Annotated in this window: 57 protein-coding genes, 1 tRNA gene, 1 pseudogene and 1 riboswitch (2 of these 60 running past the window's edge); of the genes and pseudogenes, 26 read left to right on the forward strand and 33 right to left on the reverse strand. The window is 67.5% G+C overall.

What is annotated here, in order from left to right:
* Positions 1-558, forward strand: partial view of a CoA transferase gene (locus Q8O26_RS01565; protein WP_305572807.1) — the 3' portion only. It extends 213 nt beyond the left edge of the window; the window shows 558 of its 771 coding nt (coding positions 214-771); its start codon lies off the left edge, out of view; the stop codon is at positions 556-558.
* Between the two features lie 4 nt (positions 559-562).
* Here the strand turns inward: Q8O26_RS01565 and Q8O26_RS01570 are convergent, their stop codons facing one another.
* Together Q8O26_RS01570 and Q8O26_RS01575 are read right to left on the reverse strand one after the other, a co-directional pair.
* A complete protein-coding gene (locus Q8O26_RS01570; RefSeq protein ID WP_305572808.1) occupies positions 563-1,762 on the reverse strand; it encodes a CaiB/BaiF CoA-transferase family protein in 1,200 nt (399 codons plus the stop codon).
* Between the two features lie 14 nt (positions 1,763-1,776).
* Positions 1,777-2,262 carry a MaoC/PaaZ C-terminal domain-containing protein gene (locus tag Q8O26_RS01575; protein WP_305572810.1) on the reverse strand — a complete coding sequence of 162 codons (486 nt, stop codon included), beginning with the start codon at positions 2,260-2,262 and terminating at the stop codon, positions 1,777-1,779.
* A gap of 104 nt (positions 2,263-2,366) precedes the next feature.
* On the opposite strand from Q8O26_RS01575, the gene Q8O26_RS01580 reads away from it, so the two are divergent.
* Positions 2,367-3,083 (forward strand): enoyl-CoA hydratase/isomerase family protein, encoded by a 717-nt coding sequence (locus Q8O26_RS01580; RefSeq protein WP_305572811.1) that lies wholly within the window; start codon positions 2,367-2,369, stop codon positions 3,081-3,083.
* Between the two features lie 34 nt (positions 3,084-3,117).
* Here the strand turns inward: Q8O26_RS01580 and Q8O26_RS01585 are convergent, their stop codons facing one another.
* From Q8O26_RS01585 to Q8O26_RS01595, 3 genes are read right to left on the reverse strand one after another with little or no spacing between them, the layout of a single operon-like run.
* Positions 3,118-4,095 (reverse strand): tripartite tricarboxylate transporter substrate binding protein, encoded by a 978-nt coding sequence (locus Q8O26_RS01585; RefSeq protein ID WP_305572813.1) that lies wholly within the window; start codon positions 4,093-4,095, stop codon positions 3,118-3,120.
* Entirely contained in the window at positions 4,088-5,701 is a 1,614-nt protein-coding gene (locus Q8O26_RS01590) for a class I adenylate-forming enzyme family protein (protein WP_305572815.1), read from the reverse strand. Before Q8O26_RS01590 ends, Q8O26_RS01585 begins: the two co-directional genes overlap by 8 nt.
* On the reverse strand, positions 5,698-6,837 hold the full coding sequence (locus tag Q8O26_RS01595; protein ID WP_305572817.1) for an acyl-CoA dehydrogenase family protein: 1,140 nt from the start codon (positions 6,835-6,837) through the stop codon (positions 5,698-5,700). Before Q8O26_RS01595 ends, Q8O26_RS01590 begins: the two co-directional genes overlap by 4 nt.
* Before the next feature lie 147 nt (positions 6,838-6,984).
* Between Q8O26_RS01595 and Q8O26_RS01600 the strand changes: the two genes are divergently transcribed.
* A complete protein-coding gene (locus Q8O26_RS01600; protein WP_305572819.1) occupies positions 6,985-7,716 on the forward strand; it encodes an IclR family transcriptional regulator in 732 nt (243 codons plus the stop codon).
* 46 nt (positions 7,717-7,762) lie between these two features.
* On the opposite strand, the gene Q8O26_RS01605 is transcribed toward Q8O26_RS01600, so the two are convergent.
* Together Q8O26_RS01605 and Q8O26_RS01610 are read right to left on the reverse strand one after the other, a co-directional pair.
* Complete coding sequence (locus Q8O26_RS01605) at positions 7,763-8,392, reverse strand: hypothetical protein (RefSeq protein ID WP_305572820.1); 630 nt, start codon at positions 8,390-8,392, stop codon at positions 7,763-7,765.
* 199 nt (positions 8,393-8,591) lie between these two features.
* A tRNA-Thr gene (locus Q8O26_RS01610) sits at positions 8,592-8,666 on the reverse strand.
* Between the two features lie 285 nt (positions 8,667-8,951).
* On the opposite strand from Q8O26_RS01610, the gene Q8O26_RS01615 reads away from it, so the two are divergent.
* The 7 genes from Q8O26_RS01615 (at position 8,952) to Q8O26_RS01645 (ending at position 16,844) form a co-directional block, all read left to right on the forward strand.
* The gene (locus Q8O26_RS01615) at positions 8,952-10,178 is read left to right on the forward strand and encodes a DUF2778 domain-containing protein (protein WP_305572822.1); all 1,227 of its coding nucleotides are present in this window, start codon (positions 8,952-8,954) and stop codon (positions 10,176-10,178) included.
* Positions 10,179-10,324: 146 nt separating this feature from the next.
* Positions 10,325-11,305, forward strand: coding sequence for an MBL fold metallo-hydrolase (locus Q8O26_RS01620; RefSeq protein ID WP_305572824.1), 981 nt, complete (start codon positions 10,325-10,327; stop codon positions 11,303-11,305).
* Between the two features lie 103 nt (positions 11,306-11,408).
* Positions 11,409-11,624, forward strand: a riboswitch (cobalamin riboswitch).
* Positions 11,625-11,755: 131 nt separating this feature from the next.
* Positions 11,756-13,792, forward strand: a complete 2,037-nt coding sequence (locus Q8O26_RS01625) for a TonB-dependent siderophore receptor (RefSeq protein ID WP_305572825.1) — start codon at positions 11,756-11,758, stop codon at positions 13,790-13,792.
* Positions 13,793-13,913: 121 nt separating this feature from the next.
* Positions 13,914-14,660, forward strand: a complete 747-nt coding sequence (locus tag Q8O26_RS01630) for an SDR family oxidoreductase (protein ID WP_305572827.1) — start codon at positions 13,914-13,916, stop codon at positions 14,658-14,660.
* A gap of 190 nt (positions 14,661-14,850) precedes the next feature.
* Entirely contained in the window at positions 14,851-15,633 is a 783-nt protein-coding gene (locus tag Q8O26_RS01635) for an NAD kinase (protein ID WP_305572829.1), read from the forward strand.
* Positions 15,634-15,694: 61 nt separating this feature from the next.
* Positions 15,695-16,240 (forward strand): response regulator, encoded by a 546-nt coding sequence (locus Q8O26_RS01640; RefSeq protein ID WP_099084394.1) that lies wholly within the window; start codon positions 15,695-15,697, stop codon positions 16,238-16,240.
* A gap of 10 nt (positions 16,241-16,250) precedes the next feature.
* A complete protein-coding gene (locus tag Q8O26_RS01645; RefSeq protein WP_305572832.1) occupies positions 16,251-16,844 on the forward strand; it encodes an Hpt domain-containing protein in 594 nt (197 codons plus the stop codon).
* Between the two features lie 38 nt (positions 16,845-16,882).
* On the opposite strand, the gene Q8O26_RS01650 is transcribed toward Q8O26_RS01645, so the two are convergent.
* Together Q8O26_RS01650 and Q8O26_RS01655 are read right to left on the reverse strand one after the other, a co-directional pair.
* Entirely contained in the window at positions 16,883-18,073 is a 1,191-nt protein-coding gene (locus tag Q8O26_RS01650) for a DUF2336 domain-containing protein (RefSeq protein WP_305572834.1), read from the reverse strand.
* Between the two features lie 129 nt (positions 18,074-18,202).
* Positions 18,203-19,249, reverse strand: coding sequence for a lytic transglycosylase domain-containing protein (locus Q8O26_RS01655; protein ID WP_305572836.1), 1,047 nt, complete (start codon positions 19,247-19,249; stop codon positions 18,203-18,205).
* Between the two features lie 92 nt (positions 19,250-19,341).
* Between Q8O26_RS01655 and Q8O26_RS01660 the strand changes: the two genes are divergently transcribed.
* Both Q8O26_RS01660 and Q8O26_RS01665 read left to right on the forward strand, forming a co-directional pair.
* Positions 19,342-19,836: a MaoC family dehydratase gene (locus Q8O26_RS01660; RefSeq protein WP_305572837.1), complete on the forward strand. Its 495-nt coding sequence runs from the start codon at positions 19,342-19,344 to the stop codon at positions 19,834-19,836.
* A 4-nt stretch (positions 19,837-19,840) separates the two neighbouring features.
* On the forward strand, positions 19,841-20,710 hold the full coding sequence (locus Q8O26_RS01665) for a CoA ester lyase (protein ID WP_305572839.1): 870 nt from the start codon (positions 19,841-19,843) through the stop codon (positions 20,708-20,710).
* Positions 20,711-20,981: 271 nt separating this feature from the next.
* On the opposite strand, the gene proB is transcribed toward Q8O26_RS01665, so the two are convergent.
* A complete protein-coding gene (gene proB, locus Q8O26_RS01670) occupies positions 20,982-22,118 on the reverse strand; it encodes a glutamate 5-kinase (RefSeq protein WP_305572840.1) in 1,137 nt (378 codons plus the stop codon).
* Positions 22,119-22,258: 140 nt separating this feature from the next.
* The gene (locus Q8O26_RS01675; protein ID WP_371134416.1) at positions 22,259-23,353 is read right to left on the reverse strand and encodes a BMP family ABC transporter substrate-binding protein; all 1,095 of its coding nucleotides are present in this window, start codon (positions 23,351-23,353) and stop codon (positions 22,259-22,261) included.
* Between the two features lie 206 nt (positions 23,354-23,559).
* Between Q8O26_RS01675 and Q8O26_RS01680 the strand changes: the two are divergent.
* A pseudogene (locus Q8O26_RS01680) lies at positions 23,560-23,658 on the forward strand (two pore domain potassium channel family protein); the annotation flags it as partial.
* A 26-nt stretch (positions 23,659-23,684) separates the two neighbouring features.
* Here Q8O26_RS01680 and Q8O26_RS01685 read toward each other — a convergent pair.
* Positions 23,685-24,314, reverse strand: coding sequence for a flavin reductase family protein (locus Q8O26_RS01685; RefSeq protein ID WP_305572842.1), 630 nt, complete (start codon positions 24,312-24,314; stop codon positions 23,685-23,687).
* A gap of 12 nt (positions 24,315-24,326) precedes the next feature.
* Positions 24,327-24,899 carry a nitroreductase gene (locus Q8O26_RS01690; protein WP_305572844.1) on the reverse strand — a complete coding sequence of 191 codons (573 nt, stop codon included), beginning with the start codon at positions 24,897-24,899 and terminating at the stop codon, positions 24,327-24,329.
* Between the two features lie 159 nt (positions 24,900-25,058).
* Here Q8O26_RS01690 and Q8O26_RS01695 point away from each other — a divergent pair, with 159 nt between their 5' ends.
* A complete protein-coding gene (locus Q8O26_RS01695; RefSeq protein ID WP_305572845.1) occupies positions 25,059-26,171 on the forward strand; it encodes a hypothetical protein in 1,113 nt (370 codons plus the stop codon).
* 159 nt (positions 26,172-26,330) lie between these two features.
* Here the strand turns inward: Q8O26_RS01695 and thrS are convergent, their stop codons facing one another.
* The gene (thrS, locus tag Q8O26_RS01700; protein WP_305572846.1) at positions 26,331-28,301 is read right to left on the reverse strand and encodes a threonine--tRNA ligase; all 1,971 of its coding nucleotides are present in this window, start codon (positions 28,299-28,301) and stop codon (positions 26,331-26,333) included.
* Between the two features lie 260 nt (positions 28,302-28,561).
* On the opposite strand from thrS, the gene Q8O26_RS01705 reads away from it, so the two are divergent.
* On the forward strand, positions 28,562-28,726 hold the full coding sequence (locus Q8O26_RS01705; protein ID WP_296576573.1) for a DUF3309 family protein: 165 nt from the start codon (positions 28,562-28,564) through the stop codon (positions 28,724-28,726).
* Positions 28,727-28,757: 31 nt separating this feature from the next.
* Here Q8O26_RS01705 and yidD read toward each other — a convergent pair whose 3' ends face one another.
* Complete coding sequence (gene yidD / locus Q8O26_RS01710; RefSeq protein ID WP_305572847.1) at positions 28,758-29,132, reverse strand: membrane protein insertion efficiency factor YidD; 375 nt, start codon at positions 29,130-29,132, stop codon at positions 28,758-28,760.
* A complete protein-coding gene (locus tag Q8O26_RS01715) occupies positions 29,129-29,578 on the reverse strand; it encodes an iron-sulfur cluster assembly scaffold protein (protein ID WP_305572848.1) in 450 nt (149 codons plus the stop codon). Before Q8O26_RS01715 ends, yidD begins: the two co-directional genes overlap by 4 nt.
* A 226-nt stretch (positions 29,579-29,804) precedes the next feature.
* Between Q8O26_RS01715 and folE the strand changes: the two genes are divergently transcribed.
* A complete protein-coding gene (folE, locus tag Q8O26_RS01720) occupies positions 29,805-30,434 on the forward strand; it encodes a GTP cyclohydrolase I FolE (RefSeq protein ID WP_305572850.1) in 630 nt (209 codons plus the stop codon).
* 138 nt (positions 30,435-30,572) lie between these two features.
* Here the strand turns inward: folE and Q8O26_RS01725 are convergent, their stop codons facing one another.
* Positions 30,573-31,271 (reverse strand): metal-dependent hydrolase, encoded by a 699-nt coding sequence (locus Q8O26_RS01725; RefSeq protein ID WP_305572852.1) that lies wholly within the window; start codon positions 31,269-31,271, stop codon positions 30,573-30,575.
* Between the two features lie 97 nt (positions 31,272-31,368).
* Between Q8O26_RS01725 and ruvX the strand changes: the two genes are divergently transcribed.
* The gene (gene ruvX / locus Q8O26_RS01730; RefSeq protein WP_305572854.1) at positions 31,369-31,848 is read left to right on the forward strand and encodes a Holliday junction resolvase RuvX; all 480 of its coding nucleotides are present in this window, start codon (positions 31,369-31,371) and stop codon (positions 31,846-31,848) included.
* 279 nt (positions 31,849-32,127) lie between these two features.
* Here the strand turns inward: ruvX and Q8O26_RS01735 are convergent, their stop codons facing one another.
* Both Q8O26_RS01735 and Q8O26_RS01740 read right to left on the reverse strand, forming a co-directional pair.
* Entirely contained in the window at positions 32,128-33,051 is a 924-nt protein-coding gene (locus Q8O26_RS01735; RefSeq protein ID WP_305572856.1) for a helix-turn-helix domain-containing GNAT family N-acetyltransferase, read from the reverse strand.
* 52 nt (positions 33,052-33,103) lie between these two features.
* Positions 33,104-33,346: a FliM/FliN family flagellar motor switch protein gene (locus Q8O26_RS01740; protein ID WP_296576584.1), complete on the reverse strand. Its 243-nt coding sequence runs from the start codon at positions 33,344-33,346 to the stop codon at positions 33,104-33,106.
* A gap of 62 nt (positions 33,347-33,408) precedes the next feature.
* On the opposite strand from Q8O26_RS01740, the gene lipB reads away from it, so the two are divergent.
* Both lipB and Q8O26_RS01750 read left to right on the forward strand, forming a co-directional pair.
* Complete coding sequence (gene lipB / locus Q8O26_RS01745) at positions 33,409-34,125, forward strand: lipoyl(octanoyl) transferase LipB (RefSeq protein ID WP_305572859.1); 717 nt, start codon at positions 33,409-33,411, stop codon at positions 34,123-34,125.
* 15 nt (positions 34,126-34,140) lie between these two features.
* Positions 34,141-34,713 carry a DinB family protein gene (locus Q8O26_RS01750; RefSeq protein WP_305572861.1) on the forward strand — a complete coding sequence of 191 codons (573 nt, stop codon included), beginning with the start codon at positions 34,141-34,143 and terminating at the stop codon, positions 34,711-34,713.
* A 194-nt stretch (positions 34,714-34,907) separates the two neighbouring features.
* On the opposite strand, the gene Q8O26_RS01755 is transcribed toward Q8O26_RS01750, so the two are convergent.
* From Q8O26_RS01755 to Q8O26_RS01765, 3 genes are read right to left on the reverse strand one after another with little or no spacing between them, the layout of a single operon-like run.
* On the reverse strand, positions 34,908-35,195 hold the full coding sequence (locus Q8O26_RS01755) for an acylphosphatase (protein WP_305572863.1): 288 nt from the start codon (positions 35,193-35,195) through the stop codon (positions 34,908-34,910).
* A complete protein-coding gene (locus tag Q8O26_RS01760) occupies positions 35,180-36,427 on the reverse strand; it encodes a cyclopropane-fatty-acyl-phospholipid synthase family protein (protein WP_305572865.1) in 1,248 nt (415 codons plus the stop codon). The genes Q8O26_RS01755 and Q8O26_RS01760 overlap by 16 nt, the downstream gene beginning before the upstream one ends.
* 4 nt (positions 36,428-36,431) lie before the next feature.
* Positions 36,432-36,926, reverse strand: coding sequence for a gamma-glutamylcyclotransferase family protein (locus Q8O26_RS01765; protein WP_305572867.1), 495 nt, complete (start codon positions 36,924-36,926; stop codon positions 36,432-36,434).
* Positions 36,927-37,133: 207 nt separating this feature from the next.
* On the opposite strand from Q8O26_RS01765, the gene Q8O26_RS01770 reads away from it, so the two are divergent.
* Together Q8O26_RS01770 and Q8O26_RS01775 are read left to right on the forward strand one after the other, a co-directional pair.
* On the forward strand, positions 37,134-38,858 hold the full coding sequence (locus Q8O26_RS01770; protein ID WP_305572869.1) for an IlvD/Edd family dehydratase: 1,725 nt from the start codon (positions 37,134-37,136) through the stop codon (positions 38,856-38,858).
* A 103-nt stretch (positions 38,859-38,961) separates the two neighbouring features.
* Entirely contained in the window at positions 38,962-39,888 is a 927-nt protein-coding gene (locus Q8O26_RS01775; RefSeq protein WP_305572871.1) for an AEC family transporter, read from the forward strand.
* A 55-nt stretch (positions 39,889-39,943) separates the two neighbouring features.
* Here Q8O26_RS01775 and Q8O26_RS01780 read toward each other — a convergent pair whose 3' ends face one another.
* From Q8O26_RS01780 to Q8O26_RS01805, 6 genes are all read right to left on the reverse strand, one after another.
* Positions 39,944-40,330, reverse strand: a complete 387-nt coding sequence (locus Q8O26_RS01780) for a hypothetical protein (RefSeq protein WP_305572873.1) — start codon at positions 40,328-40,330, stop codon at positions 39,944-39,946.
* A 152-nt stretch (positions 40,331-40,482) separates the two neighbouring features.
* Positions 40,483-40,899 carry a holo-ACP synthase gene (gene acpS, locus Q8O26_RS01785; RefSeq protein ID WP_305572874.1) on the reverse strand — a complete coding sequence of 139 codons (417 nt, stop codon included), beginning with the start codon at positions 40,897-40,899 and terminating at the stop codon, positions 40,483-40,485.
* Positions 40,896-41,357, reverse strand: a complete 462-nt coding sequence (locus Q8O26_RS01790) for a hypothetical protein (RefSeq protein ID WP_305572876.1) — start codon at positions 41,355-41,357, stop codon at positions 40,896-40,898. Before Q8O26_RS01790 ends, acpS begins: the two co-directional genes overlap by 4 nt.
* Complete coding sequence (pyrE, locus tag Q8O26_RS01795; RefSeq protein ID WP_305572878.1) at positions 41,354-41,947, reverse strand: orotate phosphoribosyltransferase; 594 nt, start codon at positions 41,945-41,947, stop codon at positions 41,354-41,356. Before pyrE ends, Q8O26_RS01790 begins: the two co-directional genes overlap by 4 nt.
* A 70-nt stretch (positions 41,948-42,017) precedes the next feature.
* Positions 42,018-43,496 (reverse strand): hypothetical protein, encoded by a 1,479-nt coding sequence (locus Q8O26_RS01800; protein WP_305572880.1) that lies wholly within the window; start codon positions 43,494-43,496, stop codon positions 42,018-42,020.
* A gap of 295 nt (positions 43,497-43,791) precedes the next feature.
* A complete protein-coding gene (locus tag Q8O26_RS01805) occupies positions 43,792-44,517 on the reverse strand; it encodes a DUF4395 domain-containing protein (RefSeq protein WP_305572882.1) in 726 nt (241 codons plus the stop codon).
* Positions 44,518-44,731: 214 nt separating this feature from the next.
* On the opposite strand from Q8O26_RS01805, the gene Q8O26_RS01810 reads away from it, so the two are divergent.
* Positions 44,732-46,255 (forward strand): hypothetical protein, encoded by a 1,524-nt coding sequence (locus Q8O26_RS01810; protein ID WP_305572884.1) that lies wholly within the window; start codon positions 44,732-44,734, stop codon positions 46,253-46,255.
* Positions 46,256-46,289: 34 nt separating this feature from the next.
* Here the strand turns inward: Q8O26_RS01810 and Q8O26_RS01815 are convergent, their stop codons facing one another.
* Entirely contained in the window at positions 46,290-48,455 is a 2,166-nt protein-coding gene (locus Q8O26_RS01815) for a bifunctional (p)ppGpp synthetase/guanosine-3',5'-bis(diphosphate) 3'-pyrophosphohydrolase (protein ID WP_305572886.1), read from the reverse strand.
* A 173-nt stretch (positions 48,456-48,628) separates the two neighbouring features.
* A complete protein-coding gene (gene rpoZ, locus Q8O26_RS01820; protein ID WP_305572888.1) occupies positions 48,629-49,018 on the reverse strand; it encodes a DNA-directed RNA polymerase subunit omega in 390 nt (129 codons plus the stop codon).
* A gap of 366 nt (positions 49,019-49,384) precedes the next feature.
* Here rpoZ and Q8O26_RS01825 point away from each other — a divergent pair, with 366 nt between their 5' ends.
* From Q8O26_RS01825 to Q8O26_RS01835, 3 genes are all read left to right on the forward strand, one after another.
* Complete coding sequence (locus Q8O26_RS01825) at positions 49,385-50,032, forward strand: NYN domain-containing protein (RefSeq protein WP_305572890.1); 648 nt, start codon at positions 49,385-49,387, stop codon at positions 50,030-50,032.
* Between the two features lie 6 nt (positions 50,033-50,038).
* Entirely contained in the window at positions 50,039-50,677 is a 639-nt protein-coding gene (locus tag Q8O26_RS01830) for a uracil-DNA glycosylase (RefSeq protein WP_305572892.1), read from the forward strand.
* Between the two features lie 105 nt (positions 50,678-50,782).
* Positions 50,783-51,502, forward strand: a complete 720-nt coding sequence (locus Q8O26_RS01835; RefSeq protein WP_305572893.1) for a superoxide dismutase — start codon at positions 50,783-50,785, stop codon at positions 51,500-51,502.
* A 131-nt stretch (positions 51,503-51,633) separates the two neighbouring features.
* On the opposite strand, the gene Q8O26_RS01840 is transcribed toward Q8O26_RS01835, so the two are convergent.
* The 3 genes from Q8O26_RS01840 to dapA form a co-directional block, all read right to left on the reverse strand.
* Complete coding sequence (locus tag Q8O26_RS01840; protein WP_305572895.1) at positions 51,634-52,029, reverse strand: VOC family protein; 396 nt, start codon at positions 52,027-52,029, stop codon at positions 51,634-51,636.
* A 287-nt stretch (positions 52,030-52,316) separates the two neighbouring features.
* Positions 52,317-52,790 carry an SsrA-binding protein SmpB gene (gene smpB, locus Q8O26_RS01845; protein WP_305572896.1) on the reverse strand — a complete coding sequence of 158 codons (474 nt, stop codon included), beginning with the start codon at positions 52,788-52,790 and terminating at the stop codon, positions 52,317-52,319.
* A 23-nt stretch (positions 52,791-52,813) separates the two neighbouring features.
* Complete coding sequence (gene dapA / locus Q8O26_RS01850; protein WP_305572898.1) at positions 52,814-53,698, reverse strand: 4-hydroxy-tetrahydrodipicolinate synthase; 885 nt, start codon at positions 53,696-53,698, stop codon at positions 52,814-52,816.
* 483 nt (positions 53,699-54,181) lie between these two features.
* On the opposite strand from dapA, the gene Q8O26_RS01855 reads away from it, so the two are divergent.
* A protein-coding gene (locus Q8O26_RS01855; protein WP_305572900.1) for a lytic transglycosylase domain-containing protein crosses the window boundary here: on the forward strand, positions 54,182-54,612 show its start. The gene runs 1,705 nt beyond the window's last position; the window shows 431 of its 2,136 coding nt (coding positions 1-431); the start codon lies at positions 54,182-54,184; its stop codon lies beyond the right edge, outside the window.

Raw genomic sequence — 54,612 nt, forward strand, 5'->3', positions numbered from 1 at the left:
CTCTTCGACTGCGCCGGCCAGGGCCGCATCGACGCCTTCTTCCTCGGTGGCGGCCAGATCGACGGCGAAGCCAACATCAACCTCGTCGGCACAGGTGACTATCCGCAGACGCCGGTGCGCTGGCCGGGCTCTTTCGGCTCGAGCTATCTCTATTTCGTCGTGCCGCGTGTCATCCTCTTCCGCGAGGAACACACGCCGCGCGTCTTCGTCGAGAAGGTCGACTTCGTCTCGGCGCCCGGGACCAGCCCCGAGGGGGTGTACAGGCCCGGCGGGCCCCATACCCTGCTGACGGGCCTCGGCGTGTTCTCCTTCGACAAGGCGCGCAAGCGCTTTCGGCTGGAGAGCGTCCATCCCTGCCATACGCTCGCGGAGATCACGGCGGCGACGGGTTTTGCCTTCGACCATGACGCCGACGTCGCGCAGACGGCCGACCCCGATGCGGAGACGCTCGCCCTGCTGCGCGGCCGGGTGCTGACCGAGCTCGGCGAGACCTATCCGGAATTCGCCCGGCAGATCAACGTCGACATCGCCGGCCTCGACCTCAAGTGGGCGGGCTGAGGGATCAGCTTTCGGCCTGCACGGCGCCGGCTGCGATCAGGGCGTCGATCTCGGCCGGCGCCAGACCCGCCTCGCCGAGCAGGTCGCGGGTATGCTCGCCGAGCCGCGGCGCCGGGCGGTGCGGCACCGGCTGGGTCGCGGACCAGGTGCTCGCCGGCTGGATCTTGCGGATCGCCCCTTCACTCGGATGGTCGACCACCGGCATGAAGCCGACGGCGTTCAGGTGCGGGTCCTGCATGATCGATTCGAAGTCGTGCAGCGGCACGAAGGGGATGTCGGCCGTTTCCAGCAGCGCCATCCATTCGGCCGTGGTGCGCCCGGCGAAGGCAGCGGAGACCTCGGCATAGAGCGCATCGATATGTTCGGTCCGTGTCTTGATCGATGACAGGCGCGGGTCGGCATCGTAATCGGCGGCCCGTCCGGTCGCCGTGTAGAAGCTCCGCCACTGCTTGTCGTTGTAGACGAGGGCGCAGATATAGCCGTCCTTCGTGCGGTAGGGCCGGCGCTCGGGCGACAGGAGGCGCTGGTAGCCGCCCTCCCCCAGTGGCGGCTCGAAAGTGAGGCCACCGAGATGGTCGGCGAGCGTCAGGCCCACCATGGTCTCGAACATCGGCACGTCGACCCGCTGGCCCTCGCCGGTCTTCTGCCGGTGGTAGAGCGCGGCATTGACAGCACCGACGGCGGCGAGGCCGACGATGCGGTCAGCGATGGCGGAGGGCACGTAGCGGGGCGTCCCGTCGCCGGCGCGGGCAATGAGATAGGGCAGCAGCGCCGCGCCCTGGATCAGGTCGTCATAGGCCGGACGGGCGGCATAGGGCCCGTCCTGGCCGTAGCCGAACATCCCGGCATAGATGATGTCCGGCCTGACGGCGCGGACGTCCTCGTAGCCGAGCCCGAGCCGGGCCATGGCCTGGGGGCGGATGTTGTAGGCGAGGACGTCAGTGCTCTCGCAGAGCTTCAGCAGGGCCCGCCGTCCGCCAGCGCTCTTCAGGTCGATGACGATGGACCGCTTGGAGCCGTTGGCGTTGAGGAAGAGCGCGCCCATGCCGTGGTGGCGCGCCGGGCCGATATAGCGGACCGGGTCGCCGCCGGGCGCCTCGACCTTGATGACGTCGGCGCCCATCTCGGCGAGAACCTGGGTCGCCGACGGGCCCATCATGACGGTCGTCAGGTCGAGGATGCGGATGCCCGCCAGCGGTCCCACGGCGCGGTCCCCGCTCAGGTCTTCGGCGAGTAGTCGCGACCCTTGACCAGGCGCGTCGGGCTGTAGGTCATCACCGTCTCGCCGCGCTGGTTGACGACGCGATTGACCGTCTTGACGATGCCGCGGCCAGGCTTGCGGGTGGCGCGGGACTCGACCACCTCGCATTCGACATGGATCGTGTCGCCGGCGAAGGTCGGGCCCTCGACGTTAAGATCCATGCCGAGGAAGGACAGGCCGACGCCCTGGACCACCGACTGCATCAGCAGGCCCTCGGCGAAGCAATAGACCAGCGCGCCAGGGCAGAGGCGCTTGCCGGGGAAGAGCGACTCTTCCTCCAGATATTCGAGGTTGGTGAACAGCACCTCGACCATGCCGGTGACGCCGACGAACAGCGTGATGTCCGTTTCAGTGACCGTCCGCCCGATGGTGCGGAACTTCATGCCGACCGGCGTGTCTTCCCAGCGCAGCCCGAGGCCTACCGTCTTCATCTCGTCCGCCATCGTCTTCTCCCGATCTTTCCCGGCTGTCGCCGAGGTGCTAGTTCACAGTCCAAAATTCGTCAATACGATTAACTTTATCGTATTTGTGATAATAAAGGCCCGTCATGCCCGCCCTCATCAACATCACCCGCGAGGGTCCGACTGCGATCCTCACTTTCGACCGGCCGGATGCCCTCAATGCGTGGAATGCCGAGATGCGGGCGGAGATCGTCGCAAAGCTCGCCACCCTCGACGCCGATCCGGACGTCAGGGTGGTCATCGTCACGGGTGCGGGACTGCGCGCCTTCGGTGCCGGCCAGGACCGCGACGAGCCGGCCCCCGCGGATGCCGAGATCGAGGCCTGGGTCGCCGGCTGGGGCCGGTTCTTCGGGGCGTTCCGGGCCCTTTCCAAGCCCACCATCGCGGCGCTGAACGGCGTCGCCGCAGGCTCCGCCTTCCAGGTGGCGCTGCTCTGCGACTTCCGCATCGGCCATGCCGGCGTGCGCATGGGCCAGCCCGAGATCCGGGCGGGGATCGCGTCGAGTTCGGGTCCCTGGATCATATCCTCTGCCCTCGGCCTTGCCGTCGCGACCGACCTCTGCCTCACCGGCCGGATGATGGAGGCGGCGGAGTGCCGGCGCCTCGGCCTGTTCAACCGCGAAGCCGAACCCGACCAGGTGGTGGCGGAGGCGCTTCGCCTCGCCGCCGACCTCGCCGGACTGTCGCCGCTGGCGTTGGCGCTGACACGCCGCCGGCTCAAGCAGTTCGACGAAGCGGATTTCGCCGAGACGCTGGCGCTCTGGCCGGGAATGTTCAGGCAGATCCGCGACCGGCAGACCTGAGGCGGTCCGCCGGCCAGCAGCCTGTGCCGCAGCATCAGCCGATGGTGATGCCGTTGTCCTTCACCACTTTGTCCCAGCGGGCGATCTCGGCAAGGATGTACTGGCCATAGGCATCGGGGGTGCTGCCGAGCGGCGTCGTCTGCTGGTCGGCGAGACGCGCCAGGAATTCGGGGTTCTGCAGCGCCTTCATCATGGCGCCGTTGACCTTCATCACCACGTCGCGCGGCGTGCCGGCCGGACCAACGATGCCCTGCCAGGCGCCGATCTCGAGATCCTGCAGGCCGAGCTCGGTGAGGGTCGGGATGTTGGGCAGCGCCTCCAGACGCTTGGCGCTGGTGACGGCGAGCGGCTTGAGGCGTCCGTCCTTGATGAAGGGCAGCGAGGAATTGATCGTGTCGGTCATGAAGTGGACGCGGCCGCCTGCGAGATCGACGAGAGCCGGCGCGCTGCCGCGATAGGGCACGTGCGTGACCTTGGCGCCGATCCGGCCGAGCAGCAGCGCCGAGCCCAGATGGGTGATCGAGCCGTTGCCGGTGGAGGCATAGGAGAGCTTGTCGGCATTGGCCTTCACGTAGTCGATGAACTCCTTGACGTTGTTCACCGGCATCTGCGGATGGACCTCGAGCACCATCGGCACGGTCGCGGTCAGCCCGATCGGCACGAAGGCCTTCACGTCGTAGTTGAGGCGCGGATAGAGCGCCGGGCTGATGGCGATCGCCGACGTGTTGTAGAACAGGTTGTAGCCGTCCGGCGCCGACGTCGCGATTTCCTGCGCCGCGATGTTGCTGTTGGCGCCGCCGCGGTTCTCGATGACGATCGACTGGCCGAGATGCTCGGCCATGTACTGGGCGAGCTGACGCGCAACGATGTCGGTCGGGCCGCCGGCCGCGAAGCCGACGACCATGCGGACCGGACGGGTCGGATAGCCGGCCTGGGCGCGGGCGACGGCGGGTGCTGCGAGCGACAGGCCGAGGGCCGTCGTCCCGAAGGCGAAGCTGCGACGATCAATCATGAGTTTCCTCCCGTTGGATTTCTGGATGGGACGCTGCAGTGGCGGGTGACCCGTCGTCTGCCGTGCCGGATGCCGCACCAGGCGAGGGCGGCAGGACCCGCCGAGCGGCGGACGCCATGTCGTGCACGCGGGCGTCGACATAGGCGATCTTGTGGCGCTGGACCTTCTCGGTCTCGGTCTTGGGGACCGTGACGGCGAACTCGACATAGCGCGGCATCATGAAGGACGGCACGCGGCCGTCGAGAAAGGCCAGCACGTCAGCCGGCGCCAGCGTCGCGGTCTCGGGCACGACGAGCACCTTGATCTCCTGGCCGAGGATCGGATCCTCGATCCCGACGACGGCGCAGTCGGCGACGCCCGGCATCTTGCGCAGCACCGTCTCCACCTCGACGGGCGAGACCATCTCGCCACCGCGGCGGATCAGTTCCTTGATGCGGCCGTGGAAGTGGAGAAAGCCCTCGGCATCGATATGGCCACGGTCGCCGGTATGGAACCAGAGATTGCGGCAGGCTTCCGCCATCTTGTCGGGCTGGCGCCAGTAGCCGGAAAGGATGACGCCGGGGACGCGCGGCCGCACCGCGATCTCGCCCTGTTCGCCGGCGGCGCATTCGCGGTCGTCGGCGTCGAGGATGCGGACGTCCATGTCCGGGCGCAGGCGGCCACAGGAGCCGATGCAGTTCGCGCCCTCGGTGTTGACCGAGACGAAGCCGCCGATCTCGGTCATGCCGTAGAGCTCGCGCACCGCCACGCCGAAGCGCTGCTCGACCTCGCGCCAGACCTTTTCCGGGGCGCCGCCGCCGGTGCAGAAGCGCAGGGCATGGTCGCGGTCCTCGCCATGGCGCGCCGCCAGGATCGACAGGATCGTGCCGACATAGGTGAAGCAGGTGGCGCGGAAGCGACGGGCGTCGGCGAAGAAGGACGAGGCGGAGAATTTCTCACGCAGGATCAGGACATAGCCGACCTTCAGGGCCGACATCACCGCATACATCTGCGGATTGGCGTGGAACAGCGGCAGGACCACCATACAACGGTCCTCGGGGCGAAAGCCGAGGGCCGCGACGATCTCGGCGCCGGCGGCCAGATAGGCGGCATGGCTGTTGACGACGCCCTTGGGCAGGCCCGTCGTGCCAGACGTGTACATCATGGTGGCGGGTGCGAGCGGCGGCAGGCTGACCGGCACGAGGGCGGATCCCGGCCTGTCCGCCATGAGCGCGGCATCGTCGGTGAGTGCCATGAGCGGAATGCCGAGAAAGACGTCCTGCCCCGCGGCCCCCTTGGCGGCGAGAAAAGCGCGGTCCGCGACGACAAGTTTCGCCTCCGACTGCCCCACGACATAGGCCAGACCCTCGCCGACCAGCTGGGTGTTGATCGTGACCGCCACCGCCCCGACGAGATTGATGCCGAACCAGGCGACGAGGAAGCCGGCGCTGTTGCCGGCGATCAGCGCGACGTGGTCGCCGGGCGCGATGCCGCGGGCCTGCAGTGCCGCGCCGAAGTGGCGGGCGGCCGTATCCATATCGCCGAAGGACCAGTCGCCCGCGTCCGTGACCACGAAGGTACGGTCAGGGTGAGTTGCAGCGTTTCGGGCGAGGAGGTCGGTGATCATGGGGCAGCGAGGAAACGGGTCAGATATTTGCCGATGGTGTTCTTGAGGATTTCCGCCGAGCCGCCGGCGATCTCATAGGCCTTGGCGTCGCGCAGGAACCGGCCGAAGGGCGCGTTCTCCATGACGCCATAGGCGCCGCAGACCTGCACCGCGAGGGAGGCGACATCGGTGGCGACCTTGGCCGCCTTGAGCTTGGCGGCGCTGGCATAGCGGTCCTGGTCGACGCCGGAGTCGAGCGCCTCGGCGGCGCGGTAGACGAGCAGGCGCGCCGCCTCGATCTCCGCCAGCATGTCGGCGAAGTACCACTGGATCCCCTGGAACTCGATGACGCGCTGGTCGAAGGCCTTGCGCTTGCCGACGAAGGCGAGCGCCGCGTCGAAGGCGGCCCGGGCGATGCCGACGCTGATGGCGCCAGCAAGGGTACGGGAATAGTTGAGCGTGCCGACGGCCTGGCGGACGCCCTTGCCCTCGACGCCGATCAGGGCGTGATCGGGCAGCCGCACCCGGTCGAGCACCAGATTGACATGCGGGCCGTTGCGCAGACCGAAGGTTGCCGAATTGGTGCCGATATAGGACGACAGGCCGTCGAGCCCCGCCGGCACGGCGAAGGTCGAGACACCGACCGGCGTCTCGGCGAGGATGATGAAGAACTCGGCGGCCGAGCCGGAGGTGATGAAGGACTTCTCACCGGTCAGCAGCCAGCCCTCGCCGTCGCGCACCGCCTTGGTGTCGAGGCTGCGGATGTCGCTGCCGTGGTTGGCCTCGGTCAGCGCATAGGAGGACAGGAGCCCCTGGCCGAAACGCGGCAACCAGGCCTGTTTCAGCGTCTCGTTGCCGAAGATACGGATGATGGTCTGGGCCTGGAAGATGGTGATCAGCGAGATGCCGACGGCGGCGCTGGCATAGGACACCTCCTCGAAAACCGCGGCCGCATGGCCATAAGTGAGGCCGGTGCCGCCATGCTCCACCGGCAGGGCGACGGCATTGTAACCGGCTTTCGCCATGGCCTTGAGAATGTCGCGCGGATAGACGTCGCGGCGGTCGATGTCGTCAGCGTGAGGGACGATCTCCCGGCGTGCGAAATCGCGGATCCCCGCCACGTAATCCGCGTCGATACAGGCCGGCCAGAGGTCCATCCGTTCGCATTTCCCCGATTTTTCTTGTTGCGGGCAAACTGGCAGGATCAGAAATATTCGTCAATTTGATTTTGTTCATCACATATGCGATCTAACAGCCGAGAGGTGCACATGCCGAGGCCGCGCAGAGCATTCGACACCGGAGGCGTGAAATCCGCGACGCGGGTGCTGGCGCTGTTCGAGCTCTTCGATCGGCTGGAGCGGCCGGCCAGCGTCACCGAGATCGCCCGCGAGCTCGCCATCCCGCAATCGAGCACGTCGATGCTGGTCAACGGCCTCATCGACCTCGGCTATCTCACCGCCCTGCCCGACCGGCGCGTCCAGCCGACGCCGCGTGTCTCGATGCTCGGCCGCTGGGTTGACGGGCGCATCACCGACGGCCGGGTGACGCGGCTGATGCGGGAACTGGGCGAGGAAACGGGCGAGACCATCCTGCTCGGCATCGCCAGCGACATCCACGTCGTCTACATCGCCGTCATCCCGGCGACGCGGGCCATGCGCCTGCATATTCCCGCCGGAACGCGCCGCCCGATCGCCGCGTCCGGCATGGGCCTGATGCTGCTGTCGGCGATGGACGAGGACGAGATCACCCGCCGCATCGCCCGCGCCGATCTCGCCCGCGAGCCCGGCGCCGCCCCGGTCGATCTTGCGGCGACGCTGGCCGAGATCCGCGCCATCCGGACGAAGGGCCATGCCCTCTCGGCGAGCCGCATCGTGCCGGGTGCAGGCATCGTCTGCAGGCTGCTGCCGACCGCCGACCAGTCGCAACCCATGGCCATCGGCATCGGTGGCCAGGCCTTCGAGGTGGTGGAGAAGGAAGCGGCCTTCGCAGCGCTGCTGCGGGGGAAGATTGCCCGCCATTTCGGCGCAGGCGGCTGAAGAAGAATGATGCCGGCGGATTACGCAAGTATTTCTCAGTTGGCCGTTACAATTTGCCAGCCCGCCGCGCCGCCACGAGTTCCTTGACCGACGAACCTGCGATCCGGTGAAGCGGATAGCGCGCGGCGCCCGGAACGTAGCTACCCATTACATAGACCCCTTTGAATTGAGCGATAGGCAGCTCGCCTATGTTGCGGTTCCAAAGGTCCAAGTCGTTTGGCGCCAGCCAAGGCTCGTCCGTGTAAATCAATAGAACGTCGAATGATTGCCTTTGGCTGCGATACCGATCCCCCTTCTGATTGACGAGCTTTCGGATGGCAGCAACGTATCTTTCCTCACTCCATTGCTGGTCAAGCCACGCCTTCGCTGGGTCCTTTGCGCTTAGATCCTGTGCGTTTCGAAACGTCTTGAGATCTATCAACTCGACGAGCTCGACTGACAACGCCTCCCCTTCGCAATTCACGAAAAAGTCTGGCGGATCTGGACCGGCATCCAGGCTTTTGATGGTCAAAGCTTCCATTGCCGCCAATGCTTCACAGAATATCTCCGCGAAAATCCACTCAACGGCCGCTTTCTCAGTTTGGGTGAGGCGTGCCGTCATGCTGATATGGCCGCGCCGTCCAGCCACGTCAGCAAAGCGCTTACAGAATTCAGCCCAGTGGCGATCGTCACTCATTTCCCGACCGTCGCCGTTTCCCAGCCCAAAGAAAACCAATCATCCGGGAGCAACCCGGCGCTCACGCCGACTTCGCGAGAAGGCCAAACCTTCTAAGGCTTTCATCTGTTGCCCCCTACGCGTCCCAACCTTTGCGGACTGTGACGCCCTAACGCATGGGCTAAGATAATTCAGCCAACCGCCCAAGACGACGGGAAACTGGTGCCGGCGGAGAGGATCGAACTCCCGACCTTCGGTTTACAAAACCGCTGCACTACCGCTGTGCTACGCCGGCAAGGGAGGCGTCGCCATGACGCCGCCCTTCGCGCCTTCTAGCGCCAAGGCGCGCCAATTTCAAATCGCCCGCCGGGCGCGCCGACGGGTGTCCGCCGGTGCCGAAACCGCCGGCTTCACGTGCAATTAACCAATCCCGCGCCTTATGGTCGCCCAAGTTCTTTGGCTCATGCTTCCGGATCGTTCGGTCGGTTGGCCTGCGCCGCGCCCCCCGGGGTTGCGCGAGACAGGCCTGTCGGCACATCTTCGGGGGACCATGTGCCCAGGCGTTTCGAGGCCCCTGCGTATGCGTGACCTGACCCGCGACCCTTCCGGCAGACAAGCCGACCGCGTCAAGCAGGGCGGGCAGCGTTTCCCGTGGCTGACGGTGCTCGCCCTGTCCGCCGGCGTCGCAGGCCTCGCTACCCTCTCGTTGCGCGACGACAAGGGCGATGTCGCCAAGGCGGCGATCGCAACGATCGAAACCGCCGGCCTCGCCGACCCCCGCCCGGCTTTCGCCGCCCTCGGCTCCTTCGCGCCGCTCCTCGATCCGTCACTGTCGCTCGGCGGCAAGCCGGCGACACTGGCGCAGAACCCGCCCCTCTCCGGCCATTGGCAGCCCGCCGCTCCCGCCGCCATCGCACGGGCGACCGTGCCCGAGCCGGGGCTGCCGAACGTCGTCGTCCTCGCCAGCCTGCCTGGCCGCGACACGGGTCTTCCCGCGGTCAGCAGCCTGATCCAGCCGGCACCGCTGCCGCCGGCCCGGCCTGACCCGCAGGGCGCCATCTCGCTCGACGGGCCGGACACGACCATGGTCGCGCCGCTGCCGCCGCGCCGGCCCGCCCTGGCGCCCGCCAACGGCGCGCCGGAGACACCGCGCACCGCCGCCCGGCGCGGGGAGCGCGAGACGGCCGTCGCCCCGGCTGCCCAGCCCGACGGGCGCAATTTCTTCGAACGCATCTTCGGCCCTCGCCGCGAGGCCGATGGCCCGCAGCTCGCCTATGCCCCGTCCAGCGGCGGCGCCGTGGACAGCGGCACCGGTGGCGGTTCGTTCGGCAGCAATCTCGGCCTGAGCTTCCCGGGCCTGTCGGCCCCGAAGCCGCCGATGGGCCTCGCGATCTACGATATCGGCTCGCGCATGGTCTATCTGCCCAACGGCGAGCGGCTGGAGGCGCAGTCCGGTCTCGGCGAGATGCGCAACGACGTGCGCTATGCCCATGTGCGGATGCGCGGCCCGACACCGCCCCATACCTATGACCTCGTCGAACGCGAGGCGCTGTTCCACGGCGTGCGCGCCATCCGCCTCCAACCGGTCGGCGGCAGCCAGGCGATCCACGGCCGCGCCGGCCTCCTCGCCCACACCTACCTGCTCGGCCCCAGCGGTGATTCCAACGGCTGCATCTCGATCAAGGACTATGACCGCTTCCTGCAGGCCTATCTGCGCGGCGAGATCCGCCGGCTGATCGTCGTCAGGACACGGTCCGAGGCCGTTCAGGCGGTGGCACGGGCCAACGTCCAGGTCTCCCAGCGCTGACCGTTTCGCGGGCAGAACCGGCGGCCTGAAGCAGGCGGTCACATTGATGTGACAAGGGCTGGACGCCTGCGACATTCTGGCGAAGTAATCTCGGGCGCATGACAGCTGCCGTACCTGTCGTCTGTCCCGCCGCCGGAGGAATTCCCATGACAAAAATCGACCGCCGCACCGCCCTCGCCGCGAGCGCCGCGACTCTCGCCGCACCTGCCTTCCTGACCGCCTCGACCGTGCCGCTCTTCGCCCAGGCCGCCGCTGCCGCGGCCCAGGCGCCCGGGTTCTACAAGTACAAGGTCGGCGACATCACGGTCACAGCCATCAATGACGGCTTCTTCGCCCGCCCGATCGAAGGCTTTGTCCGCAATGCCGAGCTGCCCGCCGTCCAGGCGGCGCTCGGCGCCGCCTTCCTGCCGACCAATGCCGTGCCGATCCCCTTCAACACCCTGGTGGTCGAGAGCGGCGGACGTCTCGTCCTGCTCGACACCGGCAACGGCAATACCGGCGCCCCGACCTCCGGAACCTGGATGGCGAATTTCCGGGCCGCCGGCTTCGATCCGGCCAATGTCAATGCGGTGGTCATCAGCCATTTCCACGGCGACCACATCAACGGCCTCCGCCTGCGGGACGGCACCGCCGTGTTCCCCAATGCCGAGATCTCCGTGCCGGCCCCGGAATGGGCCTTCTGGATGTCGGACGAGCGTATGAACGCCGCCCCCGAGGCGATGCGCGGCGGCTTCCAGAACGCCCGCCGTGTCTTCTCGCCGATCGCGGCCAACGTGAAGCGCTACGAGCCGGGCGCCGAAGTCGCCCCGGGCATCACGTCGGTGGCGGCTTTCGGCCATTCACCGGGCCATACGGTCTTCGTCGTCGCCTCCGGCACGGCCAAGCTGATCTACATGGCGGACACCAGCAACCACCCCGCCCTCTTCGTGCGCAATCCCGACTGGTCGGCGGTGTTCGACATGGACGCCGATGCGGCGCGGGCAACCCGCCGCCGCCTGCTCGACATGGCCGCCAGCGAGAAGAGCCGCGTTCATTTCTATCACGCGCCCTTCCCCGCCAACGGCTTCATCGCCAAGGACGGCAACGGCTTCCAGCTCGTTCCGGCCCAGTGGACGCCATCGATCTGACCTCGGTTATCCACACCAGACCTCAAGAGGCCCGCCCCAAAGGCGGGCCTCTTTCGTTCGGGAGGTCCTCGCCTTCCTTGACAGCGCGCGCCGTGACGGCGCATTCATGAGGCTTCGCGACGGCGGCCGTTCCTCTTCGGAGCGGCCACGGGAATGCGGTGAGTGGCGGGCCGAAAGGCTCTCCGCAAGGCCGCAGCTGCCCCCGCAACTGTAAGCGGCGAGCCCTTCCCCAGATGCCACTGAGGCCGCAAGCCTCGGGAAGGCGGGACCGGGCGACGACCCGCGAGCCAGGAGACCGGCCGCCGCGACGTCACTGTCCGACCGTGCGGGATGGCGCGTTCGGGAGCGGTTCGTCCCGCTTGATCCGTGACACCGAATGTCGCGGATTCCTTCCATGCCCTGCCGGGCTGGCGGCTCCGCGACCCACGTGGTCCCGAGCGGAGTTCCGCCATGTCGTCTTCATCCCGTCCCTCTGCGTTCCAGCGCGGTCTGCGCTCCGGCGTCCTCGCCGCCGGCGCCATCGCCTTCACCCTGCCCGCCACGGCTCAGCAACGGCCGGCGGAACTGCCGGAAATCACCGTCTTCGGCGCCAGCAACGTGCCGCTGGAGGCTCCGCGCGTCGGCGCCTCGGTGAGCGTCGTCACCGCCGAGGACATCGCCAACCAGGGCGCCGCTTCGGTCCCCGATGTTCTCAGGCTCGTGCCCGGCATCGCGATCAGCCAGTCCGGCGGGCGCGGCGGCCTCACCCAGACCCGCGTGCGCGGGGCCGAAGCGAACCAGGTCCTCGTCGTCGTCGACGGCATTCCGATCAACGACGTCAATTCCGGCGATGCCGACCTCGCCAATGTCCCCGTGGACAGCATCGCCCGCATTGAGGTCGTGCGTGGTCCGCAATCCGGCATCTGGGGGCCGAACGCCCAGGCCGGCGTCATCATCATCACCACCAAGTCCGGCCGCGGCCTGACCAGGCCCGAAGTGACGGCGCGGATCGAGGGCGGTTCCTTCGGCACGATCCAGGGCTCGGCCATGGTGCGCGGGGCGCAGGGGCCGTTCTACGGCGCCCTGTCGATCTCCGGCCTCAGGTCCGGCGGCTTCGTCGTCGCGCCCGGCACGATACGTCCCAATGGCTCCGACATGGGCTCCTTCACCGCCAGGATCGGTGCCGACTTCACCGACTGGCTCAATGTCGAGGGCGTCCTGCGCATGGTCAGCCGCGGCGGTTTTTACAACCCGTCCAACACGGCCTTCGGCCCGGGCTTCGCTACCGATCCGCGCTATGGCTTCCTCGCCGACGGCACCGGCCGCAACACCGCCAACGACCTGCAGGGACGCATCGTCGCCAATGTGAAGCTGCTCGACGGCGCCTGGACGCACCGCTTCTCGGCGGACGCCTCGCAGCAATCGACCAATGCCCGCGACAGCTATGCCTCGGCCTTCGGCTTCCTCGAGAGCCAGGGCTTCTGGTCGCGGACCCAGCGCACCCGCGCCGACTACCGCACCGCCTATACGTTTGAGACGCCCGGCCTGCTCGGCGCCCGCCACACCCTCGTCGGCGGCGCCGATATCAGCCGCGAACATTTCCGCTACTATTACGAGAGCGACGGCTTCTTCGGTCCCTTCGTCAACGACAGCTACGCCACCGCCGGGCGGGCGCGCGAACGCAAGGGTCTCTACGGCGAATATCTCGTCAGCCTGCCGACCGGCCTGTCGGTCTCCGCGGCGCTGCGTCAGGACTGGAACTCGAGCTTCCGCAATGCGCTGACCTGGCGGCTGACCGCCGCGCAAACCTTTTCGACCGGCACAAGGCTGCATGGCTCTGTCGGCAAGGGCGTGACCAATCCGACCTTCTTCGAGCTCTACGGATTCTTCGCCAATTTCGCCGGCAATCCGACGCTCCGGCCGGAGCATTCGATCGGCTGGGATGCCGGTATCGAGCAGCGCTGGATGGGCGGCCGTCTCATCACCGACCTGACCTATTTCCGCGCCAGCGTCCGCGACGCCATCGTCCAGTCGGCGGGCACAGCGATCAACCTGCCCTTCGAGACGAGCCGTCAGGGCATCGAGGCCTCGGTCACGGCGCGACCGACGGACTGGCTCTCCATCACCGGTTCCTACACCTATACCGACACGCGCTCGGCCGAACGCGTCGGCGGCGTCTTCGTCGCCAAGGAGGCGCTGCGCCGCCCCCGCCATGCGGCGAGCCTGTCGGCGGTGGCGACGCTGCCCGACGACAAGACCAAGGTGACGCTGACCCTCGCCCATAACGGTTCGATGCGCGACACGTTCTTCGGCCCGCTCGGCGCGAACGACGTCCGCCTCGGCGCCTATACGCTGATCGGCGCGCAGATCTCGCACGACCTGACCCGCGCCGCGACCATCTATGTCCGGGGCGAGAACGTCTTCGGCCAGCGCTACCAGGAGGTCTTCGGCTATCAGGGGTCGAGCGCGGCCGTCTATGCCGGCATGCGGGTGCGGCTCGGCGAATAGACCGGATCTAAACCGTTTCGCATCGCAGCCTTGCCGCGCGGTGGTCGACAGCCGCGCGGCTTTCAGCCAGTCTCCGACCGCAATGAGCGGGCCGCAGTGTCCGCCGCATCGGGAGGATGACATGTCGCAGCGGATCGCAATCGTCACGGGCGCCGGATCGGGCATCGGCCGGGCCTCGGCTCTGGGCCTTGCCAAGGCCGGCTATGCTGTGGCGGTCGCCGGACGGCGCAGGGACGAACTGGAGAAGACGGTGGCCATGGCCGCCGGCGCCACTGTCATCGCCGTGCCGACCGACGTGTCGGACGAGGCTTCCGTCGCCGCCCTGTTCCAGACGGTCAAGGACCGCTTCGGCCGCCTCGACGTGCTGTTCAACAATGCCGGCATGGGCGCCCCGGCCATTCCCCTGGACCAGCTCTCCCTTGCCCAGTGGAAACAGGTCGTCGACGTCAACCTGACGGGCTCTTTCCTCTGCGCCCGCGCCGCCATGGCGATGATGCGCGCGCAGGACCCCAAGGGCGGCCGCATCATCAACAACGGCTCGATCTCGGCCTATGCGCCGCGGCCCTATTCGGCGCCCTATACGGCCACCAAGCACGCCGTGCTCGGCCTCACCAAGGCGATCTCGCTGGACGGGCGCGCCGACCACATCTCGTGCTCGCAGATCGACGTCGGCAATGCCGCCACCGAAATGACCGAACGGATGACGAACGGCGTACTGCAGGCCGACTTCTCGGTGAAGGTCGAACCGCGCATGGACGTGCGCCATGTCGCAGAGGCGGTCGTCCACATCGCCAACCTGCCGCTCGACGTGAACATCCTGACCATGACGGTGATGGCCAACGACATGCCCTTCGTCGGCCGCGGCTGACGATCGCGCGGAGACACAGCCCGCGACCTCCTCTCCCCGTTGAAGGGAGCGGGAGGTGATCGCGGCCCGCGCGGTCGGAGCCCGGGGCGCGGCGCCTCGACAAGGTTCGCCGCCGTCGATAGACCAGACCACCGTCGCCCGGCGTTTCGGCCAGCGTCCTCGTCGTCTCCGTTCCGATCGGTCGCCCGTCATGCCGGATCATCGACCCGACCCGAAGAAGATCGCCTTCGTCGCCTCGCCGGCGGCCGAAGCGCAGGAGGCCTATAGGCGTCTGACGGCGCGCTACGGCAGCGTGCCGGGCGACGAGGCCGAGGTGGTCGTGGCTCTCGGCGGCGACGGCCTCATGCTGCAGACGCTGCACAAGTACATCTCCACCGGCAAGCCGATCTACGGGATGAACCGCGGGTCGGTCGGCTTCCTGATGAACGAATATGCCGAGGACGGCCTCGTCGAGCGGATCTGGAATTCGGAACGCTCGGTGATCCATCCGCTGATCATGACGACGGTGGACATCCACGGAGAAAGGCAGGATGCGCTGGCGATCAACGAGGTCTCGCTGCTGCGCCAGACCTCCCAGGTGGCCAAGCTGCGCATCAGCGTCGACGGCAATGCGCGCATGGACGAACTCATTGCCGACGGCGTGCTGATCGCGACGCCGGCAGGTTCGACAGCCTACAACCTCTCGGCCAACGGCCCGATCCTGCCGTTGAACGCGCCGCTGCTGGCACTGACGCCGATCTCGCCGTTCCGCCCCCGCCGCTGGCGCGGCGCGCTGCTGCCGCACCGGGTGGCGATGACGATCGAGGTGCTGGAATCGGCCAAGCGTCCGGTCAGCGCCACGGCCGACCACCATGAGGTGCGCGACGTCGCCACGGTGTCGGTCGGGATGGATCATTCGCGGTCGATGATCCTGCTGCACGACCCCGGCCATTCCCTGGACGAGCGGATCCTGCGCGAACAGTTCGGCGCCTGAGGCGACCGCCTGCCATCAGCCTTAACGCTTCGCTAACGCCCGCCCGCTAATGTTGCTGGCGATGATCCGCATCGACTTCAACAGGCTGCGATTCCTCGTTATCGACGATAACGCGCATATGCGCCGGATCGTGCGAACCCTTCTGCACGGCTTCGGCGCCCGCGAGGTCTACGAGGCGGAAGACGGGGCGGCCGGCCTCGAGGCCTTCACCCACTACATGCCCGACATTGTCATTACCGACTGGTCGATGCCGATCTTCGACGGCCTGGAACTGACCAGCATGATCCGCCAGCCGGGGGCCAATGCGAACCCCTATGTCGCCATCATCATGCTGACCGGACATTCGGAAAAGAAGCGGGTGCTGGAATCGCGCGATGCCGGCGTGACCGAGTTTCTCGCCAAGCCGATCTCGGCCAAGGCGCTGTACCAGCGCATCCTTAACGTGGTCGTGAACCCGCGCCCGTTCATCAAAACCAAAACTTTTTTCGGCCCGGACCGCCGTCGCAACCACGGTTCGAGTTATGTTGGCCCCGAGCGCCGCAAGGGCGAAAAGGCCGAAATGATCAAAGTCCAGCCGCTGCTGGACAAGACCAAGAGCTCGATGTGAGGAGGGCGGCATGACGAAAACACCAACGAAAAGCCCGGCCCGCATCGGCGCCAAGGGCGGCCTCGACGAGGCCAGCGTCTCGGCCTTCGCCGACCACGAGATCGTCACGCCGAAGCGCAACCTGAAGGGCTATGGCCGCAAGGCGAAAATCAAGGTCGACGAGTTCGGCTTCGACATGGAGGCGATCGAACGCGCCGAGGCGGCGCTCGCCGATCTCTCGTCCGAATTCGAAGACTGGATGGCGAAAGAAGTCGACCGGCTGACGCGGGCGCGCGACGTCCTGGCGGCCGAGGGCGTTCACGCCGGGTCGCGGGCGACCATCTACATCGCCTCCCACGACATCAAGGGCGAGGCGGCGACCTTCGGCTATCCTCTCGCCGGACGGGTGGCGGAAAGCCTCTGCCACCTCCTCGACGGCATCGCCGACGATGACCGCGTGCCGGCTGATCTCGTGGTGCAGCATGCCGATGCGATCCGCGCCATCGTGCGCGAGAACGCCAAGGGCATGGACCATCCGCTGGCGGTGGCGCTGTCGGAGCGGCTCGGCGAAGCGACGACGCAGATGCTCGTCACCATCAACGGCGCCCCCTCCATCGCGCCCTGAGGCCCCTGCCCGGCCGCCCCGATGAGGCTGGCCCGGCCTCAGGCCGCAGCCACCATGGGGAAGTCCACAGCATCGTCGTCCAGCGCCTCGTTGCCGGCGATGAGGTCGCGGGTGAAGGCGCGGGCCTCGTCGCGGGCCGCCTCCGCCGCGAAGCGGCGGAGCTGGGCGAGAAGCTGGTCGAGATCGCCGTCGGCCAGCGGCGCATAGGCCGTCAGGACGCGCTCGACCATGCGTCGGCGCAGCTGTGGGTGGCCGCCGCGCTGGGCGCTGCCGCCGTCCTCGTGCCAGGCGTCGAGCGCGGCGCGGAAGGCCTGCCAGGTCGAAGCCGGCAGGCCCGCCCTGTCATAGAGGGCGCGGAAGCCGGCGCCGCGGCGGTCGTGGACGAGGCCGGAGGCCTGGCGGAGCGACAGGCCGGCGAGTTCGGCGAGAGACTCCTCGAACAGCCGGACATTGCCCGACAGCAGCGCCCGCAACACGAGCCCGGTGGAGAGCTGGCCGGACTGGCGCAGGTGACGCACGAGCGGGCTCAGCCCGTCGCTGCGGCAGGCGGCGGCAATGGCGACGGTGGCCTTGTCGGAGGCTTCGCGGGCGATGCGGTTGGCGCGATCCTCGGGCAGCCAGGCGCGGCCGGCGACGAAGGCCGACAGGGCCGAGGAAAGCTTGACCACGAGAGCCTGGCGCGCGCCGGGCGAGAGGTCTGCGCGGGCGAAGAGCGCCTCGCGGATGTCCGGGTCCTCGCCGAAGCGCTCAATGATGCGGTCGATGGAGAAGGCCGGCACGTCGGCGGTGTCGAGCGCGACAACGGCGAGGCAGGCCTCGATGCACCCGACCTCGGCGATGGCGGCCGCCACCGGTGCCGGCACATGATCGCGGCGGGACACGGCATATTGCACCTGCGGCTCGCCACCGCCGACGAGATCGACGAGTTCGGCGTCGAACAGCAACGGCGAATGGCGGGCGATGATGGCGGCGATTTCAGGCTGGTCCTGCAGGAGACCGACGACGACGGTGTGCGGCGCCTCCTCGGAGGTGGCCAGCGCATCGGCCAGAGCCCGGCGGACGAGCGGCGATGGATCGTCCATCAGCATGATCATGGCCGCCTCGACCGCCGCCCTGTCATTCCCCGTCAGCTCGGAATGAAGGTAGGCGCGGGCCAGCGCCGAGGTCGCATCAGCCCGGTCGCCGGCAGCAGCCGTCTGGATCCAACGCAGGAAGTGACGAACGATCATCGGGCGCGCCTGAACCGAGGCAAGAGACTGGGAAAGCAGGAGCTTTTGCTCCTGTCTGAAAGCTTAGCCCCACCCCGCTTAACAAAGCGTTCACCATGGAATTTAGGGGACTGTTAGGCCGCGGCGATGCTAGCGGCGCACATCCGGGCGCAGGAAGCTGGCGAGGTCGAGCGGCTGGGGACGGCGCGATGTCTGGACCTCGACCGGGATGAACGGACCGCCCATCGCCGAACGCGGCCCGGCCGGAGCCGAAGTGGCGGCGGCGGCCGCGGGCGCCGACGACAGGGCCGTCGGAAGATTGACCTGGCGGGCGGCAGTGGCCGCATCGCGGCCGAGCGAGGTCCAGGTCGCCGCCACGAAGGCGTTGATCGGCCCGTTGCCGCCGGAGAACAGCGAGTGGAACGGCCGCGTCGGATCGGCATTGATGCGCGGGATCGCCGACCAGGGACCCGCCTGCTCCTGGGCGCTGGTCGCCGCCGCGAGGGTCGTCGTACCGGTGCCGGTCGAAGCCGGAGGCGTACCGGCGACCGCGGTGGACTGACCCGAGGCCAGCACCTGATAGACCTCGGCCACGGTCCGCGGGCGGCCCTGGTCGAAGAAGATGCGGCGGTTGGCGCCAGCCGCGTCGGGGAACATCAGAGCGGCGCTCGCCTGCGGGTTGGACTGGTGGGCGTTGATCAACCGCGCCGCACCGCCCGAGCCGAGGAAATGGGCCATATAGAGCTCGCCCTCGGTCGGGTTGCGGCCGGTGGCGCCGCGCAGTTCGGCGGCATTGCGGTTGGTGAAGGCGCCTGCCATCAGCGCGGCGACGGAGGGGTCGTCACGCAGCGCGAGGATCTGCTGGCGCGCCGCCGGGTCGGCGACGGTCGGGCGGCCGCTGGCGTCGCGGCCGATCTGCTCGGCGAAGCGTCCGAGCCCGAGATTGCGACCCTCCTCGCGCACCATGGTGAGCCAGGTCGAATCGATGAATTGGTAGAGCCCGCGGGCGCTGGAGGTCGAGGCCTGGGCGGTCGGCTGCAGGCTCGATTCGCGGCGGGCCGTGCGCAGGAGATAGTCGAAGCCGGCGCCGGTCTTCTCCGCCGCAGCCTGGATGGCGGAGACCACACGGTTCACGCCGGCCTCGGCCGCCGTGTTGGGGCGGCTCTGCGGTTCGGCGGATGAGCGGAATAGAAACATCTCGGCTATGTCCCCTGTCGGGAGGCGTCACCGGGCAGCGTCCTCCATTATGGTAAACGAATTCGTAACGACATGACCCAAGGGGATGCCTCATGACGGCCACGACCCTCATCACCGACGACAGGCGCCATCCGCGCGGCGGCATCTACTTTGACGATTTCGCGGTCGGGCAGCTCATCCGGCACCGCATCACCCGCTCGGTCACGCAAATGGATAACGTGCTGTTCTCGACGCTGACCATGAATCCGCAGCCGTTGCATATCGACCGGCAGTTCGCGGAAGCCTCCGAATGGGGCCAGCCGCTGATGAACTCGCTGTTCACCCTGGGGCTGCTGATCGGCATTTCCGTGCCGGACACGACCAACGGCACGCTCTTCGCCAATCTCGGCATGACCGACGTCAAGTTCCCCCATCCGCTCTTCGAGAACGACACGATCCATTGCGAAAGCACGGTGACGGCGACCCGCGAATCGAAATCGCGTCCGACCATGGGCGTCGTCGAATTCCATCACCGCGCCTTCAACCAGCACGACAAGCTGGTGGCGGAATGCACACGGCAGTCCCTGGTTCTGAAGCGCGGGGCGTGAGGCCATGCGTTCGCTGCTGTTCGTGCCGGCCGATTCGGAGAAGAAGCTCGCCAGGGGGCTGGAGAGCGGAGCCGACACGCTGATCCTCGACCTCGAGGATTCGGTCGCCGCTTCCAACAAGCCGCTCGCCCGCGAGACGGCGCGGGCCTTCCTCGCGGCGCAGGGTCCGACGAAGCAGCGCCCGCGTCTCATGGTGCGTGTCAATGCGCTCGACAGCGGGCTGACCGACGCCGATCTCGATGCTGTCGTCGCGGCGAGGCCCGACGCCATCATGCTGCCGAAGTCCGAATCGGGACGCGACGTCGCCCATCTCGACGCCAAGCTCACGGCGCGCGAGGCACTGGCCGGCCTGCCCGAAGGCGGCATCACCATCACGGTCGTGGCGACCGAGACGGCGAAGGCGATCTTCACCCTTGGCACCTATCAGGGCGCCAGCCACCGTCTCACCGGCCTGACCTGGGGCGCGGAGGACCTCTCGGCCGATATCGGCGCCGAGACCAATCGCGCCGCAGACGGCCGCCACACCGAGCCGTTCCGCCTCGCCCGCGCGCTGTGCCTGATGGGGGCCGTCGCCGCCGGGGCGCAGCCTATCGACACGGTCTTCCCCGCCTTCCGCGATATCGACGGTCTCAGGCGCGAATGCGAGGAGGCGCGCCGTGACGGGTTCACCGCCAAGATGGCGATCCATCCGGCGCAGGTGCCGGTGATCAATGCCGTCTTCACCCCGACCGACGAGGCCATCGCCGCGGCACAGGCGGTGGTCGCCGCCTTCGCAGCGCAGCCGACGGCGGGCGTGGTCAATATCGGCGGCGAGATGTTCGACCGGCCGCATCTGACGCGGGCGGAACGGCTGCTGAAACGCGCCGGGCGGTAGGAAAAGGGGCCACCCTCGCGGAGGGAGCGATCTGCACGCCGCCAGTGCGTCCTTCGAGGCTCGGCTGTCGCCTCGCACCTCAGGATGAGGAAGGCCGTGGATTGCACGTTTGAAGACGAGCGGAACGGTAGAGCCTCGGCCGGCGCCGATGCCATTCACCAACCCGCCTCATCCTGAGGTGCGAGCCATCCGCGATGCGTCAGCATCGTCCGATGGCGAGCCTCGAAGGACGCACTCCGCTGATGCAGGGCAAGGCGCAAAACGCCTCGCCCTACTCCACCGCGAGCACCAGATCGTCGCGATGGATCATCTCGGAGCGGCCCTTGTAACCGAGCACGGCCTCGATCGCCCCGGAGCTCTTGCCGATGATCTGCACCGCCGCCACCGCGTCATAGGCGACGAGGCCGCGGCCTACCTCGGCGCCGTCGGGGCCGCGGACCACGACGCAGTCGCCGCGCTCGAAGACACCATCGACCCGGGCGACGCCAGCCGGCAGCAGGCTGCGCCCGAGGCGCAGGGCCCCGACCGCTCCCGCATCCAGCCAGAGCACGCCGCGCGGCTCCAGCGAGCCGGCGATCCATTTCTTGCGGCTGGTGACCGGATGGGTCGGGGTGAGGAACCAGGTGCAGGGCCCGCCACCCTCGATGCGCGCCAGTGGCGCGTCGTACTTGCCGGAGGCGATGACCATGGTGGTGCCGGCGGTGGTGGCGATCTTGCCGGCCTCGACCTTGGTGGTCATGCCGCCGCGCGAGAATTCGGAGGCCGCCCCGCCGGCCATCGCCTCGATCTCCGGCGTGATACGCGGGACGACCGGGATCAGCACCGCGGAGGGATCCTTCTGCGGTGGAGCGGTATAGAGGCCGTCGATGTCGGAGAGGAGCACGAGGCAGTCGGCGCCCACCATGGTGGCGACGCGGGCGGCCAGACGGTCATTGTCGCCGTAGCGGATCTCGTCGGTCGCCACCGTGTCGTTCTCGTTGACCACGGGCACGGCACGTACCGCGAAGAGCGTTTCCATCGTGTTGCGGGCATTGAGGTAGCGGCGGCGCTCCTCGGTGTCGTGGAGGGTGACGAGGATCTGCCCGGCGACGATGCCATGGCGGCCGAGAACCTCCGACCAGGCGCGGGCGAGCGCGATCTGGCCGACCGAGGCCGCCGCCTGGCTCTTCTCGAGCTCCAGCGGACCCTTCGGCAGTTTCAGGATGGTGCGACCGAGGGCGATGGCGCCGGAGGAGACGACGAGGATGTCGGCGCCACGGGCGGCGTGGCGGGCGATGTCGGCGCCGAGCGTCTCCAGCCAGGACTGCCGCAGCGCGCCCTTCTCGCCGTCGACGAGCAGCGACGACCCGACCTTCACGACGATGCGGCGGAAGGCGGCGAGCGCGGGCGTTGCGGCGGGAATGGACATGGGACCGGAGACGCGAGACCCGCCGCAGGCTGCGGCGGGTCCGGGTTCTTAGACGACGAGGGCGGGGAGAGGCAAATCCCGCAGAGGTCGGCCTCTCCCCACCGGGAAGAGATGAAGGGGAAGACGCCGCGAGAGCCCGCTCAGTTGCCGGTCGGCACCCGCTCCTCGATCCCGCGGATGTAGAAGTTCATGCCGAGGATCTGCTGGTCGGTCAGGACACCGTTGCCGCCGCACTCCACCGTCTGGCCGTCCTGGCGCACGACCGGGCAACGGAAGGGATGCAGCGTGCCGGCCTTGATGGCAGCCTCGGTGGCCTCCGCCATGGCCTTCACGTCCGGCGGCATGTTCGTGTAGGGCGCCATCTGGACCATGCCGGTGTTCAACCCGCCCCAGACGTCGCCGGAGGTCCAGCGACCGTCCAGCATGGCCTGCACCCGCTGGATGTAATAGGGGCCCCAGTCGGCGACGATCGCGGTGAGCTGCGCCTTGCCGCCGAAACGGATCATGTCGGAGTTCTGGCCGAAGGCGAAGATGCCGCGCTGTTCGGCGATCTGCATGGCGGCGGGGGAATCGGTGTGCTGGGCGATGATGTCGGCGCCCTGGTCGGCGAGCGCCCTGGCGGCATCGGCCTCCCGGCCGGGATCGAACCAGGCATTGGCCCAGACGATGCGGATCTTCATGTCGGGGCGGACCGACTGGGCGCCGAGCATGAAGGAATTGATGCCGGAGAGCACTTCGGGGATCGGGAAGGCGCCGATATAGCCGATCGTACCGGTCTTCGACATGCGTGCGGCGATCTGGCCGAGAATGTAGCGGCCCTCGTAGAAGCGGCCGGCATAGGTGGCGAGGTTGGCGGCGCGCTTGAAACCGGTGGCGTGCTCGAAGCGCACGTTGGGATGACGGCGGGCGACGCGCTCGGTAGGGTCCATGAAGCCGAACGAGGTCGTGAAGATGAGCCGGTGGCCGGTGCGGGCGAGCTGCTCGATGACCCGCTCGGCGTCGGCGCTGGCCACACGCTCGACGAAGGTCGTCTCGACCCTGTTGCCGAAATGGCGCTCCACCGCCTGGCGGCCGATGTCGTGCTGATAGGTCCAGCCGTGGTCGCCGACCGGGCCGACATAGACGAAGCCGATCTTCAGGCGCTCCTGGGCCATGGCGATGCCGGCGCTGAAGGTGGCGCCGATGGCGGCGAGTGCGACTGCGAACAAGGCCCTGCGATTGATCCGTCGATGCATGAAGACGCCCCTTGCGACCATGGCCCCTCCGGCCAAGAAGACGGAATGGTGACGCGGCCTGTTGCAGCGATCAAGTCTTTCGGGCGACATGCGACGAAACGGCTCGCGGGGCTTTGTCGCGCCACTGCCGGCCACAGCTGAAGACTCGCCGAGCGGCGACGTCACGCGGCCCGGTCTGGGGCGTGATGATGATCTGCGACATGACGCAGTTCCCCTGCCCCACCTGCGGCCTGCAGCGGCACGAGCCCGACGCCGTCCACTGCAAGGCCTGCGGAACGGTGCTGAACATCCCTAACGAGGACTGAGGGCGCCGTGCGGCGCCCTCGCCGGCTCAGCGGCGATCGTTGAAATTGCCGCCGCCGGGCGGGCGCGTCATCTTGAACATCTGCTCGGAGCCGACCTGGAAATACTGGTCGTAGCCGCCGCGCATGACCGGGTGCATGCGGCCCGTGTCGACGATGCCGTCCTTGATGAAATCGTCGTTGATGTAGATGCCGACGACCTGGCCGATCACGAGATTGTAGGTCGTCACGCCCTCCAGCGAGGTCAGCGGCACGGTCTGCAGCCACTTGCATTCGAGCGCAGCGGGCGAGGCCTTGACGCGGGGCGCCTTGACGTAGACCGAGGGCGCCGCCTCGATCCCGGCAAACTCCATCTCGTTCTCGCCGCGCGGCAGCGGCGCCGAGGTGGCGTTCATGGCGTCGCGGAGATCCCAGGAGACGAAGGAGCAGGTGAACTCGCCGGTTTCCTCGGCGAAGGCGAGGGCATCCTTGCGGCCGCCCGAGCCGAAGCAGACCATGTGCGGCTTGTCGGAAATGGCGTTGAAGAAGGAATAGGGCGAGCAGTTGACACGCCCGTCCTTGTCGATCGCGGTGATCCAGCCGATCGGGCGCGGCGAGACGATGGCCTTGAAGGGATCGAAGGGCAGACCGTGGTCGGCGGCGGTGACGTTGTAATGCATGGTCTTCAGCCCTCAGAGATGGGAGACGATGGCGGCCATGTCCGGACGCGGGCGGTCGTCCGCCTTCGCCTGGGGCGTGCCGATATGGACGAAGCCGGCGATCTTCTCCTCCGGCGCCAGACCGAGATGGTCGAGGACGCGGCGGTCATAGGCCGGCCATTCGGTGACCCAGTTGCCGCCGAAGCCATGGGCCGTCGCCGCATGGAGGAGGTTGAGGCAGACGGCGCCGGCCGACAGGATCTGTTCCCATTCGGGGATCTTCGGATGCGGCGCGGCACGCGCCACCACGGCGACGCAGAGAGGGGCGCGGGCGAAGCGGGCGCGGTCGATCTCGATCTTCTTGGCCTCAACCTCGGCATCGTCGGCGCGGACGAGGCGCTCGAGCACCGCGCCGAGGGCCTCGCCGGCGGCGCGGTCGATCACGATGAAGCGCCAGGGCGCCAGCTTGCCGTGATCGGGCACCCGCGCGGCCATCATCAACATCGCATCGAGGGTCGCCCCCTCCGGGCCCGGCGACTGCATCAGCGCGAAGGGCGTCGAACGGCGGGTCTTCAGGTGATCGACGAGAACGGATTCGACGGGCATGCTGATCCTCAGGGGGCGGTCGGCGCTCCCAACTAGGCACATTCCCCGCTTTCGCCAAGGGGACAAAGCGCAGGACTTGCGCGCGCGCCGGAACCAGCCCTTGCTCCCGGCGCCCCGGCGCAGCAAAAAGGCCATAATCGGACGCGAGATGATCGACGCATGACCCTTTGCCCGAGATCCATCCCCGCCATCATGGCGCTCGCTGCGGCGAGCGGCCTCATGGCTGTCGGCGTGCTGGTCTTCGCCGGCGAGGCCGCGGCGCAGGGGTTCGAACGCCCGCCCCTGCCGCGCATCTCGCCCTCGCCCCATTCCGACCTGCCGCCGATCGTGACCGAGCCACAGCAGCGGCGGCGTCGCCACATGCCGGGCGGCGCAGCGACGCCGTTCTTCACCCTGCCCGACGGGGCGACGCCGTTTTCGCCGCAGATGGGGATCGCGCCCGGCCTCGTGCCGTCCATGCCCGGCCTGCCCGGCCTGCCCGGCAGCCCCGGCCTGCCACCGCAATTCGCCGACCGCACCGCGGTGGCGCTCGACGCGCGCTTCCGCCAGGGCGGGCAATATGTCCGCGACGGCCTGCACTGGCGCATCTTCGCCGACACGCCGGAGGCCAGCGGCGCCTTCGCGCTGGTCGCCGAATCGCGCGACCCGGCGCCGGTCTTCGCCCTGCGCTCCGGCAGCTACATCATGCACGTCGCCTTCGGCACCTTCGCGCAGACCCGCCGCCTGCGCATCGGAGCTGAGCCCTATCGCGAGAGCATCGTGATGAATGCCGGTGCCGTGCGCCTCGTCGGCAAGGTCGGGGAAAGCCAGATCCGCAATGCGCGGCTGTCCTTCGACATCTTCGCCGGCGGCCTTTTCGAGGGTGGCGAACCGCGTCTGGTGCTGCGTCAGGCGCCGGCCGGCGATCTCATCGCCCTGCCGGAGGGCACCTATCACGTCGTTTCGATCTACGGCGACGCCAACGCCACCATCCGCGCCGACCTGCGTATCCGTGCCGGACAGGTGACGGATGCGACGATCCAGCACCGGGCGGCCAATGTCAGCCTCAAGCTGGTGCAGCAGCGCGCGGGCGGCGAGGCAATCGGCAATGCCGCCTGGACGGTGCTCACCCCCGGCGGCGACGTGATCAAGGAATCGATCGGCGCCTTCCCCTCGATGGTGCTGCAGGAGGGCGAGTATCTCGCCATCGCCCGCCACGAGGGCCGCGTCTTCAACCGTCGCTTCAACGTCGAGGCCGGCAAGGACCAGGACATCGAGGTTGTGGCGCGGTAGGCGGCTCGTACTCGGTAGCCGGCATAGGCGATAGCCGGTCGTCAACAGGCAGTCGTCAGGCGAGCGCTTCACCTCTCCCCGCCGGGGAGAGGTGAACCGACGGCGCCCGCAGCGCCCTTGTCCAGACCGGTATCGCGGCAGCGGGAGCTGCCGCAGGCCTCACCCGGCGGCCAGCGCCCGCCTCACGTCCGGCGGCGTCGCCTCGTCGCGCAGCTGTGCCACCAGCGCTTCGAGGCCGAGGGTCTCCTGCGCCTGGCTGCCGAAGCGGCGGACCGAAACGGTGCGCTCGCCGGCCTCCTTCTTGCCCACGGCGAGGATGACCGGAATCTTCTGCAGCGAGTGCTCGCGCACCTTGTAGGAGATCTTCTCGTTCCGGAGGTCGGCATCGACCCTCAGCCCCGCCTTGCGGCAGGCGGCCTGGACCTCCAGCGCGTAGTCGTCGGCCTCCGAGGTGATCGGACAGACGACGACCTGCTTCGGGGCGATCCAGAACGGGAAGGCCCCGGCGAAGTTCTCGATGAGGATGCCGATGAAGCGCTCCATCGAGCCGCAGATGGCGCGGTGGACCATGACCGGCGGCGTCTTCTCGCCGTCGGCGCCGATATAGAAGGCGCCGAAGCGCTCCGGCAGGTTGAAGTCGACCTGGGTGGTGCCGCACTGCCAGTCGCGGCCGATGGCGTCGCGCAGCACATATTCGAACTTCGGACCGTAGAAGGCGCCCTCGCCCGGATTGATGGCGGTCTTGATGCGGCCGCCGGACTGGTTGGCGATCTTGGCCAGCACCTTCTCCATGACGCTCTCGGCGCGGTCCCACAGCGCATCGGCGCCGACGCGCTTCTCCGGCCGGGTGGAGAGCTTCACGACGATCTCGTCGAACCCGAAATCGGCATAGGTGGTCAGGATCAGGTCGTTGATCCGGATGCACTCGGCCTCGAGCTGCGCGTCTGTGCAGAAGACATGGGCGTCGTCCTGGGTGAAGCCGCGCACGCGCATCAGGCCATGCAGCGCGCCGGAGGGTTCGTAGCGGTGGACGACGCCGAATTCCGCAAGCTTCATCGGTAGATCACGGTAGGACTTCAAGCCGTGCTTGAAGATCTGCACGTGGCCCGGGCAGTTCATCGGCTTGATGGCGAACCAGCGCTTGTCCTCGGCATCGTCGCCGGCGGACTGCGCCGCGAACATGTTCTCGCGGTACCAGCCCCAGTGGCCGGAGGTCTCCCACAGCGACTTGTCGAGGAGCTGTGGCGCGTTGACCTCGTCATAGCCGTGCTCGGCAAGGCGACGGCGCATGTAGGCCACCAGGGTCTGGAAGATCGACCAGCCCTTGGGGTGCCAGAAGACCACGCCCGGCCCCTCCTCCTGGAAGTGGAACAGGTCCATCTCGCGGCCGAGGCGGCGATGGTCGCGCTTCTCGGCCTCCTCCAGCATGGTCAGATAGGCCTTCAGCTCCTCGTCGGTGCGGAACGCGGTGGCATAGATGCGGGTCAGCATCGGGTTGTTGGAATCGCCGCGCCAATAGGCGCCGGCCACCTTCATCAGCTTGAAGGAATTGCCGATCTGGCCGGTGGAGGCCATGTGCGGACCGCGGCAGAGGTCGAACCAGCCGCCCTGATCGTAGAGCCTGATCTGCTGGTCGGCGGGGATCGCCTCGACCAGCTCGACCTTGAAGGCCTCGCCCTTGTCGCGGAAGATCTGCTTGGCCTCGTCGCGGGAGACGACGCGCCGGGTGAAGGGCCTGTTGGCCGCGATGATCTTGCGCATCTCCGCTTCGATCGCCGCGAAATCCTCCGGGGTGAAGGGCTCGTTGCGGAAGAAGTCGTAGTAGAAACCGTTCTCGATGACCGGGCCGATGGTCACCTGGGTGCCCGGCCACAGCCGCTGCACGGCCTCGGCCATGACATGGGCCGCATCGTGGCGGATGAGTTCCAGCGCCTCGGGGCTGTCGCGGGTGATGAATTCGATGCGCGCATCGCCGCCGATCGGTTCGGAGAGGTCCGTCACGACACCGTCGATCTTGACGGCGAGCGAGCGCTTGGCGAGCGAGGGGGCGATGGCTTTCGCGACATCGAGGCCGGTGACGCCGGCGTCATAGGCGCGCGCGGCGCCGTCGGGGAAGGTCAGAATGGGCATATCGGGTCTCTCCGCTCACTCCTGCCGACAGAGCAGGTAAGGGGCCGGTGGTCAGGGTTCTCGTGTGCCGGGCGGACTTGCCGTCACAGGGCGGCATCGGCCCGGCACGAAACGGGAGATAGCCGAGCGGCGGCGCGATTGCAAAGCGGCCTGCGACGGCGGCGGCCCGGCCGGCAGGGGCCGGACCGACATACCTGTGCCGCGCCGGGAACAAGCGAGCCGAATGGCGTGTTGATACCGACAACACGGAGACAAGGCCCATGACACTCGGCACCATCCTTCTCATCGTCCTCATCGTCGCGCTGCTCGGCGGCTTCAGCGGCATCGGCGGCGGCCCCTTCTACGGCACCGGCTATTACGGCGGCGGCGGCATCGGCATCATCCTGCTGATCGTGCTGGTGCTGGTGCTCAGCGGCAGGCTCTAGACCCCGGAGCAGGTCGGACCCGGCGGGCCTGTCATGCATCCCCGCTGGGCGAGACCTTCTCGCAGAACGGAGCGCCCCGCCGCCATCGCCATGCGCCATAGCGCCAGGGCAGGAACCAGTGGGCGCCCACCGGCAAGGCGGTGGGCGGATTGTCGATACCGGACGTTCCATAGGGATGACAGCGGCAGAGCCGGGCAAAGCCCATCCAGCCGCCGGCCCAGAAGCCATGGCGCATCATCGCCTCGTCCATATAGGCCGAACAGGTCGGCATGTGCCGGCACCAGCGCCCGACGAGCATCGAGATGGACAGCTGGTAGGCACGGATGAGCCCGTGGCCTGCGAGACGCGGCCAGCGTTGCGGCCGCCAGTCGTCGAAGAGGCGGTCGAGGTCGCGATCCCGGCTCATTCCGCCGCGGCGGTGGTGCGGGCATCCTCCGCGCGGGCGATGGCCTCGACCACGGCGTCGAAGGTCAGAAGCGTGGAGGCGTGGCGGGCCTTGAACTCGCGCACCGGCTCCAGCACCGCGATATCGGCCCATTTGCCCGCGGGAGCCGGGCCGTTCTCCTTGAGCATGCGGCGGACATCGTCGCGCAACGCCCGCAACTCCTGCGTCGTCGACCCGACCACATGGCGTGCCATGAGCGAGGAGGAGGCCTGCCCGAGGGCGCAAGCCTTCACGTCATGGCCGAAATCGACCACGACATCGCCGTCGAGGGCGAGGTCGACGGTCACGGTCGAGCCGCAGAGTTTCGAATGGGCCGTGGCCGAGCCGTGCGGCGAGGCCAGCCGGCCGAGCCTCGGAATGGTCGCGGCGAGTTCGAGAATGCGCTTGTTGTAGACGTCGTCCAGCACGGCGGGCGCTCCAAGGGCCTTGATGAACGGTCGTTCATGGCGCGTTCAGGCCTGGTCATCATATATGCGTCGCATCAAGGCAATACAGCCCGGCGTGAGATCGGGAAAATGAGGATCGGATTCTGAGCGTGGCAATCTGCCGCACCCCCATCAAGGTCGCGGACGCCCGCCCCAAGCGTTCTCATCAGGCGTAACAGGAAACGTTTCCACTTCGGAGTTGAGTCCCATGGATGCCGTCGTAACGACCCTTCCCGTCCAGAAGGGATCGGAGGCTCAACGCCGCCGCCGCCCCACGCGGGAGGAGGCGGAGGCTGCCGTCCGAACCCTGATCGAATGGGTCGGTGACAATCCCGACCGCGAGGGTCTCGTCGCCACGCCGCGCCGCATGGTGAAGGCCTGGGAAGACCTGTTCCGTGGTTATGGTCAGTCCGCCGCCAAGGAACTCGGCACCGTCTTCGAGGAGGTCGGCGGCTATGGCGACGTCGTGCTGGTGCGCGACATCCCGTTCTTCTCCCATTGCGAACATCACATCGTGCCGATCAGCGGGCGCGCCCATATCGCCTATTACCCGCGCGAGGGCGTCGTCGGCCTGTCGAAGCTCGCCAAGGTCGTCGACATCTATGCCCGCCGCCTGCAGACGCAGGAAAACATGACGGCCGAGATCGTCGGTGCCATCGAGGAGAGCCTCAGGCCGCGCGGCCTCGCGGTCCTCGTCGAGGCCGAGCACATGTGCATGTCGATGCGCGGCGTGCAGAAGCAGGGCGTCTCGACCATCACGACGGGCTTCACCGGCCTGTTCAAGGACGACGCGTCCGAGCAGGCGCGGTTCATGCAGATGATCCGCGGCTTCCGCTGAGGGTGCTGACTGGCCCCTTCGCGTCATGCCCGGCCTTGTGCCGGGCATCCACGACTTGATCACCGCATACGAGGGAATTCGTGGATGCCCGGGCAGAGCCCGGGCATGACGCGGTGCTTATTCTGCTGACGGCCTCCGTCAGAACGTCACGCTCCCGCCCGACTTCGGCACCGCCACCTTCGTCTTCGATCCCGCCATGCCCGCCACGAACTTGTCGGCGGTCGGGTCGATCAGCCCGAAAGTCGCGTAGTGGCACGGCACCACCGTGTCGAACTGGAAGAACTTCTTGCAGGCGAAGGCCGCCGCGTCGCCGCCCATGGTGAAGCGGTCGCCGACCGGCACCAGCGCATGGGTCGGCTTGTGGTACTCGGCGATGAGGCCCATGTCCGGCATCATGTCGGTGTCGCCCATGGCATAGAGCACCACCCCGCCCTTCTGCTTGACGATGAGGCCGTTGGGATTGCCGAGGGCATGGCTCACCCCGTCATGGAAGTCGCAGGACGAGTGCAGCGCATTGGTCAGGGTCACCGTGAAGTCGCCCTGGTCGGTGGTGCCGCCGCAATTCATCGGGTCGAAGGCCTTGAGGCCCTTGGCTGCGAGAACCATGCAGAGGTCATAGTTGGTGACGACCTTGGCGCCGGTCTCGGCGGCGATGGCCAGCGTGTCGCCGACATGGTCGGCATGGCCGTGGGTGACAAGGATATGAGTCGCTCCGGCGATGGCCTCGGCCCGGTCCCCGGTGAAGGACGGATTGCCGGTCAGGAACGGGTCGATCAGCACGACCGACGAACCGAAATCGAGGCGGAAGGCCGAATGGCCAAACCAGGTGAGCTTCATGGGGATCCTCCTGAAGGGACCGGATGGGAGTGGCGGTCGAAGCGGAGTATAGGCTGGCGCGTGACACCCTCAATGCGGCGACAGGGATTCGGAGCGGATGGCCATTGTCGAACCGGGCTTGCTGCGTGACCAGGTCGGCAGCGGCCGGCGCCTGCTCGGGCTCGATCTCGGCACGAAGACCATCGGCCTCGCCCTCTGCGACGTGAACTGGACCATCGCGACGCCGCTGGAGACGATCCGGCGGGTGAAATTCACGCCCGACGTGGCGGCGCTGCTGGCGCTGGCGGCGAAGCACGATGCCGGGGCGCTGGTCATCGGCCTGCCGAAGAACATGGACGGCACCGAGGGGCCGCGGGCCCAGTCGACCCGCGCCTTTGTGCGCAACCTCGTGCCGAAGACCGAGCTTCCCATCGTCTTCTGGGACGAGCGCATGTCGACCGCAGCGGTGACGCGGACCCTGCTGGAGGCCGATGCCTCGCGGGCGCGGCGGGCCGAACTCGTCGACAAGATGGCCGCCGCCTATATCCTTCAGGGGTTCCTCGACCGGCTGGGATACGGGGATTTTGAGGGACGGTAACGGGCGGCGGTTTGCCCGGCGCACGGCAGCAGCCCAAAATGCCCCACCCGCACCCTCCCCGCGCTGCGCGCGGAGAGGGGACTTTGGCGCCTTCCACAGCTTTCGACGGTGGCGCCAGGCTCAACCTTCGGGAACCCAAGCGTGACGCCGTAGTCCCCCTCTCCGCGCGCAGCGCGGGTAGGGTGCGGGTGGGACAATGCTCGAACAGGGCACGCGCTCCGAGACACAGAGGCGGGCCCTGCGGAGGCCCTTCGAAACGACGGGGGAGACGCCTTTCCGCTAATCCCTGCCGAAATCCAGCGTCCAGTTCTGCCCAATGAGGTCGACGCCGAAGGAATGGTGCTTCTCCTCCGCCGCGAGCACGAATCCCTCGTCAATGTAGATGCCGCGGGCGGCTGCGAGGCAGTCATTCGTCCACAGCGTCATCCCCGCATAGCCGGCCTCCCGCGCGAAGGCGATGCAGTCGCGGACCAGCCGGCGGCCGAGCCCGGTGCCGCGCTCCGACGGGTCGACATAGAGCATCCTGAGCTTGGCGATTCCCTCACCGCCATCGACACAGAAGACGGACCCCACCACCTCGCCGGCCCTGTCCGCGATGAAGGCACGCTCCCTCGCCGGGTCGTTGTCCTTGAGAAAGGCCGCGCCGATCTCGGCCACCAGCGCCTCGAATTCGTCGTTCCAGCCGTAGTCACGGGTGTAGATGCGCGCCTGACCGGCGACGATGGCGCCGATGTCGCCGGGACGGTGGCGGCGAATGACGACGCCGGGCCCCTCCCCCGCCAGCAGATCGCGCACCGATCCCATCGCGGCGACGAGCCGGGCCCGGTCGCCGGACGCCAGCCGCGCCAGCATCGCGCCGATCTCGTCGCGGGAGGCGCGATCGAAGGGCGCGAAGGCCGCGCGGCCCGCCGGCGTCAGGCTGAGCAGGCTGCGGCGACCATCCTGCGGCGCCGGTTGACGGCCGAGCAGCCCGTCCGCCTCGAAGCGGCGGAGGATGCGCGAGAGATAGCCGGCGTCGAGGCCGAGTTCGTCGCAGAGGTCGCTGGCCGACAATCCGTCGCGGCTGAAGAGTTCATAGAGGATGCGCGCTTCGGTTAGCGACCAGCCGGCGCCGAGATAGCGGCCGAGCAGCCCGACGGCGCGGGTGTAGAAGCGGTTGAAGGCACGGATGGCGGCGATCTGGTCGTCGAGGTCGGCAGCCATGGTGAAGCCCTCCGGAGGGAAGGCTCGCCGGCTTGCTTGACGGAGTCAACTATCAGCGCAGCTCGATGGGGCGCGGCAGCATTTCGGTGATCTGGACGCCGATCCGGTTTCCGTTGATGACGACCTGCCCGCGGGCGATGGGCATGTTGTTGGCGAGGATTTGCACCTCGTCGTCCTCCGTGGCATCGAGTTCGATGATGGCGCCGCGGGCCATGCGCAACATCTGGTGGATCGGCATCACCGTCGTGCCGAGGACCACAGAGATGTCGAGGGAAACGGTTTCGAGCTGGGCCATGTCGCCTTTTGCCAAATGCACGTCGCGGGTTCATGGCCACCCTGACCAAAGATGGTGAACGAGTGGTAAACGATCGTGCCAATCTGGTGCTTCATCTCGGTGCGCCCGCCGATGCGCCGCCGGTCGAGTGGGTCATCAGCGAGGGTTTCGTGCCCTATATGGAGGCTCTCGCGGCGATGGAGGCCCATGTCGCCGCCATTTCCGCCGGGACCGCGCGCGAACGCGTCTGGCTCCTCGAACACCCGCCGCTCTACACGTCCGGCACCTCGACGGGCGCGGGCGGGATCGTCGATGCGCGATTCCCCGTCTTCGAGGCCGGCCGCGGCGGGCAGATGACCTATCACGGCCCGGGCCAGCGGGTGGCCTATGTCATGCTCGACCTTAACCGGCGCAAGCGCGACCTCCGGGTCTTCGTCGCGGCGCTGGAGGACTGGATCATCGGCACCCTCGCCGCCTTCAACATCCGCGGCGAGCGGCGCGCGGACCGCGTCGGCGTCTGGGTGAAGCGGCCGGACAAGGGGGAAGGCTTCGAGGACAAGATCGCCGCCATCGGCATCCGCGTGAAGCGCTGGGTGACGCTGCACGGCATCTCGCTCAACGTCGAGCCGGACCTCACCCATTTCGACGGCATCGTGCCCTGCGGCATCGCCGATCCGCGCTACGGCGTCACCAGCCTGGTCGATCTCGGCCTGCCGGTAACCCTGCCCGAGGTTGATGCCATCCTGCGGACCAGGTTCGAGCAACGTTTCGGGCCGACGGCGGCGGTGGAGACCGCCTGACCAGGAGACGCCGCGATGCCCGCCTCGAACGTCCAGACCTTCCGCGCCTCGGCCTACAACAACGCCTGGGCGAACCACCGCCTCCTGACGGCCTGCGCCGGGCTGTCGGCGGAGGACTTCGCGGCGGCGCGGACGAGTTTTTTCCCCAGCATCGCGGCGACGCTGAACCATAACCTCGTCATCGACTGGTTCTACGTGGACGCGCTGGAGGGCGGAGCCCTTGGACCGAAGGCCTGGGAGATCCGGATCCCCTATCCTGCCATTGCCGACCTGCGGCGCGAGCAGGCGGCGGTGGACCGTCGGCTCATCGCCGTCTGCGAAGCGCTGACGGACGAATCGCTGAACGGGGAGGTCAGGGTCAACCGTATCAGCCGCTGGCAGGTAGAGCGGTGCGACCGGCTGCTGATGCACCTCTTCCAGCACCAGGTGCACCATCGCGGCCAGGCCCATGCCATGCTGGCGGGAACGCCGGTGAAGCCGCCGCAGCTCGACGAGTTCTTCTCCATCGGCGAGGCGCCGCTCCGGGCCGCGGAGTTTGCGGAACTGGGCTGGACCGAGGAGATGGTGTGGGGGAAGCACGGGGCGTGAGAGCCGCGCCCGTTCCCACGAAAGGGCCCCACCCGCACCCTCCCCTCGCTCCGCGAGGAGAGGGGGACTTCGACGGCGAGGGCCTTCTTGTCGGTCGTGCCTGGCACGACCGATCTTCAGGGAAGCGGGCCGCCATGGTCCCCTCCCCGCGCAGCGGGGAGGGTGCGGGTGGGGCATTGACCCCGATTCCCGGACTACTTCGTCGGGAGGATTTCCACAGTTCCGGGGCTGATAGCCGCGGCCTCATCCGCAGTCGCCGCCCGTCGCGCGATGGCGTCCACCTTGGCCCCGGCCGGCCCGTTCATCGCCTCGCGTACCAGCGCCTCCACGGCCTCGGCCGCACCATTGATGACCGCCTCGACGCTGTCGTCCGACCGGTTCCGCATCCAGCCGGAGACGCCGAGTGCCTCGGCCCGGCGCTTGAACCACTGGCGATAGCCGACGCCCTGGACGATGCCCGCGATCCTCAGGTGGAGTGCCACGGCAGCCCGCCCTCCCGCGTCTTCAGCCCGGTCTCGGCCTCGGTGATGAAGTCGCGTGTCACCGGCACGGCGTCGCGCTTTTCCGACAGCAGCAGCTGGTAGACCATGTTCGAACCGTCGCGGAAGCCGAGCTCGACCGCGGCGAGATAGAACTCCCACATGCGGGCGAAGCGCTCGCCCTGCATGGCGACGACCTCGCCGCGCACGGCCTCGAAATTCTCGCGCCAGGCCTTGATGGTCCCGTAATAATGGAGGCGCAGCACCTCGCAATCGTCCACCCACAAGCCGCAGCGCTCGGTGGAGGCGAAGACCTCCGAGAGCGCAGGCACATAGCCGCCGGGGAAGATGTATTTGCGGATGAAGGGCGCCGTGGTGCCCGGCGGCGACATGCGGCCGATGGCGTGGATCATGGCATAGCCGTCCGGCCCGCAGAGCCGCTTCACGGTGGCGAAATAGTCGTCGAAATGGTTGACCCCGACATGTTCCATCATGCCGACCGAGACGACGCGGTCGAAGGTGCCAGTCAGCTCGCGATAGTCCTTTTCGAAGAAGGTGACGCGATCGGCGACGCCTGCCTGGGCCACCCGGTCCTTCGAGGCCGCGAGCTGGTCGGGCGAGACGTTGATGGCCGTCACCCTGGCGCCGCAGACCACGGCGAGATAGGTGGCAAGGCCACCCCAGCCCGATCCGATCTCGGCCACCGTCATGCCCGGCTCGATGGCGAGCTTGGCCGCGATGTGGCGCATCTTGGCAATCTGCGCCTCCTTCAGGCTCATCCCGGGCTCGGCGAAATAGGCGCAGGAATAGCTCATCGTCGCGTCGAGCCAGAGCTCGTAGAAGGCGCGGGGGTGGTCGTAGTGGCTCGACACATTGGCCGCCGCCTGCCCCACCTTGTTCGCCTGGTGGCGCCGCTTCAGGGCCCGCCAGACCTTGCGCAGCACCTGCTGGACCGGATGGGAGCCAAGGCCGGCACGGTTCACCGAGAACAGGGTGAGGAGGTCCAGAACCTTGTCGCCGTTCTCGAAGGTCAGGCGACCGTCCATATAGGCCTCGGCCGCGGCCAGTTCGGGATTGAAGAAGAGCTCGCGCTGCACCTTCGCGTCATGCAGCCTCACCGTCACGTCGGGACCGTCGACACCCGAACCGAAGCTTTCGCGGCTACCGTCATGGTGGATGACGGTCAGGCGACCGTTGCGGACGAAGCGGATGAGGAGATGGGCCAGCATGCTCATCGTTTCAGCCTCGGAAGCCGTGCCGCGCGAAGCGGCTGAAGCCGTCAATGTAGCGGGCGGGAAGGTTCCAGGCGAGCGCCGAGCCGACAACCGCCTCGTGGAAATAGCGGCGGCGCGGCCTCAGGCCCTCGCTGACGTCACCGCCGTGATAGACGAGGCAGGAGACGGTCGCGCCCGCCATGCGGATGGGAACGATGCGCTTGACGTACCAGCCCTCGTCGACGCCCTCGAAGCGGTCGAGCACGGCGACGTCGCGCGCCTCGATCCGCCAGACGACGCCGTAGACGTGGGCGCCACGGCGGTCGCGGACGGCGGCATAGCCGTCGCTGGTGAAGAAGATGCGGTGGTGGTCGAGCCTGCCGATGCCGAGCGGCCGCGCCCGCGGCGCCCGCCGGGCCATCTGCGGGACATGCATGTTCGAGCCGTAGGCGAAATAGAGCATGGGAGAGGGATGGCGCATCGCCGGCACGCCGGCAAGGGTACCGACGGGGCCTCGCAACGCCACCTCCGCTCGTCATGCCCGGGCTTGTCCCGGGCATGACGCGGGAGTGGAACGCCCATTGCTGCCGATCCTTCGAGGGGCAGGACTTGCCGGCGTCCTGCCTTGCACTGACGAGCGCCGGGCGCGGCCCTGACGTTCGTGACAGAGCCTCCCCGAAATCGCGCCGCCATGCTTTGTTGCGATTCCAAAGGGAGGACAACAACCATGGCGAAACGCCCGACCGGCTCCACCACCAAGGCCCCGCGCGGCATGCGCAAGGGGCTCACCGCCTATGGCGATGCCGGCTTCTCGCTGTTCCTGCGCAAGGCCTTCATCAAGGCGGCGGGCTTTTCCGACGATGCCCTCGACCGGCCGATCATCGCCATCACCGACACCTTCTCCGACTACAATCCCTGCCACGGCAATGTCCGCCAGCTCATCGAGGCGGTGAAGCGCGGCGTCATGCTGTCGGGCGGCCTGCCCTTCGCCTTCCCGACGGTCTCGATCCACGAGAGCTTCTCCAACCCGACGTCGATGTTCCTGAGGAACCTCATGGCCATCGACACCGAGGAGATGATCCGCGCCCAGCCGATGGACGCGGTGGTGCTGATCGGCGGCTGTGACAAGACCGTCCCGGCACAGCTGATGGGCGCGGCCTCGGCCGATGTCCCCGCCATCCAGCTCATCACCGGGCCGATGCTGGTCGGCCATTACAAGGGCGAGGTTCTCGGCGCCTGCACCGATTGCCGCAGGCTCTGGGCCATGCACCGGGCCGGGACCATCGACGAGGCGGAGATCGAGGCTGTCTCGGGGCGGCTGGCGCCGACCGTCGGCACCTGCATGGTGATGGGCACGGCCTCGACCATGGGCTGCCTCGCCGAGGCGATGGGCATGGCCCTGCCCCATACCGGCACGATCCCGGCCACCCATGCCGACCGCATCCGCGCCGCGGAGGCCTCCGGCCGCGAAGCCGTGAAGATGGCCGCCGCCGGGCGCAAGCCGCGCGATATCATTACGCAAGGGTCGCTGCGCAACGCCATGGTGGTGCTGCAGGCGATCGGCGGATCGACCAATGCCATCGTGCATCTCGCGGCGATCGCCGGCCGGCTCGGCCTCACCTGGGACCTCGAGGAACTTGACCGGCTCGGCCGCGAGGTCCCGGTCCTGCTCGACCTCAAGCCCGCCGGCTCGCATTACATGGAGCATTTCCACTGGTCCGGCGGCGTGCCGCGTCTGCTGCAGGAACTTCGGGACCATCTCGATCTCGACGCCCCGACCGTCACCGGCGAGCGGCTCGGCGACTGGGTCGACCGCGCCGAGCAGGTGCCGGGGCAGACCATCATCCGCTCCCTCGGCCAGCCCTTGAAGAAGACCGGCGCCCATGCCGTGCTGCGCGGCTCGCTGGCGCCGGGCGGCGCGGTGATCAAGGCGGCCGCGGCGACGCCGGCGCTGATGGTCCATACCGGCCGCGCCGTCGTCTTCGAGGATGTCGAGGACATGACCAACCGCATCGACGACCCGGACCTCGACGTCACCGCAGACGACATCCTGGTCATGCGCAATGCCGGTCCGAAGGGCCATCCCGGCATGCCCGAGGCGGGCCTCCTGCCGATCCCGAAGAAGCTCGCCCAGAAGGGCGTCACCGACATGATCCGCATCTCCGACGCGCGCATGTCCGGCACGGCCTATGGCACCATCGTGCTGCATGTCACGCCCGAGGCCGCCGAGGGCTCGCCGCTGGCGCTGGTGCGCTCCGGCGACCGCATCAGCCTCGACGTGCCCAACCGGCGCGTCGACCTGCTGGTCGACGAGGCGGAACTCGCCCTCCGGCGCAAGGCGTGGAAGAAGCCGAAGCACCTGCACGAGCGCCAGCGCGGCTACAAGAAGCTCTATCTCGACCACGTGACCCAGGCGGACAAGGGCTGCGACTTCGACTTCCTGGAGAAGTGAGAAGCGGGCCCTCCCCCTTTCGCGCACCCTCTCATGCGCGGGGCGGCTTGCACGCCGCCGCCGTGCGTGATCGAAGACCCTCCCCGCCCTCGCCGGTTCCGCCATGTTCCCGATCATCGCCAGCCTGACCCCGGTCTTCCTCATCATCGTGCTCGGCGCCTGGCTGAGGGCCTGGCCGCTGCTCGACGAGGCCGGCTGGCGCGGGCTGGAACGCGCCACCTACTATGTCTTCTTCCCGGCCATGATCATCATGACCATGGCCAAGGCCGACCTGCGCTCGGTGCCGGTGCTCGCCATGGGCTTCTCGCTGATCGCCGCCATCCTCGCCATGGCGGTGATCCTGCTGGTGTTGAGGCCGCTCCTCGCCCGCAGCTTCGGCACCGACGGCCCGGCCTTCACCTCGGTGTTCCAGGGCGCGACGCGGTGGAACTCCTTCGTCGCCATCGCCACGGCCGGCGCGCTCTACGGCCAGCTCGGCCTGACGCTCACCGCCATCTCGGTGGCGGCGATGATCCCGCTGCTCAACGTGCTGGCGGTGGTGATGCTGCAGCGCTATGCGCAGGACAAGCCGGTGGTCCTCGGCCCGACGCTGAAGGCGCTGGTCACCAATCCCTTCATCTGGTCGTCGGTGCTCGGCATCGTCATCAATGTCGTCGGCATTCCGCTGCCGGTCATCGCCATGCGCTTCGGCGACATTCTCGGCGCGGCGGCGCTCGGCACCGGGCTGCTGCTGGTCGGCGCCGGCCTCGAGGTCCGGGCGGCGCTGAAGCCGCGCGCCATCACCTGGGTCACCACGGCCCTGAAGCTCCTGCTGATGCCGGCCATGGCCGGCGGCATCGCCATGGCGCTGGGGGTGAGCGGCGTGGCGCTGCAGGTGGCGATCCTCTCCGCCGCCATGCCCAGCGCCTCCGGCGCCTATATCCTCGCGCGACAGATGGGCGGCGATGCGCCGCTGATGGCCGAGATCCTCACCGTGCAGACGCTGATGGCGGTGATCACCATCCCGCTCGTGCTGACGCTGGCCGGCTGACACGAAAACGGCCCCCGCGAGGGGGCCGCCTTCGATCGTCCCGGCCGTTACGCGCTCACTGGTAGTGGCGGAACGTGTGGGGGTAACGGTCGTCGACGGCCGGCGCACGGCGATAGCCGCGATGCGGTGCCTCGCGGTAGTAGACGCGCGGCGGGGCCTGGTAATAGACGCGCGGGGGCGCCTCGTAATAGGCCGGGCCGCCGTAGGACCGGTAGCGCGGTGCATAGTAGTAGCCGTCGTCATAGGCCTGGCGGCGCTGATCGGCGGCGATCGCCGCGGCACCGAGACCGATGATGCCGAGCGCGATGCCGGCGCCGATGGCGGCACCCTGGTTGCCACGGTAGTGGCGACGGGACTGGGCCTCGGCGGGGGCTGCGAGGGCGGCGATACCGGCGGCGACGACGATGCCGGCGACGGCGGCCTTGAAGGAACGGGAAAGCATGAGAATGCCCCTTTTCTGTCCGTCCAGGATCTCGTGGCGCGACGCGCCTCGACTGCGGACCCCTGAAGAACGTGCGGAAGGTCTAGCGGTTCCCCCGTGAACCCGTTCTGAACGCAAAAAGGCGGCATCGTGGCACCGCCCTGAACCGTTGTTCATCCCGCCGCGGCAGGGGTCTCGGCCACGGCCTCGAGGATGACGAAGGCCTGCGCCATGGGAAAATCGTCGGTGATCGTCAGGTGGATGACCAGGCGGTGGCCGGCCGGCGTCAGCGCCCGCGCCCGCTCCAGCGCGCCGCCGGTCAGCACCATGGTGGGCGCGCCCGAGGGCATGTTGGCGACGCCCATGTCCTTCCAGAAGACGCCGCGGCGGATGCCGGTGCCGAGCGCCTTGGCGCAGGCCTCCTTCGCCGCGAAGCGCTTGGCATAGGTGGCGGCGCGATGCGCCCGGCCCTCGGCTTTCGCCCGCTCGACATCGGTGAAGAGCCGGTGGGTGAAGCGCTCGCCGTGCCGCTCCAGCGACTTCTCGATGCGGCGGATGTCGCAGAGGTCGGAGCCGATGCCGAGGATCACGCCGGCCGCCTCCGCCGCGACACCAGGGTCAGCCAGAGCCCGCCGGCGAGCACGGCGAGGCCGAGGAGGATGAGCGGCAGCCGCTCGCGCGGCGGATCGTTCAGCACCACCAGGTCCTCGCAGCGCGTGCCCGGCACCACCTGCAGCACCTCGTGCAGCGGCTTGCCCCCCGGCGCATGGCGGTACTGCACCAGCGGCACGCGGCATTCCTGCACCATGGGGCCGATGCGCCGCTCGAAGACGAAGATCGGAATGCCCACGGTGTCGCGGGTCGAGGTCGCGGTTTCCGAACCCGCCCAGCGGGCGGTGACCGCCTCCTGGCGGGTCGCCTGCCAGTAGGTCAGGACCGGCAGGGTATTGGGCACGAGGATGACGAGGCCGATGAGCGCGACGAAGAGCCCGACCAGCAGCCGGGTGCCCGCGGGCGAGAGTTCGCCGGCCGGTGCCGGCGTCGTCACGATGTCGCCCCCTGGATGCCGCGCGAGCCGGGTTTGACGGCCGGCAGGGCCGCCAGCTCCGGCGGCAGGGCATCGGCGGCATAGTCCGGCACATACCAGGAGAGCAGCGAGACCAGCGGCACGCCGACATCGGCCTTGCCGCCCGAGCGGTCGACCAGCACGGCGGCGCCCACCGTCTCGCCGGGATGGCCGGCAATGGCGGCGAGGCATTCGCGGGTGGAGAGGCCGGTGGTGACGATGTCCTCGACCACCAGCACGCGGGCTCCTGAAGGGATCTCGAAGCCGCGGCGCAGCTTGAACTCGCCGTTCTCGCGCTCGACGAAAATGGCCTTGGCGCCGAGCTGGCGGGCAGTCTCATAGCCCGGCACGATGCCGCCGACGGCGGGCGAGACGACATAGTCGATGGTGCCGAACTGCGCCTTCACCTTGACGGCCAGCGCCGCGCAGAGCCGCGCCGTGCGCTCGGGGTCCATGAAGACGAACATCTTCTGCAGGAAGACCGGGGAACGCCTGCCCGAGGACAGGATGAAATGGCCTTCCAGGAGGGCGCCCGCGGCGCGGAATTCGGCGAGCACGTCGTCAGGGGTCATGGGTCAGGTGTCCGTCTGGGGTCGACGGGAGAGACGACGAATGGGGGTGGTGAGTCAATGAGGGGGCACTTCAATCGATTTTCGAGGCAGATGGCTTATTGTCGCTCCGAGCATCTATAAGCACAATGTCTGGGTTGCCCTCGAGGTTAAGCCGTTTGATGATTGATTTCACGCGATCGTATTGCTCGCGTTTAAAGAATATTATGCACTTTATTGCCCGCTCAGCGTCAGATGCGTCCTGATACGCCTCCACTTGTTTCTTAAGGTTCATTTCAAGTTTTGTATTTTTAGCCAACTTCATTTCGATGAGGGTTTTGTGCCGACCTCTGCTCGCCTTAAAGTCTACGGGTCCGCGCCCGTCATTGGCCTCTCTTCCGATGTCTGATGGCGTCCCAAACCAAACTAACCGATAAAGGATTTGAACGTCCTTTTCACGTTCCACGGGGTTTCCATTATCGTCATAAAATATCCTCCAGCACCCTTGTTCTTCGATTGCACGCTTGAGGTAGGCTAATCTCGCGTGAGCTTCCGCATATGTTCCGCCGGCCAATCCGTAGAATCCCGACAGGGCCAACGCAGGTTGTAGTGTCTCCCTCAGGCGTTTAGAAAAAAAGAGCTCTGTTAGAAGAACATTCTCTGAGCTAATTTCCTCGGCCCCGTCCCCATCCAATTCTTTTATTTTTATATAGTAATCTATTATACTTGGAAATTTTCTGATCGTATCATAAATCGCGCCAATTTTGTCTTTTGCCGACAGCTTTTCATCGGGCGACGTCCGACGGTCCAACTCAATCTGGAAATAGTTATTTATTGATGCCCTTAGCTGGTCATCGGGTATTGCGCTTGGTATTCCCTCAAATTTTGCCAATAAGTCTTGCCGATTGATCCACGTATCATCTCTCGTCAGCATATCTTTAGGCGTAAGTATTACATGATCATCTTTATGCCATGGCAATTTATATGCCCTACGCTGCCAACTCTCGGTCCGATAATTAAACAAGGCTCGCTCTATAAAAACGACCCTCACCTGATCGTCTCTTAAATTCTCTTTCGCAAATTTCGCCGTGTATTCACAAATAAACTCTTGTATTAAATTCGTCACAAAATCGCTAATATTATCGCAACCTACGCCATCTGCAATAAGACACAGTTTTTCTAAGTGACTACCTTTTGTAATGCGTTCTTTTCCAAAATCTCCGAACAAAACACCAAGATTAGAGTGCAGCGCCTTCGCAAAATCGACACCGAGCCCCGAACCTCCATTGCCTACCATAGAGAACCCGAGCCAATTTTGTTTTACTTCTGGGAAGCAGTACCAATTCCGAAGCTGCCCTTCGCTTATTGACCCCGATAACGCCCGTTCACGCAAAAAAACTAAATAGTCGATTATTTTGTTATGTAGAACTTTGTATTCTTCTTTTTCACTGTGAAAAAGCAAAAAGGGATCAATAAACAATGGAAGATCATTGATTAGCGAAATATCGAACGCGCCGTATTCCTCCAACACAGCGGGATCGATGCCGAAGCTATCACTAAAAAACGTTCCCATTCCGCGCCACCGGTATCCAACTGCGATCTGGAACCATCACCTCATGCGTTTATAATGGCCTTAATGCAACTCTTGCGCAATCGTCGATGGCCTGTCCGGTCAAATAATACAAATCGGCTCTGGTTCAGCCAAACTCTAAAACAAACTAGTCTAAAATCCGCTGGCCCTCCGCCGTCATCGAAAGTGTCCTGATCCTCGTGATAGTTGCGCCACTGGTATCATCCGCCGTGGTGAGCTGTACGCACAAGACGAAGACGTTAACCCCTTCGTCCACGATGACCTGATTCACCCCCCCTCACAAACACCCGTTATGCCGCTTCCACCGCTCCTCGTGCCCGATCGCCACGGCGAAGGCCGGGACGCGGCAGCGTTCGGCCTCGGCCGCGGCAGTGGCGGCGCGCATTCCCCGCGCCTGCGAGGCCGGCATCTGCCAGGCGACGAGGCCGATGACCAGCACGGCGGCGGCGAGCACCGCGAGCTGGGCGGGGACGAGGCGCTGGACCTCCTCGGGCCGGTGGATCTCGCAGGCGCCGCCGGGGCAGAGCTGCGCCTTCTCGCGGTTGAACAGGTTGTAGATCGAGCAGCCGATGCAGATGCCGAAGGCCGCCTCGCAGAAGAGGAAGGTGATGCAGAGCAGGCAGACGAGGAGGATGAGCGGCCCGCGCATGTCGGCATAGACGACCAGCCCCATCATCAGCACCGCCATGGCGAGGCCGATGCTCCAGGCGAAGCGCTTCTGCGGCGCGCCGACATAGTCCGGCTTCTGGTGGCGGACGAAGATGCGGCCGAGGACGAGGCTCGGGGCATAGGCGGGATTGACCAGGACGCGGATGGTGAAGTCGATGAAGAAGGCGACCACGGTGATGCGCGTCAGGGTGAAGTCGCCGAGATACCAGGCCTGCAGGAAGGCGGTGCCGGCGAGCAGCAGGAGGAGGCCGGCGCCGGCGCGGGCCTCGCGCTCGTTGAGGACGCGGACGGGATAGGCCGGGTGGTCGAGCCCGAACTGGAAGAGCCTGGTCATGGTCGATGGTCCTGAACGCGAGATCGCTGACGCCGGGGCGTGTCGCATAGCATTTCTGGAATGTGAAGTGCGCGAGTGACGCAGGGGCGCGGGCGCAGCCCCTGCCGCTGCCTCTGCCTCTGCCGCTGCCACGGCGCGCTTTGGCCGGAAGCGGCAAGCTGTTAGGAACACCGCTCCGCCCTGCCCGCCTGTTCGAGGGATGCGCCCCAGCGCCATGAACCATCACAGCCCCGCCGCGCCGCCCGAGGGCGGGGCAACCGACCTCGCGGTCGACATCAACGCGCCGGTCCGGTCGCCGCTGCTGCGCGCCGCGCCGTGGATCGCGCTCGTCGTCTCGCTCGCCATCCTCGCAGGCTATCTCGCCACCGACGTGCAGATCTTCGCCGATGGCGGTTTCTTCGCCTTCGCCTTCCTGACGGGTGACCCCTGGGGGGCGCATTTCGTCAATATCCCGACGCGCGCCGCCGCCTTCCTCGTCACCATGGTGCCGCCCTTCCTCTGGGCGCGGGTGGGCGACCCGGCCAGCGCGATCCGCCTCTACGGGCTGATCTTCGGCCTGCTGCCGCTCGCCGGCCTCCTCGCCACCTGGGCGATCGCCGGCAACCGGCGCATCCTGCTGTTCTGCTCCCTGTCGACCATCGTCGTGCTGCCGGCCTCGGTGTTCTTCCCCTCCGAGACGCTGGTGACCCATGCGGTGTTCTGGCCGCTCTTCGCATTTGTCTGCGTCAGCCGGGCGCCGGCCGCCCTTCCCGCCGTCCTGCTCATGCTCGCCCTCGCCTTCTCGCACGAGGGCGGCATGGGGCTCATGGTGCTGCTGGTCGCCCTGCTCGCCCTGCGCCGGCGCGCCGGGCCGGTGGTGGTCGGCGCGGGCCTCACCGTGCTGGTCCTCTGGCTGTCGACCAGGCTCCTCGTCCCGCCGGTCCATGCCGCGACGCGCGATGCGCTGGTCCTCAACATGATCGGCGTGGTCAACCCGTTCGGCATCATCCGGCCGCTGAGCGTGGCCATCGTCGCCGGGGTGGCGACGGCCTGGTGGCTCCTGCGGCGGGACGCGGCGGACGAGCCGCCGGTCTCCCGGATCCTGGTGATCGCCGGCCTTGCCCTGATCCCCGCTGCGGCCATCCTCGTCGCGGCCGATCTCGCCTTCGTCGGCCGCCACGACACCCTGCTGGTCGGCCGCTACAATTTCCGCACGCTGCTGCTCGGCAGCCTCGCGCTCTTCCTTCTGGCACTGTCGGTGATGTCGCTGCCGGACGGGCGCCGGCCCGCCCCGGTCCGGCGGCTCATCGGCTGGGCGACGGTGCGGGCCCGCCGCGCGCCGGCGCTGATCCTGGCGACCATGCTGATCGCCACCGCCTGCCACGCCATGGACGGCGTGAACTTCCTCGCCTCGTGGCGCGCCTATGCGCAGGAACTCCGCGCCATCGCCCTCGGCCGGCCAGCGCCCGTGCCGGCCTATGCCGAAATCCTGTCGCGCGACCCGCGCCCGGCGCCCGAGCGGCTTCAGCGCCCCGGCCGGGACTGGACCATGAGCTGGGACTGGACCGACCCCTTCCTCTCGGTGGTTCTCGCCCTGCCGCAGCCGGCGCAGGCGCTGGTCTATCGCCCGGCCGAAACCTATGCGCCGCTCTCCTGTACGATGATGCGGGACGCCGACCGGTCGGCGATCCGGGTGCCGCGGGAGAGCTACGAACTGCTGCTGAGCTATATGTGCGAACACCGCGGCAAGCAGGACTAGAGGCAGACCGGCGGGACGGCGCTCGCCGAAGCGCCTATTCGAACACCCGCTGCGCCTCGGCCGTCATCGGCAGCGTCCTGATCCCGGCGATGATGGCGTTGAGGTGCTTCAGGTCCCAGACCTCGACGTCGATGGCGACATTGGTGTAATCCGCCGTGGTGCGCTGCATCCTGAGGTTGTCGATATTGCCGTCATTGTCGGCGATGACCTGGGTCACGGCGGCGAGCGAGCCCGGCGCGTTGCGCGACTTCACGGCGATGCGGGCGGGGTAGCGGGAACGCTTGGCGCTGTCGACGTCCCAGCGCACGTCGAGCCAGCGCTCCGGCTCGTTGTCATAGGCGGCCAGCGCCGGCGACTGGATGGGGAAGATGGTGATCCCCTCCCCCGGCGTCATGATGCCGACGATGCGGTCGCCGGGCACGGCGCCGCTCTCCCTGGAGAAGCGCACCGGCAGGTCGAGATTGATGCCGCGGATGGGGATGGCCCCTTCCGATTCGGGCACCTGGAACTTCAGCGCCGTCTCGCCGGCGACGCCGAACCAGTCGGCGGTGGGCTTGGGGCCGAGCGGCGTCTCGCTCTTGAAGTCGGGATAGACCGCCTTCAGCACGTCGTCCTCGGGCATCTCGTTGCGGCCGACGGCCCAGTAGACGTCCTCGACGCCGACGCGGGCGAGGCGCTTCAGCCCCTGTCGCACGATGTCGTCGGAGAAGGACTTGCCGGCGCGGGTGAACAGCGTCTGGACGATCTGGCGGCCGAGTTCGAGATATTGGGCGCGGGTCGCGACGCGGGTGGCCCGGCGGATGGCCGAGCGGGCGCGGCCGGTGACGACGATGTTCTCCCAGGCCGGCGAGGGCGTCGCCTTGGGATCGGTGATGATCTCGACCTCGTCGCCGTTCTGCAGCTCGGTGACCAGCGGCCGCTCGACGCCGTTGATGCGGGCGCGGGCGCACTGGTTGCCGATGTCGGTGTGGACCGCATAGGCGAAGTCGATACAGTTGGCCTTGCGCGGCAGGGCGATCAGCCGGCCCTTCGGGGTGAAGCAATAGACCTGGTCGGAGAACAGCTCGAGCTTGGTGTGTTCGAGGAATTCCTCGGGGTTGTCGGCATGGGCGAGCATTTCCACCATGCGGCGCAGCCAGGCATAGGCGGTGCTCTCGGCGTGTTCGGCGTCGTCCTTGTAGAGGGCGTGCGCGGCGATGCCGTATTCGGCGATCTCGTGCATCTGCGAGGTGCGGATCTGCATCTCGACGCGCTGGCTCTGCGGGCCGATGACGGTGGTGTGCAGCGAGCGGTAATCGTTGCCCTTGGGCGTCGAGATATAGTCCTTGAAGCGCAGCGGCACCGCCGGCCAGGTGGTGTGGATGATGCCGACGGCGGCGTAGCAGGCGGGGATGTCGTCGACGAGGATGCGGAAGGCGACGATGTCGGAGAGCTGCTCGAAGGAGACCGATTTGCGCTCCATCTTGCGGTAGATCGAATAGGGCTTCTTCAGCCGGCCGGTGACCTCGGCGCTGATGCCCTCGCCGGCGAGCTTGCGGGCGAGCTGGGTCTCGATCTCCTCGATGACGGCGGCGGCGGCCGCGCGCTGGCGGTCGAGCCGCTGCTTCAGCGCCTCGTAGGCCTCGGCGTTGATCTGCCGGAAGGCCAGGTCCTCCAGCTCCTCGCGCATGTCGTGCATGCCCATGCGGCCTGCGAGCGGGGCGTAGATGTCCAGCGTCTCCTGGGCGACGCGGTCGCGCTTGGCCGGGGGCACATAGTGCAGCGTGCGCATGTTGTGCAGGCGGTCGGCGAGCTTCACCAGCAGGACGCGCACGTCGGAGGTGATGGCGAGCAGGAGCTTCCTGAGGTTCTCCGCCTGCACCGCCTGCTTGGAGACGAGGTCGAGCTTCTTCAGCTTGGTCAGGCCGTCGACAAGCTCGGCGATGGCGGCGCCGAACTTCTCGCGGATGTCGTCCTTGGTGGCGGCGGTGTCCTCGATCGTGTCGTGCAGCAGGGCCGAGACGATGGTGGCGTCGTCGACCTTGAGGTCGGTGAGGATCGCCGCGACCTCGAGCGGATGGGAGAAATAGGGGTCGCCGGAGGCGCGCTTCTGCGTGCCGTGGGCCAGCATGGCATAGACATAGGCGCGGTCGAGCAGGGCCTCGTCGGCCTTCGGGTTGTAGCGCTTGACGCGCTCCACCAGCTCGTATTGACGCATCATGGGTTCAGGGCCGCTCTGGCGAATTCATCCGCCGGACCATCACGATAGCACCGACGGGGCCCGGCGCCGCAAGGCCTTCGCGGCAGCAGGCGGGACCGGCGGGCCGGAAGGCGTCGGCCGGAACGAGAAAGGGCGGCCCGCCGGGCCGCCCTGATGGGGGAAACGCTCAGGCCTCACATGCCGTCGTCGTCGTCGGTGTCCTCCGGCGGCTTCAGCCCCTCGAGGCCGCGCAGCAGGTCTTCCTCGCTCATGCGGTCCATCGGCACGTTGGTGTCGTCGGCGCTGGCGCCGGGCGCCGCGATCATCGGCACCATGTCCGGCTCGGGCTCGTCGACCTCGACATATTTCTGCAGCGAGTGGATCAGGTCCTCGCGCAAGTCGTCGGGCGAGACCGTCGCATCGGCGATCTCGCGCAGGGCGACGACGGGGTTCTTGTCGCGGTCGCGATCGATGGTGATCGGCGACCCGGCGGCGAGCATGCGCGCCCGGTGGCTGGCGACGAGCACGAGCTCGAAGCGGTTATCGACCTTGTCGATGCAATCCTCGACGGTGACGCGAGCCATCGCTAGTCCTTGAAAACGTGGGGATGGGGCCTGGAGACAGGCATCTGTCCGGCAAGCTGGCGTCTATAGCCATTGAAGCGCCGCGATACAAGGCTCTTGACAAGGCTCTTAGCACGAACCGCGGTGCCTTGTCCGCTTCAGCCTGCCGGCCAGGGCCGACGCGTGACGGAACCCTGCGACACCATGACCATTTATCAGATTGTTTCCGGAGAATGAACTTGCTATAAAAATGCCAAATATGCTAGGATCGTTCTAACGTAAGCCTTCCGGCCAGCGTCTTGGAAGGTCAGATTTGCGCCACTACGACCATTTCGTGACCTTTTCACTGTATTCTTCACTCTATTGACACATCAAGGACGTTACGTCATGTCGACAGGAACCGAGCGGATTGCCCTCTTCATCGATGGCGCCAACCTTTACGCGACCGCGAAGACCCTCGGCTTCGACATCGACTACAAACGCCTGCTCGGAGAGTTTCGCAGCCGCGGCTACCTGCTGCGCGCCTACTATTACACCGCGCTGATCGAGGATCAGGAATACTCGTCGATCCGGCCGCTGATCGACTGGCTCGATTACAACGGCTTCACCGTGGTCACCAAGGCGGCCAAGGAGTTCACCGATTCCCTCGGACGCCGGAAGGTGAAGGGGAACATGGACATCGAACTCGCCGTCGACGCCATGGAACTCGCCCCGCGCATCGACCACATCGTCCTGTTCTCCGGCGACGGCGACTTCCGCTCGCTGGTCGAGGCCCTGCAGCGCCGCGGCGTCAAGGTGTCGGTCGTCTCCACCGTCTCGGTGCAGCCGGCCATGATCGCCGACGAACTGCGCCGCCAGGCCGACGAGTTCATCGACCTCGCCCATCTGGCGCAGCGGGTCGGGCGCGATCCCGCCGAGCGGGCAGTCCGGGCGCCCGGCACCGACGTCCCCGGCTTCGTCCGCGACCGGCCGCGGCCGCCGCGGCCGGCATCGCCTACCACTCCCGGCGTCGGCGACGATTTCGCCGATCGCTGACCGGCCATGGCCTGTCCGGATCAGCCGGGGCGCGACTGCCCTCTCTGCCCGCGCCTCGTCGCCTTCCGCGAGCGGCAGCGCGTCGCCCATGACGACTGGCACAATGCGCCCGTCCCCTCCTTCGGGAGCGCCGATGCGCGCCTGCTCATCGTCGGCCTGGCGCCCGGCCTGCAGGGCGCCAACCGCACCGGCCGCCCCTTCACCGGCGACTGGGCCGGCGATCTCCTCTACGAGACGCTGATCGGCTTCGGCTTCGCCCGCGGCACTTACGACGAGCGGCCCGACGACGGCCTTACGCTGGTCGACACCCGCATCACCAATGCGGTGCGTTGCGTGCCGCCGGAGAACAAGCCGACGACGGAGGAGATCGCCACCTGCCGCGGCTTCCTCGCCGCCACCATCACCGACATGCCGAGGCTCGACGCCATCGTCACCCTCGGCAGGATCGGCCATGACAGCGCCGTCCGGGCGCTGGGCCTGAAACCGGCGCGGGTGCCGTTCAGCCATGGCGGGGTCCATGCGCTCGACGCCGTCACGCTGTTCTCAAGCTACCATTGCTCGCGCTACAACACGAATACCGGCGTGCTGACGCCGCAGATGTTCAGGGACGTATTCGCCGCCGTCAGGGGCCATCTCGACCGTTGAGTTCACGGCTTCGTGACAGCCTCTCCGCATCCACTGGGCGCATCTAGTGGGTTCCATGCAAGACCGCCTTTCGAAGCTGGTCCCAGATCACGGGAGATGAGAACGATGAACCGACGCCACGCCCTCAAGCTGTTCGGAACCGCCGCCGCCATCGGCGCGACGATGTCGATCCCGGCCAGCCACAAGGTCTTCGCCCAGGCCGCCAGCGGCCCATTCACCCTGCCGCCGCTCGGCTATGCCTATGACGCGCTCGAACCGCATATCGACAAGATGACGATGGAGATCCATCACTCCCGCCATCACGCGGCCTTCCTCGGCGGCCTCAATACCGCCTCGCAGACCTATGCCGAACTGACCCCCGCCAATACCGAGAAGGTGCTGCGCAAGCTCTCCGACGTGCCGCAGAACCTGCGCGGTGGCGTGCGCAACCAGCTCGGTGGCCACTGGAACCACGCCCATTTCTGGGAGGTCATGACCCCCGGCGGCGCCAAGGCGCCTGGCGGCGCGCTGCTGCAGGCGATCAACGCCACCTTCGGCGACATCGACAAGATGCGCCAGCAGTTCAACCAGACCTCGGTCGGCCGCTTCGGCTCGGGCTGGGGCTGGCTGGTGGTCGGCAGCGACGGCAAGCTCGCCATCGTCTCGACGCCCAATCAGGACAACCCGCTGATGGACGGCGTCAAGGGCGTGGTCATGGGCATCGACGTGTGGGAACACGCCTATTACCTCAAGTACCAGAACCGCCGCGCCGACTATGTCACCACCTGGTGGAACGTCGTGAACTGGGACAAGGCCGCCGCCAACTTCCAGAAGGCCATGGCCTGACAGCCGAGGCAGGACGGCGCCGGCGGGTTTGCCCCCGCCCGTCGGCCGCCGTCCTGACGCCCTGAAGCCCTGATGCCCTGTCGGCGAGACCCCGGTTGCCTCGGCAGCCGGGGTTTGTCATGGGTCGGGCGTTACGCCGAAACCTCGTCGTGATAGCTGAGGAATTCCATCAGCGAGCCGTCGGGATCGCGGAAATAGACTGAAGTGGCCGGTCCCCTCACCCCGTTGGTCGCCACCGGGCCGAGTTCCACGGCGACGCCCTTCGCCACGAGATGCGCCGCCGCGCCGGCGATCGGGCCCTCCCATTCGAAGCAGATGTCGGAATTGCCCGGCATGACCGGCACCCGGGCCACCGCGTTGACGTGGCCGATGCCGGGACCGTGGCAGTTCAGGCGGATGTCGCCGATCCTGTAGGCGAAGCCGGCGCCGCGCGGCACCACCTCCGCCCCCAGCACGTCGCGGTAGAAGGCGTTGGACCGCGCCCAGTCGCTGACATGGATGACCACGTGGTCGAGCTTGTAGGCCATGGCTTTTCTCCCCTGCGGCGACATGATCCGATGGCAAGCGGACAATCAAGACTGAAGGCTTGCGGTGTCCTGCGCGCGCTGAAGGGCCCCACCCGTACCCTGCCCTCTGGCGCGGGGAGGGAGACTATGGCGTGTCGCCATTCTCTTGACCCGCTGGGCCTGGCTCGACCGGATAGTGAGTTTCGCGAGGTGGAAGTCCCCCTCCCCGCGCCAGCGGGGAGGGTAAGGGTTGGGCCATTTCGATCCTCGACCTTGCCCGGGTTCGGCTCGGACGAGGCGGCCGCCCCCTATCCCCGATCCCTCATGATCCGCGCCTGGTCGCGCTGCCAGTCGCGCTTCTTCTCGGTGTCGCGCTTGTCGTGCAGCTTCTTGCCGCGGGCGAGCGCCATCTGCAGCTTCGCCCGGCCCTGCTCGTTGAAATAGAGCTTGAGCGGCACGACCGTGAGCCCGTCGCGCTGCACGGCTCCCGTCAGCTTGGCGATCTCGCGCTTGTGCAGCAGCAGGCGGCGCGGCCGCTTCGGCTCGTGGTTGAAGCGGTTGGCCTGCAGATATTCGGGAATGTTGCAGTTGAAGAGAAAGAACTCGTTGCCCGACGGGCCGGCATAGCTTTCCCCGATCGTCGCCTTGGCGGCACGCAGCGACTTGACCTCCGTGCCGGTGAGCTGGAGCCCCGCCTCGAAGGTATCGAGGATTTCGTAGTCGAAGCGTCCGCGCCGGTTCTCGGCGATGACCTTGATCTTGGGGTCCGGCTTGGCCGCCATGGTATGTGCTCTCTATGCCCCCGTCAGTTCATCAGGCCGGCATGGACGAGGGCCTTCTTCAAGGTCTCGCGGGTGGCGGGCGAGGCCGCCACCATCGGCAGGCGGACCTCGTCCGCCATGCGGCCGAGAAGCGCCAGGGCCGCCTTGGACGGCGCCGGGTTCGGCTCGACGAACAGGGCCTGGTGCAGCGGGAACAGCTGGTCCTGGATCTCCAGAGCCTTGGCATAGTCGCCGGCGAGGCAGGCGTTCTGGAAGGCGGCGCAGAGGCGCGGCGCGACATTGGCGGTCACCGAGATGCAGCCGTGGCCGCCATGCGCCATGTGAGCAAGCGCCGTGCCGTCCTCGCCCGAGAGCTGGATGAAGTCCTTGCCGCAAGCCTGGCGCTGGGCCGAGACGCGGTCGAGCTTCATCGTCGCATCCTTGACGCCGACGATGTTGGGGATCTCGGCGAGGCGCGCCATGGTCTCCACCGACATCTCCACCACCGAGCGCGGCGGGATGTTGTAGATGAAGATCGGCAGCGCGGTGGACGCCGCAATGGCCTTGAAGTGCTGGTAGAGGCCCTCCTGGCTCGGCTTGTTGTAGTAGGGCGTGACGTGCAGCAGGCCCTGGGCACCGGCCTTCTCGGCATGGCGCGAGAAGTCGATGGCCTCCGCCGTGTTGTTCGAGCCGGCACCGGCCATGACCGGCACGCGGCCGCGCGCCTCGGCGATGGCCCATTCGACGACACGCTTGTGCTCGTCATGGGACAGGGTCGGGCTCTCGCCGGTGGTGCCGACCGGCACGATGCCGTGGGAGCCCTCGGTGATCACCCAGTCCACATGGGCCCGGAACGCCTTCTCGTCGACCTTGCCGTCCTTGAACGGGGTGACCAGGGCAGGCAGCGATCCCTTGAACAGGCTGGACATGGAGCGGTCTCCGGAAGCGGGAGAGATGGGCGGCGTTGCGCCGCCGCGAAAGGCCGGACACAAAGCCTTGTGACGGATGGAACGTCAAGGGTGGCCGGCGGCGAGCAGGTGATGATCGGTCGAAAGTCGACGCGCGGGTGACAGCAAGGCCCGACCTTTGCCTGGATGTCGGTATCATCGGGACCGGTGATGCCGACCAAGCTGCAGAAGGCCGCCGAAAACCGCAGGCGCCTCTCAGCCTGACTGCAGACCCATTTCTGAGAATATCGTCCTAGATACCACAGAGCGATGCGCTGGTGCAAGCCCCCCGGCGACATGCGACGCGCCGCCGCATCCTTAACGGCTGCTTAACCACGCCGCACGGTTGCCCCCCTCCCCGTCAAGGAAGCGTCAAGGAAAACGGCCTGATAACCACCTCTCCGAGGCCACATTCCTGTTCGAGTGAGGCCGTTCCGCTTTGTGTATCAGGACGGACCCTCGCCGATGCCCGTTTCGCTGGCCCCGACCGCCGTCTCCCGTCTGCCGCGTCTGTCGCTGTGGGCCGGCGTCGCGCTGACGGCCCTGGTCGTCGCCGGCTGCGCCCGCAGCGAGGTCTCGGGCGGCGATGCGGCGGGCCAGGCGGCCGGCGTGGAAGTGACGGTGCAGCTGACGCGCTATGCCGCGGCCGACACCCAGACGACGGCCTCGATCCCGCGGGACCAGCAGGTCTGGCGCCCTTCCGGCGGCGCGGCCAGCGAGGCCGACGTGGCGGCGCTCGGCCGGGTTGCGGCGGCGACCCGTCGCGGCCAGATCGAGGGGGCGACGGCCGCCCGCGACCAGATCCGCGATCCCGTCGCCAGGGTGCTCGCCGAATGGATGATCCTGCGTGGCAGCGAGACGGTGGGCTTCGCGCGGCAGGCGGCCTTCCTCAGGGC

It is taken from the genome of Phreatobacter sp. (assembly GCF_030691135.1).
GTDB lineage: Bacteria > Pseudomonadota > Alphaproteobacteria > Rhizobiales > Phreatobacteraceae > Phreatobacter.

Excerpts from the sequence above, each read along its gene's own strand:
- Q8O26_RS01590 (WP_305572815.1), bottom strand. The coding sequence starts at position 5,701 with ATGATCACCGACCTCCTCGCCCGAAACGCTGCAACTCACCCTGACCGT.
- Q8O26_RS01575 (WP_305572810.1), bottom strand. The coding sequence starts at position 2,262 with ATGGCGGACGAGATGAAGACGGTAGGCCTCGGGCTGCGCTGGGAAGAC.
- Q8O26_RS01705 (WP_296576573.1), top strand. The coding sequence starts at position 28,562 with ATGACACTCGGCACCATCCTTCTCATCGTCCTCATCGTCGCGCTGCTC.
- Q8O26_RS01635 (WP_305572829.1), top strand. The coding sequence starts at position 14,851 with ATGCCGGATCATCGACCCGACCCGAAGAAGATCGCCTTCGTCGCCTCG.
- Q8O26_RS01725 (WP_305572852.1), bottom strand. The coding sequence starts at position 31,271 with ATGAAGCTCACCTGGTTTGGCCATTCGGCCTTCCGCCTCGATTTCGGT.
- Q8O26_RS01810 (WP_305572884.1), top strand. The coding sequence starts at position 44,732 with ATGAACCATCACAGCCCCGCCGCGCCGCCCGAGGGCGGGGCAACCGAC.
- Q8O26_RS01825 (WP_305572890.1), top strand. The coding sequence starts at position 49,385 with ATGTCGACAGGAACCGAGCGGATTGCCCTCTTCATCGATGGCGCCAAC.
- Q8O26_RS01760 (WP_305572865.1), bottom strand. The coding sequence starts at position 36,427 with ATGAGCATGCTGGCCCATCTCCTCATCCGCTTCGTCCGCAACGGTCGC.
- Q8O26_RS01805 (WP_305572882.1), bottom strand. The coding sequence starts at position 44,517 with ATGACCAGGCTCTTCCAGTTCGGGCTCGACCACCCGGCCTATCCCGTC.
- Q8O26_RS01580 (WP_305572811.1), top strand. The coding sequence starts at position 2,367 with ATGCCCGCCCTCATCAACATCACCCGCGAGGGTCCGACTGCGATCCTC.
- Q8O26_RS01750 (WP_305572861.1), top strand. The coding sequence starts at position 34,141 with ATGCCCGCCTCGAACGTCCAGACCTTCCGCGCCTCGGCCTACAACAAC.
- Q8O26_RS01780 (WP_305572873.1), bottom strand. The coding sequence starts at position 40,330 with ATGCTTTCCCGTTCCTTCAAGGCCGCCGTCGCCGGCATCGTCGTCGCC.
- Q8O26_RS01605 (WP_305572820.1), bottom strand. The coding sequence starts at position 8,392 with ATGAGTGACGATCGCCACTGGGCTGAATTCTGTAAGCGCTTTGCTGAC.
- pyrE (WP_305572878.1), bottom strand. The coding sequence starts at position 41,947 with ATGACCCCTGACGACGTGCTCGCCGAATTCCGCGCCGCGGGCGCCCTC.
- Q8O26_RS01660 (WP_305572837.1), top strand. The coding sequence starts at position 19,342 with ATGACGGCCACGACCCTCATCACCGACGACAGGCGCCATCCGCGCGGC.
- Q8O26_RS01740 (WP_296576584.1), bottom strand. The coding sequence starts at position 33,346 with ATGGCCCAGCTCGAAACCGTTTCCCTCGACATCTCTGTGGTCCTCGGC.
- Q8O26_RS01830 (WP_305572892.1), top strand. The coding sequence starts at position 50,039 with ATGGCCTGTCCGGATCAGCCGGGGCGCGACTGCCCTCTCTGCCCGCGC.
- yidD (WP_305572847.1), bottom strand. The coding sequence starts at position 29,132 with ATGAGCCGGGATCGCGACCTCGACCGCCTCTTCGACGACTGGCGGCCG.
- Q8O26_RS01695 (WP_305572845.1), top strand. The coding sequence starts at position 25,059 with ATGACCCTTTGCCCGAGATCCATCCCCGCCATCATGGCGCTCGCTGCG.
- thrS (WP_305572846.1), bottom strand. The coding sequence starts at position 28,301 with ATGCCCATTCTGACCTTCCCCGACGGCGCCGCGCGCGCCTATGACGCC.
- Q8O26_RS01685 (WP_305572842.1), bottom strand. The coding sequence starts at position 24,314 with ATGCATTACAACGTCACCGCCGCCGACCACGGTCTGCCCTTCGATCCC.
- Q8O26_RS01630 (WP_305572827.1), top strand. The coding sequence starts at position 13,914 with ATGTCGCAGCGGATCGCAATCGTCACGGGCGCCGGATCGGGCATCGGC.
- ruvX (WP_305572854.1), top strand. The coding sequence starts at position 31,369 with ATGGCCATTGTCGAACCGGGCTTGCTGCGTGACCAGGTCGGCAGCGGC.
- Q8O26_RS01655 (WP_305572836.1), bottom strand. The coding sequence starts at position 19,249 with ATGTTTCTATTCCGCTCATCCGCCGAACCGCAGAGCCGCCCCAACACG.
- Q8O26_RS01690 (WP_305572844.1), bottom strand. The coding sequence starts at position 24,899 with ATGCCCGTCGAATCCGTTCTCGTCGATCACCTGAAGACCCGCCGTTCG.
- Q8O26_RS01770 (WP_305572869.1), top strand. The coding sequence starts at position 37,134 with ATGGCGAAACGCCCGACCGGCTCCACCACCAAGGCCCCGCGCGGCATG.
- folE (WP_305572850.1), top strand. The coding sequence starts at position 29,805 with ATGGATGCCGTCGTAACGACCCTTCCCGTCCAGAAGGGATCGGAGGCT.
- rpoZ (WP_305572888.1), bottom strand. The coding sequence starts at position 49,018 with ATGGCTCGCGTCACCGTCGAGGATTGCATCGACAAGGTCGATAACCGC.
- Q8O26_RS01665 (WP_305572839.1), top strand. The coding sequence starts at position 19,841 with ATGCGTTCGCTGCTGTTCGTGCCGGCCGATTCGGAGAAGAAGCTCGCC.
- Q8O26_RS01620 (WP_305572824.1), top strand. The coding sequence starts at position 10,325 with ATGACAAAAATCGACCGCCGCACCGCCCTCGCCGCGAGCGCCGCGACT.
- Q8O26_RS01775 (WP_305572871.1), top strand. The coding sequence starts at position 38,962 with ATGTTCCCGATCATCGCCAGCCTGACCCCGGTCTTCCTCATCATCGTG.
- smpB (WP_305572896.1), bottom strand. The coding sequence starts at position 52,790 with ATGGCGGCCAAGCCGGACCCCAAGATCAAGGTCATCGCCGAGAACCGG.
- Q8O26_RS01735 (WP_305572856.1), bottom strand. The coding sequence starts at position 33,051 with ATGGCTGCCGACCTCGACGACCAGATCGCCGCCATCCGTGCCTTCAAC.
- Q8O26_RS01840 (WP_305572895.1), bottom strand. The coding sequence starts at position 52,029 with ATGGCCTACAAGCTCGACCACGTGGTCATCCATGTCAGCGACTGGGCG.
- proB (WP_305572840.1), bottom strand. The coding sequence starts at position 22,118 with ATGTCCATTCCCGCCGCAACGCCCGCGCTCGCCGCCTTCCGCCGCATC.
- Q8O26_RS01815 (WP_305572886.1), bottom strand. The coding sequence starts at position 48,455 with ATGATGCGTCAATACGAGCTGGTGGAGCGCGTCAAGCGCTACAACCCG.
- dapA (WP_305572898.1), bottom strand. The coding sequence starts at position 53,698 with ATGTCCAGCCTGTTCAAGGGATCGCTGCCTGCCCTGGTCACCCCGTTC.
- Q8O26_RS01625 (WP_305572825.1), top strand. The coding sequence starts at position 11,756 with ATGTCGTCTTCATCCCGTCCCTCTGCGTTCCAGCGCGGTCTGCGCTCC.
- Q8O26_RS01650 (WP_305572834.1), bottom strand. The coding sequence starts at position 18,073 with ATGATCGTTCGTCACTTCCTGCGTTGGATCCAGACGGCTGCTGCCGGC.
- Q8O26_RS01675 (WP_371134416.1), bottom strand. The coding sequence starts at position 23,353 with ATGCATCGACGGATCAATCGCAGGGCCTTGTTCGCAGTCGCACTCGCC.
- Q8O26_RS01615 (WP_305572822.1), top strand. The coding sequence starts at position 8,952 with ATGCGTGACCTGACCCGCGACCCTTCCGGCAGACAAGCCGACCGCGTC.
- Q8O26_RS01585 (WP_305572813.1), bottom strand. The coding sequence starts at position 4,095 with ATGATTGATCGTCGCAGCTTCGCCTTCGGGACGACGGCCCTCGGCCTG.
- Q8O26_RS01800 (WP_305572880.1), bottom strand. The coding sequence starts at position 43,496 with ATGGGAACGTTTTTTAGTGATAGCTTCGGCATCGATCCCGCTGTGTTG.
- Q8O26_RS01640 (WP_099084394.1), top strand. The coding sequence starts at position 15,695 with ATGATCCGCATCGACTTCAACAGGCTGCGATTCCTCGTTATCGACGAT.
- Q8O26_RS01835 (WP_305572893.1), top strand. The coding sequence starts at position 50,783 with ATGAACCGACGCCACGCCCTCAAGCTGTTCGGAACCGCCGCCGCCATC.
- Q8O26_RS01595 (WP_305572817.1), bottom strand. The coding sequence starts at position 6,837 with ATGGACCTCTGGCCGGCCTGTATCGACGCGGATTACGTGGCGGGGATC.
- Q8O26_RS01645 (WP_305572832.1), top strand. The coding sequence starts at position 16,251 with ATGACGAAAACACCAACGAAAAGCCCGGCCCGCATCGGCGCCAAGGGC.